Here is a 50,137-nt window from a genome sequence, read left to right on the forward strand (position 1 = left end):
CTCCCACTGGGCGGTGACGACCTCCTGCGGGACGCCGCCGAAGTCCTTGGTGTCGAGGACCTCGGCGCGGAAGGCGAGGGTGGTGGAGCCGGAGCGGACGACGGTGAGGTACTCGTACAGCCTGAGGTCCTTGTTCTTGACGTCCTGGAGGGTGAAGCGGAACGCCTTCGCCTCGTCGCCGACGGCGGGCGCCTTCACCGGCTCCACCTTCAGGTAGCGCCCCTCGGCGAGGGTCCGCTGCTCGGTGAAGCCGGCCGCGCAGGCGGTGCCCGCCTTGCCGAGGGCGGCCATGACGGCGGTGGCGTCCCCGGCCGCGTACGAGCGGAGCTGGACGGTCACCTGGACGGAGCGCGGCCCGCCGTCGGCGGAGAGGTCGCGGTGCACCTCGGCGACGGGGTCGTGGGCGGTCGCGCCCTTGGCGAGGCTGACGAGCGGCTGGCAGACGGCCGGGTCGGCGGTGTAGTGGTCGCTGAAGGGCGCTTCACCGACCCGGTAGGGGCTCGTGGTGTACGCGCCGGCCTTCTCGTCCCCGGCGAAAGCGGCCGCGGTCAGCTGGGCCTCGGTGAGGGGCGCGGGGGCTTTCGCATGCGCGGAGGGCTTGGCCTTGGGGTCGTCGGGCTCCCCCGCGCCGCACCCGGCCAGCAGGAGCATGCCGCCGAGCGCGGCGGCGACGCGCCCGGTCCGTCCGTACCGCTTTCCCGCCCCGTACATCCGTGCTCCCGTTCGTCGTCGAGATCGTGGTGATCGCGGCTCGATTATGGGTGCCGGACGTGCCGGGGCGGGCCCGGGGGCCGAAACCGGCGGGTCAGCGGATCGGGCGGTGGACGTTCTCCCTGGTCGAGGGGCCGGGGGTCGCGTCGGCGATCCAGGGGCCGTCGCCACTGGGGTCGAGGACGCCCTCCTCCAGCCAGGTGTACGTGCCCGAGAGCACGCCCTGGACGACCTTGCGGTCCAGGTCGTCGGTGTTGTGCCAGAGCCGGCCGAAGAGCTCCTCGACGCGGATGCGGGACTGGCGGCAGAACGCGTCCGCGAGCTGGTACGCCTCGCGGCCGTGCTCGTCGGCGGAGCGCAGCAGCTCGGCGCGGACGCACGCGGCGCTCATGGCGAAGAGCTCGGCGCCGATGTCGACGATCCGGGCGAGGAAGCCCTGCTTGGTCTCCATGCGGCCCTGCCAGCGGGACATGGCGTAGAAGGTGGAGCGGGCCAGCTTGCGGGAGGTGCGTTCGACGTAGCGCAGGTGGGCGGCGAGGTCCGGGTGGCCGGCGGGGTGGAACTCGGCGTACGAGCGCGGCAGCTGGCCGGGGCCGGCGACGAGCTTGGGCAGCCAGCGGGCGTAGAAGGCGCCCGCCTGGACGCCCGCCTTCGCCTTGTCGCCGAGCGTCTTGTCGGGGTCGATGATGTCGCCGGCGACCGCGAGGTGGGCGTCGACGGCCTCGCGGGCGATCAGCAGGTGCATGATCTCGGTCGAACCCTCGAAGATGCGGTTGATGCGCAGGTCGCGCAGGAGCTGCTCGGCCGGGACGGGGCGCTCGCCGCGGGCGGCGAGGGAGTCGGCGGTCTCGAAGCCGCGGCCGCCGCGGATCTGGACCAGTTCGTCGGCCATGAGCCAGGCCATCTCGGAGCCGTACAGCTTGGCGAGGGCCGCCTCGATGCGGATGTCGTTGCGGTCCTCGTCCGCCATCTGGCTGGAGAGGTCGACGACGGCCTCGAGGGCGAAGGTGGTGGCGGCGATGAAGGAGATCTTCGAGCCGACCGCCTCGTGGAGGGCGACGGGCTTGCCCCACTGCTCGCGGACGCCCGTCCACTCGCGGGCGATCTTCAGGCACCACTTGCCGGCGCCCACGCACATCGCGGGCAGCGAGAGGCGCCCGGTGTTGAGGGTGGTCAGCGCGATCTTCAGACCGGCGCCCTCGGGGCCGATGCGGTTGGCGGCGGGGACGCGCACCTGGTGGAAGCGGGTGACGCCGTTCTCCAGGCCGCGCAGGCCCATGAAGGCGTTGCGGTTCTCGACGGTGATGCCGGGTGACTGGGCCTCGACGACGAAGGCGGTGATGCCGCCCTTGTGGCCCTCGGACTTCGGTACGCGGGCCATGACGACGAGCAGGTCGGCGACGACGCCGTTGGTGGTCCACAGCTTCACGCCGTCGAGGACGTACTCGTCGCCGTCGGGGACGGCGGTGGTGGCGAGGCGCGCGGGGTCGGAGCCGACGTCGGGCTCGGTGAGGAGGAAGGCGGAGATGTCGGTGCGGGCGAGCCTCGGGAGGAAGGTCTCCTTCTGCTCGGTGGTGCCGAAGATCTTCAGCGGCTGCGGTACGCCGATCGACTGATGCGCGGAGAGCAGGGCGCCGACGGCCGGGCTGACGGAGCCGACCAGGGCCAGGGCCTTGTTGTAGTACACCTGGGTGAGTCCGAGGCCGCCGTACTTGGGGTCGATCTTCATGCCGAGGGCGCCGAGCTCCTTGAGCCCGTCGATCACGGCGTCGGGGATGCGGGCCTCGCGCTCGATCAGCGCGCCGTCGATCTTCGTCTCGCAGAAGTCCCGCAGTTTGGCGAGGAACTGCTCGCCGCGCTGGACGTCCTCGGCGGGCGGGAGCGGGTGCGGGTGGATGAGGTCGAGCCGGAAACGGCCGAGGAACAGCTCCTTGGCGAAGCTGGGCTTGCGCCAGTCCTGTTCGCGGGCGGCCTCGGCGACCTGGCGGGCTTCGCGCTCGGAGACCTTGGGCTTGTGGTGGGGGCCGGACATGGTGGGCTCACCTCGCCGCAGTCGGGGGCGGCCGGCCGGTGCTCGGGCCGACCGGTTACTCGACCGTACCTACCCGATTCCGGCCCAGACGAAAAGGCGGCCGGAGCCCCCGCACAGTGGGCTCCGGCCGCCGGTCTGGGCCGTACGAGTGACGGGCTGTTACAGCGCCAGGCCCGTGAGGACCAGCACCCGCTCGTACGTGTAGTCGTCCATCGCGTACCGCACACCCTCGCGGCCGACGCCCGACTGCTTGACGCCGCCGTACGGCATCTGGTCGGCGCGGTAGGACGGGACGTCGCCGACGACCACGCCGCCGACCTCCAGGGCGCGGTGGGCGCGGAAGGCGGTCTGCAGGTCGTGCGTGAAGACGCCGGTCTGGAGGCCGAACTTGGAGTTGTTGACCTCGGCGAAGGCGGCGGCCTCGCCGTCGACCTTGTGCAGGGTCAGGACCGGGCCGAAGACCTCCTCGCAGGCGAGGGTGGTGTCGGCGGGCAGGTCCGCCAGGACGGTCGGGGCGTAGGTCGCGCCCTCGCGCTTGCCGCCGGTGAGCAGCGTGGCGCCGCCCTTGACGGCCTCGTCGACCCAGGACTCGACGCGCTTGGCGGCGTCCTCGCTGACCAGCGGGCCGACGTCGGTGGTGTCGTCGGACGGGTCGCCGGTGCCCTGCGCCTCGACGGCGGCGACGACCTTCGGGACGAGCCGGTCATAGACCGACGCGTCGGCGATCACGCGCTGCACGGAGATGCAGGACTGGCCGCCCTGGTAGTTCGAGAAGGTGGCGATGCGGGTCGCCGCCCAGTCCAGGTCCTCCTCGGAGGCCCAGTCGGCGAGGACGACGGCCGCGGCGTTGCCGCCGAGCTCCAGGGTGCAGTGCTTGTGCGGCACCGACTCCTGGATGGCGTAGCCGACCTTGTCGGAGCCGGTGAAGGAGATCACCGGCAGGCGCTCGTCCTTGACCAGGGCGGGCATGGCCTCGTTCAGGACGGGCAGGACCGACCAGGAGCCGGCCGGCAGGTCCGTCTCGGCGAGCAGCTCGCCGAGGATCAGGCCGGAGAGCGGGGTGGCCGGGGCGGGCTTGAGGATGATGGGGGCGCCGACGGCGATGGCCGGGGCGACCTTGTGGGCGCACAGGTTCAGCGGGAAGTTGAACGGCGCGATGCCGAGGACGACGCCCTTGGGGAAGCGGCGGGTCAGGGCCAGGCGGCCGACGCCACCGCCGTCGGTGTCGAGGCGCTGGGCCTCGCCGCCGTTGAAGCGGCGGGCCTCCTCGGCGGCGAAGCGGAACACGGACACTGCGCGGCCGACCTCGCCGCGGGCCCACTTGATCGGCTTGCCGTTCTCGGCGGAGATCAGCTGGGCGATCTCCTCGGTGCGCTCGGCCAGGCGCTTGGACACGTGGTCCAGGGCGGCGGCGCGGACGTGGGCGGGGGTCGCGGCGAACTCGTCGACGACCGCGTGCGCGGCGGCCACGGCCTCTTCGACCTGGGCCTCGGTGGGAACGCTGACCTGGCCGACGAGGCGGCCGTCCCACGGGGAGGTGACGTCGAAGGTGGTCTCGCCGGTGGCCTGGCGGCCGGCGAGCCAGAAGGCGGTGGCAGTCATGTGCGATCCCGGCCCTTTCGAAGCTGTGCGGAGGTTGGGGGGCTGCTGTGCTGTTCACACGGTAGGGCCGGGTGGCCGGGCCGTGGTTTGTCCGGGATGGAGTGGTGCGGGGAGTCGGTTTCGCCGTTCCGTACGTTACGGCCGGCGCGCGGGGCTTCCCGGGCGGCGCTCCGTGCTCACGATGAGGCACACGCCCGCCACGACGATCGCGCCACCGAGGGCGATGGGCCAGGTCACGGCCTCGCCCAGGACCAGCGCACCGAGGGCGACGGCCACGACGGGGTTGACGTAGGCGTACGTCGCGACGAGCGACAGCGGGGCGGTGTGCAGGAGCCAGGCGTACGCGGTGAACGCGAGCAGCGACCCGAAGAGGACGAGGTAGGCGAGCGCGGTCCAGGAGCGGGCGGAGAAGGCGGTCGCGTCCAGGCCCCGGTGCTCGCCGCGGACGAGCCCGAGCGCGAGGCAGCCGAGGCCGCCGACGACCATCTCGTACGCGCTCGTGGTGAAGGGGTTCTTCGGCATGGGCAGGCGCGAGGAGGAGAAGGAGCCGACGGACCACATGACGGTGGCCACGATCACCGTGAGCACGCCCGCGATCCGTACGTCGCCACTGAGGCCGGGGAGCGTGAGGATCGCGAGCCCGGCGAGGCCGAGCAGCACCCCCGCGTACGCGCCGGGGCCGGGACGCTCGCCCGCCGCGGTGCGCAGCACGACGACCCAGGCGGGCACGACGGCGATGAGCAGGGCGGCGAGGCCGGAGGGGACGGAGGTCTCGGCGAGGACGACGAGGCCGTTGCCGCCGAGGATCAGCAGCAGCCCGACGACGGCGGTGGAGGCGAGCTGCGCGCGGGTCACCTTGAGTACGGCGATGCCGTGCCGCCAGGCGAGCAGCGCGGCGAGCAGCACGCCGGCGACGACGAAGCGGGCGCCGGCGGAGAGGAAGGGCGGCATGGTCTCGACGACGACCCGGATGCCGAGGTAGGTCGAGCCCCACACGACGTACACGATCGCGAGGGCGGCCCAGACGGCGCCGCTGATGCGGCGGCCGGCGGGTGGAGGGGGCGGGAGTGCGGGGGTGCCTGCGGCGGCCGGGTCGACGGCGGGACTTGTCATGCACCGGAGATTATGGATTCCAGGCGCCCGACATCAAGAAATCTGCCCGATTCCGGGCAGGGATTCGGGAATTGGCCGCTTTCTCGCCCCTCTCCGGTTGGGGCGCGGTCGCCAGTTCACGGGCGGTGCGGACGAACTCCCGCACCGCGCCCGTCGCGTGCGCGGCGCGCCACACCAGGCCGTAGCCGAGGGGGGCGGCCCCCGCGAGCGGTACGTAGGCGACGCCGGGCCAGGCGTGGTACGTGGCCAGGTGCGCCGCGGCGAGCAGGCCGCCCCGGCCGCCGGCGACCATCGTCAGCGCCTCCTGGAGGTTGGTCACGGCGGGGCCCCGGCCGATCGGGCGGCCGCCGGGCGTGCGCGCCGGGCTGTGGAGCTCCCGGCGGTAGGGCGGGAGATCGCCGTCGACGGTGAGCAGCGGCAGGCCGGCCAGGTCCTCGTACGCCACCGACGCGCGCGCCGCCAGCGGGTGGCCCGAGGGGAGAGCCAGCACCCGGGCGTCCGACAGCAGGGCGGGGCTCGCGGCCAGGTCGTCCTCGCGCACCGGGAGTTCGATCAGCTGGACGTCGAACTCGCCCCCGCGCAGCTTGCCGTACGGGTCGGCGAGCGGCACCTCGCAGACCTCGACGGCCAGCCGGGGGTGGCGGGCGCGCAGGGTCTCCACCGTGCGCATCACCAGCTCCCCCGTGAGCGGCGTGGAGAACCCGGCGTACAGCACCCCCGTCACGCCGCGCGCCTCGGCGGTGGCACGGGCCATGGCCTCCCCGATGGCCCGGTGGTGGGGCGCGATGTCGTCGCGCAGGCGCCGGCCCAGGTCGGTGAGGGCGACGCGGCGGCTGGTGCGGACGAAGAGCGGCGCGCCGACGCGGCGCTCCAGCCGCTGGACGAGCTGGCTGACCCGGGCCCGGGACAGCCGCATCCGGTCCGCCGTACGGCCGAAGTGCAGCTCCTCGGCCAGGAGCAGGAAGCACTCCAGTTCGTCGCGTTCCACGGTCGGTCCCCCCGCATGAGCCTCGATCGGTAAGCGTGACTGAACGAACGTCGCGCTCTTCGCCGTTGTTCCCCCGGACCGGCCCGCCGAGGGTGGTGGGGACACCGACTCCCTACTCTCCCAAGGGACTTCCATGAGCACGCAGACGACAGAGACGAGAACGCGGACGGGTACGCCGGGGCTCCGGCCACGCGAACGGGGCATGCTCTTCGTCCTGTGCGGCGCGATCTTCCTCGAAGGCATCGACGTGGCCATGCTGAACGTGGCGCTGCCCGCCATCCGAGCCGATCTGGGCCTGTCCACCGGCGCGCTGCAGTGGGTCATGAGCGCGTACGTCCTCGGCTACGGCGGCTTCATGCTGCTCGGCGGGCGCGCCGCCGACCTCTTCGGCCGCCGCCGGATGTTCGTCTTCTGGCTGACCGTCTTCCTCCTCTTCTCCGGGCTGGGCGGCTTCGCCACCGAGGGCTGGACGCTGATCACCGCGCGGTTCGTCACCGGCGTGGCCGCCGCGTTCATGACCCCGGCGGGCCTCTCGGTCATCACCACGCACTTCGAGGAGGGTCCGCGCCGCACCAAGGCGCTGCTCGTCTACTCCGGTACGGCGGCCGGCGGCTTCTCCATCGGGCTGGTGGCCGGCGGTCTGCTCGCGGCGGCCGACTGGCGGTGGGTGTTCTTCGCGCCCGTAGCGCTGAGCGCCGTGATCCTGCTGGGCGCGCTCGTCTTCGTACCGGCGTCACCGCGCCCGGACCGGACGGGGCAGGGCGTGGACCTCGCGGGCGCGGTCAGCGTCACCGCCGCGATCGTGCTGCTGGTGCTGGGCGTCGAGCGGGCCGCGCACGGCGGGCTCGGTGCCACCCTGGCGACCGTGGGCGGGGGCCTCGTGTGCCTGGCGGTCTTCGTGGCCGTGGAGCGCCGCTCCCCGGCGCCGCTGGTGCGGCTGGGGATCCTGCGGTCCGGGGCGCTGGTGCGGGCGAACCTCGCCGGGCTGCTCTTCGCCGCCGGTTTCTTCGGCTTCCAGTTCCTGGTGGTGCTCTACCTCCAGGAGCTGCGGGGCTGGTCCACGCTGCAGACGAGCTTCGCGATGATCGTCATCGGGGTCGACGCGATCCTGTCGCCCACGCTCACGCCGAGGCTGGTGAACCGCTTCGGCAACGGCCGGGTGATCTTCGGCGGGCTGCTGCTGGCCGCCCTGTCGTACGCCCTGTTCCTGCCGGTCGGCCCGGACTGGACGTACCTCGCGATGTTCCCGAGCCTGATCGTCCTCGGGCTCGCGTTCTCGCTCGCGTACGGGCCGCTGACCATCGCCGCCACCGAGGGGGTCGACGAGGAGGAGCAGGGCCTGGCCGGGGGGCTGCTGTACACGTCGTTCCAGTTCGGCGCGGCCCTCGGGCTGTCCGCCGCGGCCGCGGTCAACGCCGCCGCGACCGGGGACGCGGGTACGCCCGAGGCCCTGCTCGACGGCTACCGGGCGGCCCTGTGGGTGCCGCTCGCCACGGCGCTGGCGGCGGTGGCCGTCGGCGCGTTCGGGCTGCGGGCGCGGGCGCGGGGCGGCACGCAGGGGGCCGGGGGGCCGGCGGACGTCTCGGAGCCCGCCGCGGCGCGCTGAAACGAATCAGCGGAAGCGGATCAGCGGAAGCGTCAGCGGGGCGCCGGGGCCTCGCCCGTGGCCTTGAGGGCGAGCCACAGCTCCATGCGCGCGTCCGGGTCGTCCAGGGAGCGGCCCAGGATCTCCTCGACGCGGCGCATGCGGTAGCGCAGCGTGTGGCGGTGGACGCCGAGGTCCGCCGCCGCCGCGTCCCACTGGCCGTGGCGGGAGAGCCAGGCGCGCAGCGAGGCGACCAGGTCGCCGCGGCCGGTCGCGTCGTGTTCGTGCAGCGCGCGGAGCAGGCCGTCGGCGAAGGCGCGTACGGCGTCGTCGGCCAGCAGCGGGAGCACCGAGCCGGCGGCCAGCTCCTCGTGCTCGACGAGCGCGCGGCCGCGGCGGCGGGCCACCGAGAGGGCCTGCTCCGCCTGCTTGTACGCGGAGGCGGCGGCCGTCGGGCCCGTGGGGGCGGACAGGCCGATCACCAGCCCGGCCTCCTCCGCCTCCTTCTCGGCGTACGCGTCGCACGCGGCGGCCACCGCTCCCCCGTCGGCCGCGAGCACCACCAGCCGCTCCTCGCCCTCCGGCACCGTCAGCACCGTCTCGCCGGTGCGGGCGGCCGCCGTCTCCAGGGTCTCGGCGAGCGTGGTGAGGGCGGGCTCCGCGCCCGGGTCGCGGTCGCCGGCCGGTTCGGCGATCAGCAGCCGGAACGGGGCGTCCAGGATCCCGCCGTACAGGTCGCCCGCGACCGCCCGGGCGTGGTCGGGCTGGCCCGCGAGCATCATCCGCAGCACGGCCGCGCCGAGCCGCTGCTCGGCGGCCTGGAGGGAGCGGGACCGTTCGGTGGTGAGGGTGAGCAGGGCGATGGCGGAGTGGACGGCGTACCGCTCCGCCGTGCCGAGCGGGGCGCCCGTGCCGACGGCCAGCGCGCCGCGTACGCGCCGCCCCGTGCCGAGCGACTGGAGCTCCACCCGGTCGTCGGTGCCGCCGACGACCGCGCTCGCCGGGGCCGACCGCTCCCGCAGCCGCTCGACGTCGGCGGTCAGCCGGGCCGCGCGCCGGGCGGCCCAGTCGGGCGCCGCCGCGAGGACCTGGCCGGAGGCGTCGTACAGCGCGGCCCAGCCGTCGACGTGCGAGGCGAGCCGCGCCACGACCGCCGCGGGGCCCTCCGCGAGCGCCGCCCGCGTCATCTCGCGCTGTGCCTCGAAGCCGGCCGTCACGGCCCGGTACTGGTCGGCCGCGAGCGCCGCCGAGACCGCCTTGGAGATGGCGAGGAACGGCGTGCGGCGCGGCACCTCCAGCAGGGGCAGGTCGGCCTCGCGCGCCGCTTCCAGCAGCGCGTCGGGGATCTGGTCGTAGTTGACGCCGACCGCGAAGCCGAGCCCGACCACGCCCGCGTCGGCCAGCCGCTTCACGTAGCGGCCCATGGCCTCGCGGTTCCCGGCGTCCAGCTTCATCGCGGTGACCAGGAGCAGCTCGCCGCCCTCCATGTACGGGACGGGGTCGGCGAGCTCGCTGACGTGCGCCCAGCGGACGGGTGTGTCGAGGCGGTCCTCCCCGGCGCGGACGGTGAGCTTCAGCGCCGAGTGCTGGACGAGCGAGGCGAGCGTGAGCGGCATGGCGGAACCGTCGGACTTTCGAGGAGGGATTTTCGCCGTCCCGTATGAACGGCTCCCTTCAATTCTGCCAGCACGTATGACAACCGTCTTACGTGCGCAGATCGACCAGAAGCGGAGGGGTGTGTTCCCCTCGGACGCCTGTCAGGGACAGTACGGCATGCCCGGGCGGCACCGCGTGGGCGAGGTCCGAGGCGGACCAGCGCTGCCGCTCCACCTCCCGCACCGTGACCGCCTCGGCCGTCGCGGCCTTGCCGGTCACCAGGCGGCGCAGGAAGTGCAGCGCCTTGGTGAGCGGCTCCTCCGCGATGATCTGCCGGTTGGTCACGTCCCGGGTCTGCACCCACTCCGTGCCCCAGGTCTCCGCGAACCGGCCCCCGTCCCACGCCGCGAGCCCCGCGAACGCCATCCGGCACCCCACCGCGCCCAGCAGCGGCCCGCGCAGCGCCTCCGGTACGTCCTCCAGGGTGCGCAGCGCCAGGACGACACCGGCGTGGGCCGAGCGCAGCCGCTGGATGGCGCGTACGGAGTCGGCGGTGACGGTGTACGTGGCGTCGTCCAGCACCAGGCAGGCGAAGAGCGACCGGTCGCCGCGCGCGAGGGCCGCCTCGGTGAACTGCGCGAGCAGCAGCCGCGCCACGATCCGGGAGGCCTCGGCGTGCCCGCGCTCGGGCAGGTCGACGCGGACGCGCAGCGGGTGCTCGATGGCGCGCAGCGAGAACGCCGGGGTGGAGCCCCTGCCGAAGAACCGGGCGAACGCGGGCCGGTCCAGGAACGCGATCCGCTCCGCGAGCAGCACCGCGACGTCGTCGCCCCGCTCCGCCTGGCGCGCCCGGGCGTCGAGCTCCCGCAGCTGCGCGGGGTCACCGGCGACGGCCGCGCGCAGCCCGGCCAGCACCTCGGGCGCCCCGCCGAGCAGCTCGCGCAGCTCCGGCACCGCCGGGAAGTGGCCGTACGCGGCGCGGTACGGCCCGATGAGCTGGGCCAGCGCCGTCGCCGCCCGGCGGCTGTCCGGCACGAGGTCGCCGACGAGCGCCTCGGCGAGCATGCGGGCGGCCTCGTCGGGGTCGTCGGCGCCGCCGTACAGGTCCAGGTCGTGCGTGGAGTCCGGGCGCCCGACGCGTACGACGACGTCGAAGGCGGCGTCCGGCGCCAGGGCGGCGCCCTGGGCGGTCACCGCGACGACAGCGGCGCGGTTGGCGAGGGCCTGGAGGCACAGGGACTCCACCACCGGCCGGATCACCCGGACGGTCTTGCCGGACCCGGCGGGCCCGACCGCGACCAGCGAGGTGCCGAGCACGCCGGGCTCCAGCGCGACGCCGGTGGTCCGCCGCGCGTAGGGGTTGCGCGGGTGGTCGGCGGCGGTGCCGATCCGCACCTGCCCGGTCGCCAGGTCGTGCACGGCGGTCCGGACGGGCAGGTCCCGCACGCCCGAGGGGTGCGCGCAGGCGGCGGCGCCCTGCGCCCGTACGGCGTCGGCGAAGGCCGCGAGCCGCTCCGGGTGCGTCCGTACGCCCTGCCAGGCGCGCCGGATGCGGGCGTAGTCCACGTCGCCGAGGGCGCCGGAGCGGGTGGCCTCGGCGAGCAGCGCGGCGGCCTCGGCGAGCCCGGCGGCCCGCAGCTCGGGCCAGTCGGCGGGGTCGGCCTCGGGCGGCGGGGGCGGGGGCGGGGTGTCCTTCCTGCGGACGTACCGGCGCCAGATCTCGGGGACGTGGCCGATGCGCGCGAAGAAGACGAGCAGGCCGGCGGCGACGAGGCCCACGTACACGTACCAGGCCACGACGAAGGACATCGTGCCGCGCCAGGCGTCGGGGGTGAGCAGGTACAGGGGCCAGAGCCAGTAGTCGCCGAGGTAGTTGTTCCACAGCAGCGACCACAGGAGCCAGCCGCTGAGCAGTGCGATGAGTGCGCCGGCGAAGAGGCGGCGGGCCGGTACGGCCTCGGGCTCCTCCTGGGGCCGGGGGCGGTGGCCGAACCGCCACACCCCGGGCTCGGCGTCCGGCCGCGGGGTGCGCAGCCAGGCGACGACGCCGCCGGTGCCCCCGCCGGTGGGCGCGGCGGGCGGGTGCGCGGGCCGCGGCGGGTGCGCGGGCGGCGGTACGGCGGGGGCGCCGGCGGTGCCGCCGCCGGACGCCCCTTGCGTCCCCTGTGCCCCCTGCGTTCCGTACGTGCCGTACGTACCGTCGGTGTCCATGAACCCCTGCCCCCTGACCAGCCGGGTCGCGCGCGTCTGTGCACCTGTCAATCTAGTGGGCGGACCCCTCCGGGGACGCGGATCGGCGGTCCTATGTCCGCAGCGGACAACGACACGCCCTTCATCACTCCCTATCGGCGCATGCCCCCACCCCTTCCACCCGCCTAGCCTGCGGAAGAAAGAGCAATAGCGTCCGAAAGACCCCTTCCCAGGAGCCCCGCATGACCGAAATCCCGCAGGAGCGCCGCGTCGTCACCGCCATTCCCGGCCCGAAGTCGCAGGAGCTTCAGGCCCGCCGTCTGTCCGCGGTCGCGGGCGGCGTGGGCTCCGTACTGCCGGTGTTCACCGCCCGCGCGGGTGGCGGCGTCATCGAGGACGTCGACGGCAACAGCCTGATCGACTTCGGTTCCGGTATCGCCGTGACGTCCGTCGGCGCGTCCGCCGAGGCGGTCGTGCGGCGGGCGAGCGCCCAGCTGGAGCAGTTCACGCACACCTGCTTCATGGTCACGCCGTACGAGGGCTACGTCGAGGTCTGCGAGGCGCTCGCCGAGCTGACCCCGGGCGACCACGCCAAGAAGTCCGCGCTGTTCAACAGCGGCGCCGAGGCCGTCGAGAACGCGGTCAAGATCGCCCGTTCGTACACCAAGCGCCAGGCCGTCGTCGTCTTCGATCACGGCTACCACGGCCGTACGAACCTGACGATGGCGCTCACCGCCAAGAACATGCCGTACAAGCACGGCTTCGGCCCGTTCGCCCCCGAGGTCTACCGCGTGCCGGTGGCGTACGGCTACCGCTGGCCGACCGGCCCCGAGAACTGCGGCCCCGAGGCCGCCGCGCAGGCGATCGACCAGATCACCAAGCAGATCGGCGCCGAGAACGTCGCCGCGATCATCATCGAGCCGGTGCTCGGTGAGGGCGGCTTCATCGAGCCGGCCAAGGGCTTCCTGCCGGCGATCGTGAAGTTCGCCAACGACAACGGCATCGTCTTCGTCGCGGACGAGATCCAGTCCGGCTTCTGCCGCACCGGCCAGTGGTTCGCGTGCGAGGACGAGGGCATCGTCCCGGACCTGATCACGACCGCCAAGGGCATCGCGGGCGGCCTGCCGCTCGCCGCCGTCACCGGCCGCGCCGAGATCATGGACTCCGTGCACGGCGGCGGCCTCGGCGGCACCTACGGCGGCAACCCGGTGGCCTGCGCCGGTGCGCTCGGTTCCATCGAGACGATGAAGGAGCTCGACCTCAACGGCAAGGCGAAGCGCATCGAGGAGGTCATGAAGGGCCGCCTCTCCGCCATGCAGGAGAAGTACGAGATCATCGGTGACATCCGTGGCCGCGGCGCCATGATCGCCATCGAGCTGGTCAAGGACCCGGCGACCAAGGAGCCGAACCCGGAGGCCGCCGGCGCGCTGGCGAAGGCCTGCCACGCGGAGGGCGTGCTGGTCCTGACCTGCGGCACCTACGGCAACGTGCTGCGCTTCCTGCCGCCGCTGGTCATCGGCGAGGACCTGCTGAACGAGGGCCTGGACGTCATCGAGGCCGCGTTCGCGCGCATCTGACGTACGCGCTCGGCACACGTGCTCCGACGTACGTGTGAAGAGGTTGTGGGGGGCCGATGGCGGGATGGAGATCCCGCTGTCGGCCCCCCGCTTCTCTGCCGTACGGTTTTCGCAGATGAGAGAGACACCTTCCAGGCCGGAGCCTCCCCAGCCCCGTCCTGGGCGTGCCTTCGCGCACACCACCGGGGCCTTCGGCTCCGGAACTCCTCACCGATCGGACAGTCGCCCGCCCCATACCCCCCGGGGCGTGCGGCGCACCGGTCACGGCGACCGCCCCGGAACAACCCCCCCTGTTCCGGGGCGGTCGGCATTCCTCCCCGTGGCGGCCCTGGCGCTGTTCGCGGTCGTCACCTGGCAGGTCGCGGTCCACGGGCCGCTCGCCCGGCTGGACGAGCGCGCCGGGCGCGCCGTCGCCGGACGCGGACCGGCCCCCCTCACCGAACTCCTCGCCGACCTCGGCAACCTCCAGGTCGCCCTGCCCGTCCTCGCCGTCGCCCTCGCGTACGCGGTGTGGCGCGGGCGCCGCCGGGCGGCGCTGTGCGCGGGGCTGGCGATGGCGCTCGTACCCGCCGTGGTGGTGCCGCTGAAGGTGCTCGTCGACCGGGTGGGGCCGCTGACCGCCGAGACCGGCTACTACCCGTCCGGGCACACGGCGACGGCGCTGGTGGCGTATGGCGGGGCGGCCCTCCTGGTCCACCGGCGACGGCTGCTGCCCGTCGCCGCCCTGCTGACGGTGGCGACGGGCGTCGGGCTGGTGCTGCGCGGCTACCACTGGCCGCTGGACGTGCTGGGCAGCGCGTGCCTGTTCGCGCCGGTGCTCCTGGGCCTGGGTTACGCCGCCCGCCGCTGAGCCAGCAGCTCCGCCAGGCGCCCCGCCGCGTGGTCGGTGAACGGCACGCTCTCCATCAGCGCGCAGGGCGCCGCCCCGATCGTGCGGGTGCGGACCAGACCGGCGGCGCGGGCCTCGGCGCCCAGGCGGGGGAAGAAGGTGCCGTTGTCGTCGCCCACGTCCGGCACCTCGACCCACACCCGCCGCCCGCCGATCGGGTACGGGAAGCGACGCAGTTTGCGGCGGTGGTGCGGGACCAGCGACTCGGCGTAATGGAGGAACGAGTTCCGGTTGTGGCCGACGCCCAGGAGGAGGATGTGGGCGCCGAGTTCGTACAGCCGGGCGAAGGCGGATCCCGCGCCCAGGGCGTACGCCAGGGGCCGCCCCTCCGTGAGGGCGCGGGCGTGCGGGCCGATGGCGGCGACGGAGGCCTGGGGGTGGCCGCCGCGCAGCCGGCCGGGGTGGGCCAGCACCGCGTTGGGGAGGGCGCCCATCGGGGTGGGCAGCGCGTCGTGGAAGTCCGGCACCGCCCGGCGGGCGCGCTCCACCTCGGGGTCGAAGGGGTCGCGGGCGTACGGCGCGGGGTCGGCGACCTGGGGAGTGAAGGTGGGGACGGCGACGGTGCCGGAGTCCCCGACGCAGCCGAGCAGCGCGTCCAGGACGGCACGGGCCCCGCCCTCCACCTGACCGAAGGCCGACAGCGACGAGTGCACCATCACGACGGCCCCCCTGCGCAGGCCGAGGGCCTGGAATTCCGCCCGCAGCCGGGGCGTGTCGAGAGCCACCTACTCCGCCCAGGGGGAGCCGGTGATGACGTCGACGAAGTTCGGGCGGACGTAGCCCTCGGTGTAGCGCTCCAGGACATCGGCCTTGACGTTGCCGAAGGTGGTGTGGGGCCGGTGCGCGATGCCGTCGTTGAACGCCTGGAGGATGCGGCGCTTGAAGTCGGGACGCGGGTGCGCGGCGACGACCGCGGCCCGCTGCCCGTCGGAGAGGTCGTCGTAGCCGATGCCCAGGACGTCGAGCTCGACGCCTGCCGTGACCAGGGCGATCTCGGGGGCCATGTACGCGGGGATCTCGGGCGTGGTGTGCAGGGCGATGGCCTCCCACACCACGCGGGCGCTCTCCTCGGGCACCCCGTGCCGGAGCAGGAACGCCCGGGCGTCCTCGGCGCCGTCGATCTCGAAGCGGCGGGTGGACCCGCGGTGCGCCTCGGTGAGTCCGAGGTCGTGGAACATGGCGCCCACGTAGAGCAGTTCCGGGTCGAAGACCAGTCCGCGGTTGCGGCCCTGGAGCGCCCCGAAGAGGTAGACGCGGCGCGAGTGGTGGTAGATCAGCTCGTCGGCGGTGTCGCGTACGAGCTCGGTGGCCTCCTTGGCGAGGGCGCTGTCGGGGATCGCGATGTCGGCGATGGTCATGCGGGGCTCCCTGAAGAGAGGCGGAGGGCGGGCCGTGTTGCCAGGACAGTAGGGGCGGCGCGCCCGGCGCCGCCCGTCCCGGAGCGCCACTTCGTCAGGTCGCGCTCCGGCCCGCTCCCTCGCTCACGGCCTGTGCCGCTGCCTCGCCAGCCACCCCGCCGCCTCGTGCAGCGCCACCGGCCCGCTCCCTCGCTCACGGCCTGTGCCGCTGCCTCGCCAGCCACCCCGCCGCCTCGTGCAGCGCCAGCTCCAGCAGCGCCGGGTCCGTGAGGGTCCCCGCGCCGTCCGGCCACACCAGCCAGCGCGTGCCGCCGGCCGCCCGGCCCGGGCAGGGGTACGGCACGACGAGCCAGGTGCCGCGCCCGGCGGCGCGCATGCCGGTGCCGACCCAGCGGGCGGCCGTGCCCGGCGGGACGAAGAAGCCCATGCGGGCGTCGCCGAAGTCGGCGAGGACCGGGCCGGGGTGGTCGACGAGCCGGGAGAGCACGTCGAGGGCCGGGTAGCCGAGCTCGCCGGGCACGATCAGCACGTCCCAGCGCCGCCCCGCCGGGAGCAGGACCACCCCCGCGGGGCTGCGCTCCCACTCCCACCGGCACGCGACGGGGTCCGGCGCCGCCGACACCAGCCACTCCACCGCGCCCTTGCCACCCGAAGCCCCCCAAGCCCCCGAACCGGTCATCGTCCACAGCCTCCCTGTCCGTGCCTGTGCCTGCCCTGCCGGGCAGTGCGTTCACACGGGGAGAGGCGGGTGAACCCGGATCATTACGCGGGTCGCGCGGATGACGTGGTCAGCTGTCGAAGCCCAGCCCCAGCCGGTCCATCGTCCGCAGCCACAGGTTGCGCCGGCCGCCGTTGGCGTCGGCCCTCGCCAGGGACCACTTGGTCAGGCCGATGCCCGCCCACGCGAGGGGTTCCGGCGGGAAGGGCAGCGGCTTGGAGCGGACCATCTCCAGCTCCGTGCGCTCGGTGCGCTCGCCCGAGAGGAGGTCGAGCATCACGTCCGCGCCGAAGCGCGTCGCGCCGACGCCCAGGCCGGTGAAGCCGGCCGCGTAGGCGACCCGGCCGGCGTGGGCCGTGCCGAAGAAGGCGGAGAACCGCGAGCAGGTGTCGATGGCGCCGCCCCACGCATGGGTGAAGCGGACGTCCTCCAGCTGCGGGAAGCAGCGGAAGAAGTGCTCGGCGAGGGTCAGGTACGTCTCGGGGCGGTGGTCCAGCTCGGCGCGCACGCGCCCGCCGAAGGGGTAGACGGCGTCGTAACCGCCCCACAGGATCCGGTTGTCGGCGCTGAGCCGGAAGTAGTGGAACTGGTTGGCGCTGTCGCCGAGGCCCTGGCGGTTCTTCCAGCCGACGGCCTCCAGCTGCTCGTCGCCGAGCGGCTCGGTCATCAGGGCGTAGTCGTAGACGGGGACGGTGTACGCGCGGACGCGCTTGACCAGCGACGGGAAGACGTTGGTGCCGAGCGCGACCTGCCGCGCGAGGACCCTGCCGTACGGGGTGCGCACGGCCATGCCGCCGCCCGCGCGGACCAGGTCGAGGCCCGGGGTGTTCTCGTAGACGCGTACGCCCTGTTCCAGGCAGGCCCGCTTGAGGCCCCACGCCAGCTTGGCGGGGTTGAGCATGGCGACGCCGCGCCGGTCCCACAGGCCGCCGAGGAAGGTCGGGGAGTTCACCTGGGCGCGTACGGCGTCGCGGTCGAGGACCTCCAGCCCGTCGGCGAGGCCCAGGCGGGCGGCCGCCTCGTACGCCTCCGTCAGCTCGGCGAGCTGGTGCGGTTCGGTGGCGACGTCGATCTCGCCGGTGCGCTCGAAGTCGCAGTCGATGCCGTACGCGGCGACGGCGGCCTCGATCGCGTCCAGGTTCTGCTCGCCCAGCCGTTCCAGTGTGGCGAGCTCGTCCGGCCAGCGGGCGAGACCGTTGCCGAAGCCGTGGGTGAGGGAGGCGGCGCAGAAGCCGCCGTTGCGGCCGGAGGCGGCCCAGCCCGCCTCCCGGCCCTCGATGAGCACGACGTCCCGCTTCGGGTCGCGCTCCTTGGCGAGGAGCGCGGTCCACAGGCCGCTGTAGCCGCCTCCGACGACCAGCAGGTCGCAGTGGTCGGTGCGGGTGAGGGCGGGCTGTGGGGCGGGCTTGCCGGGGTCTTCCAGCCAGAAGGGGACGGGCTGGGCGTCCGAGAGTGATTGTGCAGCGGTACGCATGGCGGCTGGGGCCATGGTTTCCAACTCCCTCAGGTTTCTAGGGTTGTGCGGTGCGCTTCCGCCGGTTGGCCGCGACCTGTCCGGCGAGGACCACCAGGACGGCGATGACGAACATCGCCGTGCCGATGACGTTGATCTGTACGGGCGTGCCGCGCTGCGCCGAGCCCCACACGAACATGGGGAAGGTCACGGTCGAGCCCGCGTTGAAGTTGGTGATGATGAAGTCGTCGAACGAGAGCGCGAAGGCGAGCAGCGCGCCGGCCGCGATGCCGGGTGCGGCGATGGGCAGCGTGACCCGCAGGAAGGTCTGCACGGGACCGGCGTACAGGTCGCGGGCGGCCTCCTCCAGGCGCGGGTCCATCGACATCACGCGTGCCTTGACCGCCGTCACGACGAAGCTCAGGCAGAACATGATGTGCGCGATGAGCACCGTCCAGAAGCCCAGGTCGGCGTTCATGTTGAGGAAGAGCGTCAGCAGGGAGGCGGCCATGACGACCTCGGGCATCGCCATCGGCAGGAAGATCAGCGAGTTGATCGCGCCGCGCGCCCGGAAGCGGTAGCGGACCAGCGCGAAGGCGATCATCGTGCCGAGGACGGTGGCGCCGAGCATGGCCCAGGCGGCGATCTGGAGGGAGAGCGCGAGCGAGCCGCACAGGTCGGCGACGCCGCACGGGTCGCGCCACGCCTGGGTGGAGAACTCCCGCCAGGTGTAGTTGAAGCGCCCCGCCGGGTCGTTGAAGGAGAACACCATCACGACGACGTTCGGCAGGATCATGTAGGCGAGGGTCAGCAGACCCGCGATGACGACGAGGTTCTTGCGGAGCCAGCGCATCAGACCAGGTCCTCCGTTCCGGCCCGGCGGATGTAGACGGTGACCATGATCAGCACGATCGCCATCAGGATGAAGGACAGCGCGGCCGCCGTCGGGTAGTCGAGCACCCGCAGGAACTGCGACTGGATGACGTTGCCGACCATCTTGGTGTCGGTGGAGCCGAGCAGCTCGGCGTTGACGTAGTCACCGCTGGCCGGGATGAAGGTGAGCAGCGTGCCGGAGACGACGCCGGGCATGGACAGCGGGAAGGTCACCTTGCGGAAGGTGGTGGCGGGCGACGCGTACAGGTCCTTGGCGGCCTCGTGCAGCCGGCCGTCGATGCGCTCCAGCGAGGTGTAGAGCGGCAGGATCATGAAGGGCAGGAAGTTGTACGTCAGGCCGCAGACGACCGCCATGGGCGTGGCGAGGACCCGGTCGCCCTGGGTCCAGCCGAGCCAGTTGGTCACGTCGAGGACGTGCAGCGCGTCGAGCGCGCCGACGACCGCGCCGCCGTCCGCGAGGATCGTCTTCCACGCCAGCGTCCGGATGAGGAAGCTGGTGAAGAACGGCGCGATGACGAGGACGAGCAGCAGGTTGCGCCAGCGGCCCGCCTTGAAGGCGATGAGGTACGCGAGCGGGTAGCCGAGCAGCAGGCACAGGAAGGTCGCGGTACCGGCGTACAGCAGGGACCGCACGAACTGCGGCCAGTACTCGGTGAAGGCCTCCCAGTACGTCCGGAAGTGCCAGGTGACCTCGAACCCCTTCTCCAGGGAGCCGGTCTGCACGGAGGTGGAGGCCTGGTAGACCATCGGCAGCGCGAAGAAGACGAGCAGCCAGAGGATGCCGGGCAGCAGCAGCCAGTACGGGACGAGCCGCTTGCGGGCGGCCGGCTTCCGTACCGCCGGCTTCCCTGCGGCGGCGACGGGTGGTGCTTCCGTGGTCGTCACGCGGCGTCCTCCACCTTTTCCACGCCCGCGTCGATGTCCTGTGCCGCGTCCAGGCCGAAGGTGTGGGCCGGGTTCCAGTGCAGGACGACCTCGGCGCCCGGCGCCAGCCGGGAGTCGCGCTCGATGTTCTGCTCGTACACCTGGAGGCCCCGGCCGGCCGGGCCGTCCACGACGTACTGCGTGGAGACGCCGATGAAGGAGGTGGCGACGATCCGGCCGGTGACCCTGTTGCGTCCGGTGGCGATCGCGCTCGCGTCGTCGGCGTGAGCGAGCGAGATCTTCTCCGGGCGGATGCCGACGAGCAGCTTCCCGCCGGTCGCGGTGGGGGCGGAGCACCGGTCGGCGGGCAGCCGCAGCGTGGCGCCGCCGGCGGTGACCGCGAGGTCGGAGGCGGCCTCGACGACCTCGGCCTCGATGAGGTTGGAGGTGCCGAGGAAGTTGGCGACGAAGGTGGTGCGCGGGTTCTCGTAGAGGTCGGCGGGGGCGCCGAGCTGCTCGACGCGTCCGCCGTTCATCACCGCGACCGTGTCGGCCATGGTCATGGCCTCCTCCTGGTCGTGCGTGACGTGGACGAAGGTGATGCCGACCTCGGTCTGGATCCGCTTGAGCTCCAGCTGCATCTGGCGGCGCAGCTTGAGGTCGAGGGCGCCGAGCGGCTCGTCGAGGAGGAGGACCTGCGGGTGGTTGATGAGCGCGCGGGCGACGGCGACGCGCTGCTGCTGGCCACCGGAGAGCTGGTGCGGCTTGTGCCCGGCCTTGTCGCCGAGCTGGACGAGCTCCAGCATCTCGTCGACCTGCTTCTTCACGGACTTCACGCCGCGGCGGCGCAGCCCGAAGGCGACGTTCTCGTAGATGCTCAGGTGCGGGAAGAGGGCGTAGCTCTGGAAGACGGTGTTGACGGGCCGCTTGTACGGGGGCAGGTCGGTGACGTCCGTGTCGCCGAGGTGGACGGTGCCCGTGGTGGGCTCCTCCAGGCCGGCGATCATGCGCAGGGTGGTCGTCTTGCCGCAGCCGGAGGCGCCGAGGAGGGCGAAGAAGGAGCCCTGCGGGACGGTGAGGTCGAGGGGGTGGACGGCGGTGAAGGAGCCGTACGTCTTGCTGATCCCGGAGAGGCGGACGTCGCCGCCGGTGGTGTTCGTGCTGTCAGTCATGGGTTGCGGTCCCCAGGGGGTGTCGAGGTCGGACGAGGGTGGTGGGCTCAGGCACCGATGAGCTTGGCGAACTTCTCCTCGTACGCCGTCTCTTCCTCACCGCTGAGGGAGCGGAAGGCGCGGGACTTCGCGGCCATCGCCTTGTCCGGGACGATCAGGGTGTTCGACGCCAGCTCGGGGTCGATCTTCGCCAGCTCGTCGCGTACGCCCTCGACCGGGCAGACGTAGTTGATGTACGCGGCGAGCTGCGCGGCGTTCGGAAGCTCGTAGTAGTAGTCGATGAGCTTCTCGGCGTTGGTCTTGTGCCGGGCGTTCGCCGGGACCAGGAGGTTGTCGGTGGAGGTCATGTAGCCGGCCGCCGGGATCGCGAACTTGATGTCGGGGTTGTCGGCCTGGAGCTGGATGACGTCGCCGGCCCAGGCGAGGCAGGCGGCGATGTCGCCCTTGTTGAGGTCGCCGGTGTAGTCGTTGCCGGTGAAGCGGCGGATCTGCTGGGTGTCCACGCCCTTCTGGAGGCGGCCGACGGCGACGTCGAAGTCCGCGTCGGTGAACGTCCCGGGGTCCTTGCCCATGTCGAGGAGCGTCATGCCGATCGAGTCGCGCATCTCGGACAGGAACGCCACCCGCCCCTTGAGCTTGGGGTCGTCGAGCAGCTGGGTGACGGAGTCGACCGTGCGGCCGCCGGTGGCCTTCGTGTTGTACGCGATGACCGTGGAGATGCCGGTCCAGGGGTACGAGTGGGCGCGGCCGGGGTCCCAGTCGGGGCGGCGGAACTGGCTCGACAGGTTCGTGTACGCGTTGGGGAGGTTCGCCGGGTCGAGCTTCTGGGCCCAGCCGAGGCGGATGATGCGGGCGGCGAGCCAGTCGGTGACGCAGATCAGGTCGCGGCCGGTGTCCTGGCCGGCGGCGAGCTGCGGCTTGACCTTGCCGAAGAACTCGACGTTGTCGTTGATGTCCTCGGTGTACTTGACCGTGATCCCGGTGCGCTTGGTGAACGCCTCCAGGGTGGGGCGGTGCTTCTCGTCCTCGCTGATGTCGATGTACTGCGTCCAGTTGGAGAAGGCGAGCTGCTTCTCCTTCGCCGAGAAGTCGGTGGAGGCGGGACCTTCGCCCTCGCGCTTGGCGGGTGGGATGCCACAGGCGGTCAGGCCGGTGAGTCCGCCGAGCGTGAGCGCACCGACGCCCGAGGCGCGCAGCATCGAACGGCGGGTGAGGGCTCCTCTGCCGTTCGTCAGACTGCGCCGCATCGCGGCGAGTTGTGCCGCGGAGAGGCTGTCGGGCTCGTACTGCTCCATGCGCTGTTGCCTTTCGGTGCGGGCCGTTACGGGCTATCGGTCCCCGAAGATCGTGCGGTGCCAGTCCTTCCGGGCGACCGCCGTGTTGTCGTACATCACGTGCTTGACCTGCGTGTACTCCTCGAAGGAGTAGGTTGACATGTCCTTTCCGAAGCCGGATGCCTTGTAGCCCCCGTGCGGCATCTCGCTGATGATCGGGATGTGGTCGTTGACCCAGACGCAGCCCGCCTTGATCGCGCGGGTGGCGAGACCGGCGCGGTAGACGTCGCGGGTCCAGGCGGAGGCGGCGAGGCCGTACGGCGTGTCGTTGGCCAGCCGGATGCCCTCCTCGTCGCCGTCGAAGGGCAGCACGACCAGCACCGGGCCGAAGATCTCGGCCTGGACGATCTCGCTGTCCTGCGGAGCCCCGGTGATGAGCGTCGGCCGGTAGTAGGCGCCGTCGTTGTGGGGCGCCACGCCGCCGGTGACGACGGTGGCGTACGCGCGGGCCCGGTCCACGAAGGCGGCGACGCGGTCGCGCTGGGCGTGGCTGATGAGCGGCCCGAGGTCGGTGCTCTCCTCGAACGGGTCGCCGAGGCGTACGGTCGCCATCAGGTCGGCGACCTGCTCCACGAAGGCGTCGTACAGCGGGCGCTGCACGTAGGCGCGGGTGGCGGCCGTGCAGTCCTGGCCGGTGTTGATGAGCGCGCCGGCGACCGCGCCGTGGACGGCTGCCTCCAGGTCGGCGTCGTCGAAGACGACGAAGGGCGCCTTGCCGCCGAGTTCGAGGTGGAGGCGCTTGACGGTGGCGGTGGCGATCTCGGCGACACGCCTGCCGACGGCGGTGGAGCCGGTGAACGAGGTCATCGCCACATCCGGGTGCCCGACGAGGTGCTCGCCCGCCTCCTTCCCCGCCCCGGTGACGATGTTGACGACACCGTCCGGGATGCCCGCGTCCGTGGCCGCCCGCGCGAACATCAGCGAGGTCAGCGGGGTCAGCTCGGCGGGCTTCAGCACGATGGTGTTGCCCGCGGCGATGGCCGGCAGGACCTTCCAGGCGGCCATCTGGAGCGGGTAGTTCCACGGCGCGATGGAGCCGACGACGCCGATGGGCTCCCGGCGGACGTACGAGGTGTGGTCGCCGCTGTACTCGCCCGCCGACTGGCCCTGGAGGTGGCGGGCCGCGCCCGCGAAGAAGGCGGTGTTGTCGACGGTGCCGGGCACGTCGAACTCCCGCGTCAGCTTGATGGGCTTGCCGCACTGCAGCGACTCCGCCTGCGCGAACTCCTCGGCGCGCTCGGCGAGTACGCCCGCGAAGCGGTGCATCGCCTCGGACCGCTCGCCCGGAGTGACGCCCGCCCAGCCGGGGAACGCCTCACGCGCGGCGGCGACGGCCGCGTCCACGTCGGCCGTCCCGGCGAGCTCGTAGGTGAGGACGTCCTCGCCCGTCGCGGGGTCCACGACGGTGTGCGTACGCCCGGAGGTCCCGGCCCGCGCTCGCCCGCCGATGTACTGCGCGCCGACCGCGAAGCGGTCCCGCACGTCCTTCACCTGGAAGCGGTTGCCCATGACGCTCTCCGTTGTCCCGGCTCGAATTGAGTGCCGATCCTGACAGAGGCACGCCTACCCAACAAGGGATTCCGTTGTTGCCTTTTGGTTACGCGACGGAATCGGTCGACCATGTGTCGCGTGGGCGCGGGAAACCCGGTACGGAGTGTCCGTGGCGGCTGTCAGACTCCCGTGCATGGAGAAGATCGAAGACCTGTTGGCACAGGTCAACCGGGGTAAGCCGGTGAAGTACCTGCACTTCTGGGGCCACCGGCCGAGGCCCGACGGCACGATCGGCGCGAGCTGCCTGAGCCAGTGGTGGCCGGCGCCGTTCACCGTCGACGGCGTGCGGTACGCGACGGCCGAGCACTGGATGATGGCCGAGAAGGCGAGGCTCTTCGGGGACGCGGACGCCGAGCGGGCCGCCGTGGAGGCGCGCAGCCCGGCGGCCGCGAAAAAGGCGGGGCGGCTGGTGCGGGGCTTCGACGAGGCGATATGGGAGCGGGAGCGGTTCGCCATCGTGGTCGCGGGCAGCGCGCACAAGTTCGGGCAGCACCCCGAGCTGCGGGAGTACCTGCTCTCCACGAACACCCGCGTCCTGGTGGAGGCCAGCCCGCTGGACCGCGTCTGGGGCATCGGCCTCGCCGCCACGGACCCCGACGCCTCGAACCCCGCGAAGTGGCGGGGCCTCAACCTCCTGGGGTTCGCGCTGATGCAGGCGCGTACGACGCTCCGCGCGGCGGGGGCCTGACGGACCCGCGCCGCGAGGCCCCGCCGTACGGCCGGAGGTCAGTCGCGGGAGACGACCAGCGACGTGGCGAAGGGGTCGCGGTCGTCCCGAGAGCTCTCGCTCTCGACGATCGCCCAGATGATGAACGCCAGGAACGCCGCGCTGATCACCATGCCGATCGCGCCGAGGATGATGCCCGCCGTCGCCATCTCACTGTTCGTGGCCTCGCCGCGCTGCACGCGCTTGCGGCCGATGATGCCGAAGATCAGCGCCAGGACGCCCGGGATGATGCCGAGTCCGTAGAAGCAGAACCCGACGACGGCGACGATGCCGAGGACCATCGCCGCGATGCCCAGGCCGTTGGCCGGGGCGGGCGTCCAGCCGGTGTGGCGGCCGTAGGACGGGGGCGGGTAGGCGGCGGGGGCCGGGTAGGGCTGGGTCGGGTAGCCGTAGCCACCGGGGGACGTCGGGGCCGAGGCGGGCGCCGGGTAGCCGTACGGCCCCGGGGCCGGCTGGGCGGGCCCGCCGGGGGCTATCGGTGGCGGCGGTATGTCCCCGCCCGCCGGCATGGACGTCACCGTCGGCTGCTCGTGGACCGCCGGCGGCTTGACCGGCTCGACCCGGTCCTGGGGCGGCCTGCCCTCCGGCGGAGCCCAGGGATCGTTCGCTTCGCTGTTCTCTGGCATGGGCCTCCCCCATCGTGTCCCGCCATGCTAACGACCGCCCTACGATGATCCCTGACCAGCCCGGCCGCGCACCCAGGAGGCCCCGATGACCGATCCGCACCCCTTCATCGCGGGGCTGCCCAAGGCCGAGCTCCACGTCCACCACGTCGGCTCCGCCTCCCCCCGCATCGTCGCCGAACTGGCCGCCCGGCACCCCGACTCCAAGGTACCGACGGACCCCGAGGCGCTCGTCGACTATTTCGTCTTCACCGACTTCGCGCACTTCATCGAGGTGTACCTGTCGGTGGTGGACCTGATCAGGACGCCGGAGGACGTCCGGCTGCTCACCTACGAAGTCGCCCGCGACATGGCCCGGCAGAACATCCGGTACGCCGAGCTGACGGTCACGCCGTTCAGCTCGACGCGGCGCGGCATCGACGAGAAGGCGTTCATGGCGGCCATCGAGGACGCCCGCCTCGCGGCCGAGAGCGACCTCGGGGTCATCCTGCGCTGGTGCTTCGACATCCCCGGCGAGGCCGGTCTGGAGGCCGCCGAGGAGACCACGCGGCTCGCGGTCGACCTGCGCCCGGAGGGCCTGGTGTCGTTCGGGCTGGGCGGCCCGGAGATCGGCGTGGGGCGCCCGCAGTTCAAGCCGTACTTCGACCGGGCCATCGCGGCCGGCCTGCACTCGGTGCCGCACGCGGGCGAGACGACCGGGCCCCAGACCATCTGGGACGCGCTGCGCGAGCTGCGCGCCGAGCGCATCGGCCACGGCACCAGCGCGCCGCGGGACCCGGAGCTGCTGGCGTACCTCGCGGAGCACCGCATCCCGCTGGAGGTCTGCCCGACCTCGAACATCGCCACCCGCGCGGTCACGGACATCGAGCAGCACCCGATCAAGGAGATGGTCGCCGCCGGGGTGCTGGTCACCGTCAACTCCGACGACCCGCCGATGTTCGGCACCGACCTCAACAACGAGTACGCGGTCGCCGCCCGGCTGCTGGAGCTGGACGAGCGCGGCATCGCCGAGCTCGCCAAGAACGCCGTCGAGGCGTCCTTCCTGGACGCCGCCGGCAAGGCGAGAATCGCCGCCGAGATCGACGACTACACCGCCGCGTGGCTCGCCCGCTGATGCCCCCGGTCACCGTCGTCGCGCACCGGGGCGACCCGTACCGCGTCCGCGAGAACACGACGGCGTCGATCCGTTCGGCGCTCGCGCGCGGCGCGGACGCCGTCGAGATCGACGTACGGCTCACCCGCGACGGCGTCCCGGTGCTGCTCCACGACGACACGCTGAAGCGGCTGTGGGGCGTCGACCGGCGGCTGGACCGGCTCACCCTCGCCGAGGTGCGCGAGCTGACCGGCTCGGAGGGCGTGCCGACGCTGGTGGAGGCGCTGGACGCGATCGGCGGCGGGCACCGGGTGATGATCGACCTGCCCGGCGCCACGGACGCGGCGGTGCGGACCATCGTCGGGACCGTGCACGACTGCGGCGCGGCCGAGCGCGTGTACTACTGCGCCGGCTCCGCCGCGATGCTGCCGGTACGGGCGGCCGACCCGGCCGCCGAGATCGCGCTGACCTGGACGACGCTGGCCCCGCCGCGCCCCGTCCTGCTCGACGCGGTGGCGCCGCGCTGGCTCAACTACCGCTTCGGGCTGGTCAGTCCCGCGCTGACCGAGCGCGTCCACCGCGACGGGCTGCTCGTCTCGGCGTGGACGGCCGACACCCGCAGGACCATGCGCCGGCTGGTCGCGTGCGGGGTCGACTCGATCACCACCAACCGGGTGGACACGCTCACCTCGGTCCTGCGCGGCCGGTAGCGGTCGTCTCAGACGGGGAGCGCGCGGCGCGCCCCGCCGACCGGTTCCGTCAGCGATTCCAGGCGCTTGATCATGCGGTGGACGATCAGCAGCGGGATGACGCCGAAGACCCCGAAGGACATGTCGATCACCGACCACCAGAAGGGGATGTCGCGGATGGGTCCGCAGATCAGCGCCAGCGGGACGATCCCGGCGCAGGCGATCATGCCGAACTCGATGACCCAGATGTTGCGTACGGGGTCGCGGTAGGGCCCGTAGAAGGCGACCGCGATGACGAGGTGCGCGAAGGCGAGCCAGTCGGTCCCGTAGAGGAGGAAGGGGTAGCGCTGGTCGGCGGTGTCGAGGCCGGCGCGGACGCGCCCGATCCACTCCGCCAGACCGGGGAAGGTGTCGGCGACGGGTGACGCCCAGCCGTTCAGGGCGCTCTCGGCGAGGTGCAGCTCGGTGACGAGCGGAAAGGCCGTCAGACCGCTCAGCACCAGACAGACGATGAAGAACACCAACCACATGCGTATACGCCGCAGAAGGGCGCGGGTCTCGCTCATGTCCGCAGCGTACGCCGGTGTTTACGCGGCCTTTACCCCACCCCCGGCACTCGGGGCGCCGCTGTGCGAAGATCCGAGCGTGCAACCGATCACCGCTGAAGACCCGGCCTGGATAGGCCCGTACCGCCTTCTCGGACGCCTGGGAGAGGGCGGGATGGGCCGTGTCTACCTCGCGCGCAGCGAGGGCGGCCGGACCGTCGCCGTGAAGCTGATCCTCCGTCAGCTCTCGCAGGACGGTGAGTTCCGGCAGCGGTTCGCCCAGGAGGTCGACGCGGCGCGGCGGGTCGGCGGGCGGTGGACGGCACCGGTTCTCGACGCCGACACCGGGGCCGCGATGCCCTGGGTGGCGACCGGGTACATCCCGGGCCCCTCCCTCTCGGAGGTCGTCGGCAAGGACCACGGGCCGCTGCCCGAGGAGTCGGTACGCGCCCTGGCGAGCGGGCTGTCCCAGGCGCTGGGGGCCATCCACTCCGTGGGCCTGGTGCACCGCGACCTGAAGCCCTCCAACATCCTGGTGACCGTGGACGGTCCTCGGGTGATCGACTTCGGCATCGCCCGCGCGCTGGACGCGCACAGCGCCGCCGGTGACGTCAGGACCCGTACCGGCGCGGTCGTCGGCTCGCCCGGTTTCATGGCGCCGGAGCAGGTGCGCGGCGGGGCCATCACCCCGGCGTCGGACGTGTTCTGCCTGGGTGCGGTGCTCGCGTACGCGGCGACGGGGCGGACGCCGTTCGGCAGCCTCGACAGCGGCGTGCACAGCGTGATGTACCGGATCGTGCAGGAGGAGCCGGACCTGACGGGTGTGCCGCCGAGGCTCGCCGGGCTCGTCCGGGCCTGTCTGATCAAGGACCCGGCCGGGCGGCCCTCCGTCGCGGAGCTGATCGAGGCCACGCGGGACGCCGAGCCCGCCGGGGCCTGGCTGCCGGGCGCGCTGCTCGCGCAGCTCGGGCAGCGGGCGGCGCGGCTGCTGGACGCGGAGGCGCCCGCCTCGGCGGCGGCCACCGTCGTGCCGGGGCCCGCCCCGGCGCCGGCGCTCCGGCAGGTGCCGCAGCAGCCGACGCCGCCGCCGCACCCGGGGCCGTACGGTCCCACGGCGTTCCCGACCCCGCCCCCCGGGCCCGGCCCGTATCCGTACCCGCACCAGCCCACCCCGCCCCCGGCCACCCGGCCGCCGATGAGCGGCGGCCGGGTGACGCTGATCGTTCTGGGCATCGTGTTCGGGCTGCCTCTGGCGGTCATCGTGCTGCTGGTGATCATCGGTGTGCTCGTCGGCGAGGAGGAGGAGCCCGAGATCAAGGAGCCGGTGGGCGCCGTACCCGGCGCCTATCTCGGCTCCTGGGAGGGCACGATGGGGTCCGGGACCAAGAGCGAGTTCGCGGGGCGCCTCGACATCGTCCAGGGGCAGAAGAACGAGACGGTCGCCACGGTCACGTACACCCTGCCCCACGCCCTGTGCGAGGACCGCGTACCGCTGGTGTCCGCCGGTCGCGAGAAGATCGTCCTGGGTGCGGGCACCCGGGTCCGGCACGTACCGGAGGACACGAAGGACTGCGACGAGCCGGCCGCCGAGCAGACTCTCAAGGCGCAGCCGGACGGCACACTGCTGTGGCAGGTGGGGGGAAAGTCGACGACGCTCCGCCCGGCCGAAACGGGCGACACCGCCGTGCCCGCGCGGTTCCTGGGCACCTGGGACCTGACGACCACGCCCGCCGACAAGCGCCTGCGGTTCACGATCGAGCAGGGCGCCGTCGGCACTCAGGCCGTCACGCTGGACCGCTTGGGTTCGGCGGAGGGCTGCCAGTGGAAGGGCGAGCTATCCGGCGCGCAGGGCGACCGGCTCGTCACCGGGCCGCTCCTCCCGGCCAAGGGCGGCTGCCGCGAGCAGGGGTCGATGGTGCTCACCCCGGCGGACGACGGGAAGCTCTACGTGAGCCGTCCGGAGGCGCCGGGGGGCGTCGGCCGGGAGGAGCTCAAGCGCGTCCCGACCGCTACCGGCGGCCCGGGGGTCGCCCGGTGACCGCGGGCATTCGCCACGACGGCCCGGGGCGCGCCTACTGACCGTGGGCGTGGTGCTCGACGGCCCGGGGACGCCCATTGACCGTAAACGTCGCTCTCGACGGCCCGGGGGTCGCCTACTGGCCGTGGGCGTCGTCCTCGTCCGCCTCTACCCCCTTGAGCGGCTCGCCGCCGCCCGTGCCCTCACCGGGGCGGAAGCCCTCCGCGGCGCTCGCCGTACCGGGGACGGTGCGGCGGCCCGCCTGGCGCTCGGCGCCCGAGTGGGCCCCGGGCTCCTTCTCCGCCCGCTCGCGGGCGCGTTCCTGCGGCGTCTTGTCCGGTGTCCTGTCGGGCGTCTTGTCGTTCATGGTCCGCGAGTACCCGCACGGGAGACGCCCATACGCCGGAGAACGCGGGCCGGAAAAACGCCGACGGGCGGACCGGGAAACCCGGCCCGCCCGCCCGCGACGGCATCCCCGAGGGGATCAGCCCAGCGAGGTCATCACGTGCTTGATGCGCGTGTAGTCCTCGAAGCCGTACGACGACAGGTCCTTGCCGTAACCCGACTTCTTGAAGCCGCCGTGCGGCATCTCCGCGACCAGCGGGATGTGGGTGTTGATCCAGACGCAGCCGAAGTCCAGGTTCTTCGACAGGCGCATGGCGCGGGCGTGGTCCTTGGTCCAAACGGAGGAGGCGAGGGCGTACTCGACGCCGTTCGCGTACGCGACGGCCTGCTCCTCGTCCGTGAAGGACTGGACGGTGATGACCGGACCGAAGACCTCGTTCTGGATGATCTCGTCGTCCTGCTTGAGGCCGGAGACGACGGTCGGGGCGTAGAAGTAGCCCTTGTCGCCGACCCGGTGGCCGCCCGCCTCGACCTTGGCGTGGGCGGGGAGGCGCTCGATGAAGCCGCTGACCTGCTTCAGCTGGTTGGCGTTGTTGAGCGGGCCGTACAGCACGTCCTCGTCGTCCGGCTGGCCGGTCTTCGTCTCGGCGGCGGCCTTGGCGAGCGCGGCGACGAACTCGTCGTGGATGGACTCCTGGACGAGCACGCGCGTGGCCGCGGTGCAGTCCTGGCCGGCGTTGAAGAAGCCCGCGACCGCGATGTCCTCGACGGCCTTGGCGATGTCGGTGTCCTCGAAGACGACGACCGGCGCCTTGCCGCCCAGCTCCAGGTGGACGCGCTTGACGTCCTTGGCGGCGGACTCGGCGACCTGCATGCCGGCGCGTACGGAGCCGGTGATGGAGGCCATCGCGGGGGTCGGGTGCTCGACCATGGCGCGGCCGGTGTCGCGGTCGCCGCAGATGACGTTGAAGACGCCCTTGGGGACGATCGAGCCGATGATCTCGGCCATCAGCACGGTGGACGCCGGAGTGGTGTCCGACGGCTTGAGGACGACGGTGTTGCCCGCGGCGAGGGCCGGGGCGAACTTCCAGACGGCCATCATCATCGGGTAGTTCCACGGCGCGACCTGGGCGCAGACGCCGACCGGCTCGCGCCGGATGATGGAGGTCATGCCCTCCATGTACTCGCCGGCGGACTTGCCCTCCAGCAGGCGGGCGGCGCCGGCGAAGAACCGGATCTGGTCCACCATCGGGGGCACCTCTTCGGTGCGGGTGAGCGCGAGGGGCTTGCCCGTGTTCTCGGACTCGGCGGCGATGAGGTCCTCGGCGCGCTCCTCGAAGGCGTCCGCGATCTTGAGGAGGACCTTCTGGCGCTCCGCCGGCGTGGTGTCCCGCCAGGCGGGGAAGGCGGCCGCGGCGGCCTCCATGGCGGCGTCGACGTCGGCCTGCCCGGACAGCGGGGAAGTGGCGTACACCTCGCCCGTGGCCGGGTTGACCACGTCGATGGTCCGTCCGTCGGCGGCGTCCCGGAACTCCCCGTTGATGTAGTTGCGCAGACGACGCAGCTCGGTGGTCACTTGCCACCCCTCCTGTCGATCTCGTGGTGCTCGGTGACTCAATGTCCGAAGTCCAAGTAGTGGACAGGCCCACCCTAGTCGCTGCGGTGACGGTTTCGACAGGCCCGACGCCCCAGAACTTCGGATTCAGTGGTATTCGATCACCGGAACAACGAATTTCCTCGTTCTCGGCTTGCGCGAGTGACGAGACTCGGTGCACAGTGGATGCGTGGCCAGTCGAAGCGCAGAGACCAGGACCGGGAATGGATCGTCCCCCGCGATCGATGCCGTGTCCCTGGCGATCATCGAACAGCTCCAGGAGGACGGACGCCGTCCGTACGCCGCCATCGGCAAGGCCGTGGGCCTCTCCGAGGCGGCCGTGCGCCAGCGCGTCCAGAAGCTCCTCGACCAAGGCGTCATGCAGATCGTCGCCGTCACCGACCCGCTCACCGTGGGCTTCCGGCGGCAGGCGATGGTCGGCATCAACGTCGAGGGCGACGTGGAGCAGGTCGCGGACGCCGTGACGGCCATGGCCGAGTGCGAGTACGTGGTGATGACCGCGGGCTCGTTCGACCTCATGGTGGAGATCGTCTGTGAGGACGACGACCACCTGCTGGATGTGATCAACCGGCGCATCCGCACACTCCCCGGCGTGCGCTCCACCGAGAGCTTCGTCTACCTCAAGCTCAAGAAGCAGACCTATATGTGGGGAACCCGATAGCCGTGAGCAAGGACCTCTCCAAGACCGCCTACGACCACCTGTGGATGCACTTCACCCGCATGTCGTCGTACGAGAACAGCCCCGTCCCCACCATCGTCCGCGGTGAGGGCACCTACATCTACGACGACAAGGGCAAGCGCTACCTCGACGGCCTCGCCGGCCTGTTCGTGGTCCAGGCCGGCCACGGCCGCAAGGAGCTCGCCGAGGTCGCCGCCAAGCAGGCCCAGGAGCTCGCCTTCTTCCCGGTGTGGTCCTACGCCCACCCGAAGGCCGTCGAGCTGGCCGAGCGCCTCGCCAACGAAGCCCCGGGCGACCTCAACAAGGTCTTCTTCACCACCGGTGGCGGCGAGGCGGTCGAGACCGCCTGGAAGCTCGCCAAGCAGTACTTCAAGCTGGTCGGCAAGCCCACCAAGTACAAGGTCATCTCCCGCGCGGTCGCCTACCACGGCACCCCGCAGGGCGCCCTGTCGATCACCGGCCTGCCCGGCCTGAAGGCCCCCTTCGAGCCGCTGGTCCCCGGCGCGCACAAGGTGCCGAACACCAACATCTACCGCGCGCCGCTCTTCGGTGACGACCCGGAGGCCTTCGGCCGCTGGGCCGCCGACCAGATCGAGCAGCAGATCCTCTTCGAGGGCCCCGACACCGTCGCGGCCGTCTTCCTGGAGCCGGTGCAGAACGCCGGTGGCTGCTTCCCGCCGCCGCCCGGGTACTTCCAGCGGGTCCGCGAGATCTGCGACCAGTACGACGTGCTGCTCGTCTCCGACGAGGTCATCTGCGCCTTCGGCCGCCTCGGCACGACCTTCGCCTGTGACAAGTTCGGCTACGTGCCGGACATGATCACCTGCGCCAAGGGCATGACCTCGGGCTACTCCCCGATCGGTGCCTGCATCGTGTCGGACCGCCTGGCCGAGCCGTTCTACAAGGGCGACAACACCTTCCTGCACGGCTACACCTTCGGCGGCCACCCGGTCTCCGCGGCCGTCGGCCTCGCCAACCTCGACATCTTCGAGAGCGAGAAGCTGAACCAGCACGTGCTCGACAACGAGGGCAACTTCCTGTCGACCCTGCAGAAGCTGCACGACCTGCCGATCGTCGGCGACGTCCGCGGCAACGGCTTCTTCTACGGCATCGAGCTCGTCAAGGACAAGGTCACCAAGGAGTCGTTCAACGACGACGAGACCGAGCGCGTCCTGTACGGCTTCCTCTCCAAGGCGCTGTTCGACAACGGTCTGTACTGCCGTGCCGACGACCGTGGCGACCCGGTCATCCAGCTGGCTCCGCCGCTGATCTCGAACCAGTCCACGTTCGACGAGATCGAGCAGATCCTCCGGGCCACCCTCACCGAGGCCTGGACGAAGCTCTGATCGAAGAAACGTTCCGGGACCGCCCTCACGGTCCTTGATCGTCCGACCGTAGGCTGAACGCGGCCCGGGTCTGCCCCATCCGAGTGATGTGGGCGACCCGGGCCGTGTGCTTTTCGTACGCCCGGTCATGTATTCCTACGGTGCGCAGTGACCGATCGGCCTGACCTTCGTTCCCCCGTACGGGGGAATCCGATACGAGCTGAGACCGAGGTGTACGCCATGGTGGCCCCGCCGGACAACGACGTGCTCTGGGCACGTTCCCTCCACCACACCCACAGCGGCTCCCCCGCCCTCAGCGGTGTCTCGCTCGGTGTCCGCGAGGGCGAGATCCTCGCCGTGACGGGCCCCCGGGGGTGTGGCAAAACGACACTGCTGCGCTGCCTCTCCGGCCAGCTCGTCCCCCAGGACGGCGAGGTCTGGTTCAACAGCACCCCCGTCCACACCATGAACGCCCTCCAGCGCGAGCGGCTGCGCCGCGACCGGCTCGGCTGGATCGACCCGCACCCCACCCTCCTCCCCGAGCTGCGGGCCTGGGAGAACGCCGCCCTGCCGCTGCTGCTGCGCGGCTCCTCGCACCGCGCCGCCAAGGCCGCCGCCATGGAGTGGCTGGAGCGGCTCGACATCGGCGACTGCGCCCGCAAGCGCCCCACCGCGCTGACCCAGGCACAGCGCCAGCGCGTCGCCGTCGCCCGCGCCCTGGTGCCCATGCCGACGCTGCTCTTCGCCGACGAGCCCACCGCCCCGTTGCACCGCGCCGACCGGGCGCAGGTACTGCGGACGCTGACCGCCGCCGCCCGCTCGCACCGGATCACCGTGATCCTCGCCACGCACGACGCGGACGTGGCCGCCGTCGCCGACCGCACCCTCCACCTCCTCGACGGGCGGCGCGTCAACGCCGACGCCGTACGGCTCCACGACGCGGAGGGGCGCGACGCGTGCTCGCTCTCCGTCTAGCCCTGGGCGCCCACCCCCTGGTCCTGCTCCGCAGGCTGCTCGTCGCGGCCGCCTCGGCCGGGGTCGGCTTCCTGCTGCTGTGCGCGCTGGGGTACGCCGTCGGCCACCCCGGCGAGTCCGCCGCCGCCCTGCGGCGCCTGCTGTGGTGCGCGCTGCCGCTGGCGGCGACCGTGCACCTCGCCGTCGCCGTGGCCCGTACGGACCCCGGTACGCGGCCGCGCCCGGGCCTGTCGGCGATCGGGCTCGGCCCCGCGCGCATGACCGCGCTCGCCGCCGCGTCGACCGCCGTGTCCAGCGCGCTCGGCTCGGCGGTCGCCCTGCTGGTCTTCCTGCACCTGCGCGGCGACCTCACGGGCCTGCCGTTCGACGGGGCGGCGTCCGAGCTGCTGGCGGCCGGGCAGCCGCTGCCCCTGGCGGGCGCGCTCACCCTGCTCGCCCTCGTCCCGCTGACCGCCTCCACGGCGGCGGCCCTGGTGCTGCGCCCGCGCCGCACGCCCCTCCCCCGGGACGGGGCCGCCCCGCGGGAGCGCGAGGAGCCGGCCGCGCGCCGCCCCCTGACCACCCCGGCCGACCTGCCGTGGGGCGTGGCCCTGATGGCGGTCGGCCTCGCCCTCGGGACCTACGCGGCGCGCGGCGCCTCCGCCGAGGCGGCGGTGCCTCCCCGCGGCGTGCTGGCCGGGTGGGTGCTCACCGCCGTGGGCCTGGCCCTCACCGGGCCGGGCGTCGCCCACCTGTGCGGGCGGGCCCTGCAGGCGCTGCGGCCGGGCGCCACGCGACTGCTGGCCGGGCGGGCCCTGATGGCGGAGGCGCGGCGCATCGGGCGGCCGCTGGGCGTGGCCTGCGCCGTGGCGTCCGCCACCCTCACCGCGACGATGCTGTACGGCGACGGGGGCGTGCGCCCCTTCGGCCCGCTGACCGGACTGGGCGCGAGCCTCGTCCTCGGCTGCACCGCGGCCACCCTGCTCACGGCGGCGCTGGAGTCCCGCCAGACCCGTGTCGACACCAAGGACGCGCTGCTGCGCCTGGGTGCCTCGCGCGCCCTGCTGCGCATGGCCGCGGGCCTGCGCGCCCTGGTGCTGCTGGTGGTGTTCGCGCCACTGACCTGGGCCGTCGCGGAGCTGGCGGCGCTCCCGCTGCGCCGGTGAGGCGCTCGGCTCCGGTGCCTCCCCCCGCCCCCCGGACGTAGGGGGCCGTCCGTCCCCGGAACGACGGGGGGCCTGCGGTCCGCCCCAGGACGGACCGAGGGACGGGCTCGCGGGAGGAGGCGGCCGCAGCACCCGCTGCCTAGCGTGATCCGCATGAACCGACTGCCCCGCGGCGCCACCGCCGCCCTGATCGGCCTGTCCCTCCTCGCCCTCGGCGCCGGCACGGCCCAGGCGTTACCCGCGCCCGCCACGCCGCCCCACGCCGTCGCCTCGCCCGCCGTGGGCGAGCGTGTACGCCTCGAACTGCCCCGCCCCACCGGGCCGCTGGCCGTGGGGCGCGACACCCTGCACCTGGTGGACTCCGGCCGCCCGGACCCGTGGATCCCGGAGGCCGGGGCGCGGGAACTGATGGTCTCGCTGTACTACCCGGCCCGCCCCGGACACGGCCGGACGGCGCCGTACATGACCACCGAGGAGGCGCGGGCCTTCCTGGAGGACCGGAAGCTGACCGGCACGGTGTCCGCCGAGACGCTCGCCGGCACCCGTACGCACGCCCGCCCGGGCGCGGCCCCGGCTCGCGGCACCTTCCCGCTCGTCGTCCTGTCGCCCGGCTTCACCGTGAACCGCGCGACCCTCACGCTGCTCGCCGAGGACCTGGCGAGCCGGGGGTACGTCGTCGCCGCCGTCGACCACGCCTACGAGTCGTGGGGCACCGCGTTCCCCGGCGGCCGGCTCCTCACCTGCGTCGCCTGCGCCAAGGTGCGGGAGGTCGGGATGGAGGCGGTTCCGCGCGCCCGCGCCCTGGACGTCTCCTTCCTGATCGACCGGCTCACCGGCCGGCATCCGACGTGGCGGCACGCGCGTCTGATCGACCGCACCAGGATCGGCATGGCGGGCCACTCCATCGGCGGCGCCTCCGCCGCCGCCACCATGGCGCGCGACCCGCGCGTACGGGCGGGGGCCAACCTGGACGGCGGCTTCTACGGCGCGGTGCCCGACGACGGTCTCGGCGGCCGGCCCTTCATGGTGCTGGGCACCGACGAGGACCACGGCTCGTGGGCCGAGAACTGGCCGCGCCTCGACGGCTGGAAGCGCTGGCTGTCGGTGACCGGCTCGGGGCACTTCACGTTCACCGACGTACCGGTGCTCGCCGACCAGCTGGGCCTCCTCCCGCCGGACGAGCCGCTGTCGGGCGACCGCTCGCAGGCGATCACCCGCCGCTACGTGGCGGCCTTCTTCGACCTCCACCTCAAGGGCGCGGCGCAGTCCCTGCTGGACGGCCCGTCGGCGGAGCACCCGGAGGTGGTTTTCCACAGGTCCGGCCGACCGGCTCGGTGACGCCTATCGTGGCCGCATGGCACACACTCACCGGCACGGCCACGACCGTGAGATCGAGACCCTGCGGGAGTTCGACGAGGTCGTCGCGCGCGGCGGTCTCGTGGGATACCGCGTCCAGTCCGTCGACCTGACGGACCGTACGTCCGCGCTGCTCGCCACCCCGGTGACCGGCGCGATATTCCTCGGCTGCCCGATGGAGCCGGACGCGGCGGCGAAGGTGCGCGCCGAGGGGGCGCTCGTCTTCCCGCCCGTACCGGACCTGCCGTTCGACCCCTACCGCGGCTTGCTGTACTCCCCCGACGAGCTGTACGCCGGCCTCGACGGCGACGGGTACGAGGCGACGGCCGACGCCCGCGCGTACGCGTGGTTCCAGCGGACCAAGGCGGACGGGGACGTCTTCGCCTCGATGCTGCGCGCCGTGCACGACGACTCGGTCTCCGACGCGCTCGACGAGCACCTCGCCGGGGCGCGGGTCGTCGGCGTGATGGGCGGCCACGCCATGGCGCGCGGCACCGACGCGTACGCCGGTGCCGCGCGCCTCGGCCGCACCCTCGCCCGCACCGGGCTGACGGTCGCGACCGGCGGCGGGCCCGGCGCGATGGAGGCGGCCAACCTGGGCGCGTACGCCGCCCCCTTCGAGGACGCGATGCTGGAGGAGGCGCTGCTGCTCCTCGGCAAGGAGCCGTCGTACGGCGCGTCGGTGGGCGACTGGGCGCGCGCGGCGTTCGAGGTGCGGTCGCGCCGGCCCGGGGGCGGCGACTCGGTGGGCATCCCGACGTGGTTCTACGGGCACGAGCCGCCGAACGCGTTCGCCGCGCACATCGCCAAGTACTTCTCCAACGCCACGCGTGAGGACGGCCTGCTGGCCCGCTGCACCGCGGGCGTCGTCTTCCTGCCCGGCGCGGCGGGCACCGTGCAGGAGATCTTCGACAACACGACCCCCAACTACTACGAGTCGCGCGGGGAGCCGACCCCCATGGTGCTGGTGAACCGCACGCACTGGACGGACCACCTGCCGGCCTGGCCCCTGCTGCGGGCACTGGCCGCCGAGCGTTCGATGGAGGCGCGGATCGCGCTGGTGGACACGGTGGACGAGGCCCCGGAGGCGCTGGCGCGGCTGACGGCCGCGTAGGAGCACACGGGAGGCGGTGGGCCGGGCGCCGTTTCGGGGGCGGAATCGGGGCAACCTGCGAGACCAACAGCCTTTGGGCACAAGCGGATCGAGGAAGGCAGTCAATGTCCACTGTCCTGATCGTCGTCGCCCTCGTCGTGTTGGTGGCCCTCGCGGGCGCGGCGTTGTACTTCTGGAAGAGCCGGTCACGCGGGCTCGACGGCCCCGCGCTGAAGCGGCGGTTCGGGCCCGAGTACGACCTGGCCGTCGCCCGCCACGGCGGCGACACCGAGGCCGCCGAGCGGGAGCTCGCCGGACGGGTCGAGCGGTACGGCCGCCTGCGGCTCCAGCCGCTCGCGCCCGAGGCGCGCGAGCGGTACACCGAGCGCTGGGAGGCGCTGCAGAAGCGGTTCGTGGACGCGCCGCGCGAAGCGGTCGTGGAGGCGGGCGCGCTGCTGGACGGCCTGGCGCAGGAGCGCGGCTTCCCCGCCGCCGCCGACCACGCCCACGACGAGCAGGTGGCCGCCCTGTCGGTGCACCACGCCGGAAGCGTCGACGCCTACCGCCGCGTACGCGGCCGGGCCACGGGCGCAGCGGACGACGTCGGCGCCGGTACCAGCGCCAGTACCGGCACGGAGCAGCTGCGTACCGAACTGCTCGAAGCCCGTCGGCTCTTCGACGAGCTGATAGCCGAGGGGCGCCGGACGCCCCACCGGCACCCGGAGGCGCGCGGCGGCCGCCATGTGCCGCGCCCGCGCCTGTCGCGGTCCTGAGCGGAAGGCCGCTGTGACGACCTCCACTCGCCCGCCGGCCTCCACGGGCCCGGCCTCCACGGGCCCGGCTTCCACGGGCACCGGGGCCGCCGCCCGCCCCGGTGCCCCTTCCCGGCGCCCGCGCCTCCGGCTGCGTGACGTCGTGCTGGCCGCCGGGCTGGTGGGCATCGTCCTCTGCGGCACCGCGACCATCGCCCGCGCCGCCGCCGACGACGCGTCGGGCGTGCCGGGCGCCGTCCTCGCGGCCCTCGGCCTGGTGGCGGTCGCCGCGGTCCTGGTCCGGGCCGCGGCGCGCCACCGCCGCCGGGCCGCCGCCGCGAAGGCTCCCGCGGACCCCGTCGACTACGACGCCATGGACCCGAACGCGTTCGAGCTGGCCGTGGCGGAGCTCTGCGCCCGGGACGGCTGCGTCGACGTCGAAGTCGTCGGCGGCGCGGGCGACCTCGGCGCCGACGTGGTCGCCACCGCGCCCGACGGGCGGCGCGTGGTGCTCCAGTGCAAGCACTACGGCCCGGGCAACAAGGTCGGCTCCCAGGACCTCCAGCGCTTCGGCGGCACCTGCTTCGCAGTGCACGAAGCCGACGTCGCCGCCCTCGTGACGAGCAGCGACTTCACCGAACCGGCTGCGGAGTACGCCGCCCAGTGCGGCATCGTCTGCTGCGACCGCGCGGCGCTCGACGCCTGGACGGAGGGCACGGGCCCCGCTCCGTGGTCCCCCGGCCGGTGAACCCCGCGGAAAGAGCCGCGCCGGAAAATCCGGTGCCCCGGGCCCACCCGGCTCGCTACTCTCGCTGACGCGCCGCCACACGATCGCGGCGCGCCAACCGGCCATCGAGCCGACCGGACATCGAAGGGAGCCCGACGTGCGTGACCACACCGCCGTCGCCGTTCCCCGGTCGCGGTACGACGTGATCCCGGTGTCCTCGTGGGCCCGGTGGCGGCTGCGCGGCCGCCACCGGATGCCCGTGACGAGCATCTGACACCTCACCCTCGCCGCCGCACGCCGACGCACGCCCGCGTCGGCGTGCCCCGGTCCGCCCGTCCCGGGAATCGCGCCGCCCTGTTCGCGATCACCCGAAAGGCCCCAGGCCATGCGCACGCTCATGCGTACCGTACGCAACCTCGGCATCCTCGCCCACGTCGACGCCGGGAAGACCACCCTCACCGAACGGATCCTGTACGCCACCGGCGCCACCCACAAACGCGGCGAGGTCCACGACGGGACGACCGTCACGGACTTCGACCCGCAGGAACGCGACCGGGGGATCACCATCTTCGCCGCGGCGGTCGGCTGCGTCTGGGACGGTCACCGGATCAACCTCATCGACACACCCGGCCACGTCGACTTCTCCGACGAGGTGGCCAGATCGCTGCGGGTCCTCGACGGAGCGGTCGTGGTGTTCGACGCCGTCGCGGGCGTCGAGCCGCAGAGCGAGGCGGTGTGGCGCCAGGCCGACCGGCACGGCGTGCCGCGGATCGCCTTCGTCAACAAGCTCGACCGCGCCGGCGCCGACCTCGACACGGCGGTCGCCTCCCTGCGGGAGCGGCTGGGCGCGGTCCCCCTGGTGGTCCAGCTGCCGATCGGCCGCGAGGGCGGTTTCACGGGCGTGGTGGACCTGGTCCGCATGCGCGCGCTGCTCTGGGAAGGGGAAGGCGCCGGCTCGTACGCGGAAGGCCCGGTCCCCGACGCGCTCCGCGACGAGGCGTACCGGCGCCGCCGGCTGCTGGAGGAGGCCGTGGCGGAGCTCCATCCGGTGGCGCTGGAGGAGTTCTGCACCGGGTCCGGGGTCTCGGACGGGACGCTCGCCGCGGCGCTGCGCGACCTGACCCTCGGTGGCGAGGGCGTGGTGGTGCTCTGCGGTGCGGCGTACCGCGACTGCGGGGTCGAGCCGCTGCTGGACGCCGTCGTGGCCTACCTCCCGTCGCCCGCGGACGTCCCGCCGGTGCGCGGCACGCTGGACGGCGCGGTGCGGGAGCGGCCCGCCGACCCCGGGGCGCCCTTCGCCGCGCTGGTCTTCAAGGTGCAGGCGACCGCCACCGGCCGGCTGTCCTGCCTGCGCGTGTACGCGGGCACGGTACGGAAGGGGGATGCGGTGCTGGACATGGGCACGGGCCGTACGGAGCGGATCGGCCGGATCCTGCGCGTCCAGGCCGACCGGCACGCGGAGGTGGACCGGGCGTCGGCCGGGGACATCGTCGCGGTGGTGGGGCTGAAGGGCGCCCGCGCCGGGACCACCCTGTGCGCGCCCGGCGACCCCCTGGTCCTGGAGCCGCCCACGGTGACTGACCCGGTCGTGTCGGTGGCGGTGGAGCCCCGCCGCGGCCTGGACACCGACCGGCTGGCGACGGCGCTGGCCCGGCTGGTCGAGGAGGACCCGTCGCTGACGGTGCGGACCGACCCGGAGACGGGTCAGACGGTGCTGTCGGGGATGGGCGAACTGCACCTGGAGGTGGCGGTGGAGAAGGTCCGCCGGGCCCACGGCCTGGAGGTCCGGGTCGGCCGGCCGCGCGTGGCCTATCGGGAGACGGTCGTGCGCGGGGTGTCCGGGCTGACGTACCGGCACGTCAAACAGGACGGCGGCGCGGGCCAGTTCGCCCATGTCGTCCTGGACGTCGAACCGGCGGACGGCGAGCACGAGAGCGGGGACGAGGACTTCGTCTTCCGGTCGGCCGTCGTGGGCGGGCGCGTACCGCAGGAGTACGTGCGGGCCGTGGAGGCCGGCTGCCGGGACGCCCTGGCCGAGGGGCCGCTGGGCGGCCATCCGGTGACCGGGGTGCGGGTGACCCTGACCGACGGGGCCACGCACGTCAAGGACTCGTCCGAGACGGCCTTCCGCACCGCCGGCCGGCTGGCGCTGCGTGAGGCGCTGCGCGCGAGCGTGGTGACGCTGCTCGAGCCGGTCGTCGAGGTCACGGTGACCGTGCCCGACGACGCCGTGGGCGGTGTGCTCGGCGACCTGGCGGCACGCCGCGGCCGGGTGTCGGGCTCCACCACCCGGGCCGGTACGGCCGTGCTCACGGCGACCGTGCCGCTGGCGGAGCTGTTCGGTTACGCGTCCCGGCTGCGGGGCCGCACCCAGGGCCGCGGCACCTTCACCACGCGGCCGGCCGGGTACGCGCCCGTACCGGCGGGGGTGTCGGAGCAGGTGCCGAAGGCGGCGTCCCGCGGCTAGGTGATCCGCGGGCGGCCCCGCCCCCCTGCCGGGCGGGGCCGCCTCCCCACGTTCGACCTACCGCTCCCGCAGGAAGGCCCGCAGCGGCTCCACGTGCCGGTCGGGGCGGCGCCACTGGGCGCGCAGGTCCTCCAGCAGGTGGCGCTCGGCGGCGATCTCGCCGTGCCGGTAGCGGCGGATCACCGGGTGGAGGAACGCCGATTCGTGGGCCCGCTCGGGCACGGGGCTGCGGCGGATGGCGAAGATGTCGGCGTGCTCCTGGCGGCCCCAGCGCAGGCCCAGGGTGTAGAAGTGCTCCCGGTCGCCGAAGCGGGCCACCGCGTAGTCCTCGGGCAGGTCCTCGTAGTGCCGTACGAGGACGCGCCCGTCAGCGGTGTCGAGGACGAACACGTCGACCAGGTACTCGAACTGGGTCCACAGCGCCGAGGACCAGTTGACGCGGTCCAGCATCGTGTCGGCGAGGCGGTCGGGGCCTGCGTCGACGACGGCGTACTCCAGCGGGCGACCGTCGTACCGCTCGGCGAGGAGGCGTGCCAGGGTGCGCAGGTTGTAGCGGAAGCCGTCGATGAAGGGCGAGGCGGCGTGCTTGGTGTCGCGGGCCTGGGCGAGGGTGCCGGCGAAGTAGAGCCCGTCGACGTTGGCCGACTGCCAGTCCGGCCCGGTCGCGGGAAAGCGCCCCGACGCCACGAGCTCCGGGCGGCAGTCCTCGCCGAAGGGCGTGTCGTCCATCCGGAAGCCGGTGCACCGGATGACGGTGTCGTACTCCAGCGACTCCCGCTCCCCCTCGGCGAGGGTGTAGGTGATGTCGACCCGGTAGGCGTCGCCGGCCGGGCGTATCTCGTCGATCTCGCACTCCAGGACCCCGTGCAGGGTCTTGAACCAGTAGCTGTCGAGCAGCGCGCCGTACTGTCCGCGTACGTCGCCGGGGTGCTTGCTGTGCCAGGCCAGGCGCGTCGGGTGCGGGGAGGCGAGGTGGACGAGGGCCGCGTGGTCGAGGAGCGGGGTCGCGGTCTCGAAGGCGGAGTTGCCCTTGCCGATGATCAGGACGCGCTTGCCCCGGTACGCCTCGGGGTCGAGGGGCGCGGACTCGTAGCCCTGCGCGTACTCGATCCCCTTGACGGCGGGGACGTACGGGCCGCCCCACCCGGTGGCGACGATCAGGCAGTCGCAGGTGAAGAGGCGTCCGTCGGCGGTGGTCAGGCGGAAGCCGCCGCCGTCGCGGCGGATCTCCGTGACGTCGGCCCCGAAGCGTACGTGCGGGACGTGGGCACGCTGGAAGTCCTCCAGGTACGCGGTCATGGTGTCGGCGTGCGGGAACCAGTCGCCGCTGTAGTCGGGGAACAGCGGCCGCGCGGTGGGCGACAGCAGCGAGTTCCAGTCCCAGCGGAGCCGGATCTCCGGGTCCTCCTCGATGGTGTGCACCTTGTTGAGGGAGATCAGCCGCCGGTGGCGGGGGTAGCGCCGGAAGAAGCCGCCGGGCGCGTCCTCCCGTTCCAGTACGACGTGATCGGCGCCGGCCGCCGTCAGGAAGCACCCGAGCTGTAGCCCCGCCGGCCCCGCACCGAGCACCACGTAGCGGTGGTGCTCGCCCGTCCCGTCTTTCCCGTCCGCTGTCACCATCGGCGCCTGCCCCCTCCGCCGCGCTCCGGATCGCATGGTGCCGCCATCATCACCCGGCGGCGGCCGCCGCGCAGGGCGGTCACCGGCCACTGCGCCACGCCTACGCCGTCCGTCCCGCGCGCGGGACCGTCCTGTGCGTAGGGCCCGTCAACGGCGGCCCGGATCGGGGAATCCCTCCGCCCCCGTCTGCGCGGCCAGCCACCGCACGGCACCGGCGAGCGAACCCGCCGCGGCGGCCGCGGCGCGCTGCCGCGCGGCCCCGCAGCCGTGGCGCAGGAGCCACCGCAGCCCCGTCTCCACCAGGTCGGCGTCCCCGTGGCGCACCAGCGCCGGGCGGGCGTACGCGACCATCCGCTCGGCGAGCAGCGGCGCGGGGACGGCCCTGCCGGTGGCCACGTCGAGCCCCATGCCGTCCAGCCCGTCCCGGGCCGCCCGCCAGTAGGCGGCGCGCAGCACCTCCGCCGACGGCGCGGGCGCGGGCTCCCCGCGCTCGGCCTCCCGCAGCGCCACCGTGACCAGGGCGCGCACCAGCACCGCGAGGAACGCCGACTCGGCCGCGGTGCCGGTCATGTCGGCGACGCGCACCTCCAGGGTGGGCAGCCGCGCCGAGGGGCGTACGTCCCAGAAGACGGTCCCGCGATCGACCAGCGCGCCCGACTCGGCCAGCGCGCCGAGGACGTCCTCGTAATGCGCGGGCGAGTGGAAGTACGGCGGCGGGCCCGCCACCGGCCAGCGCCCCCAGGCGAGCGCGCGCCAGGTGGCGTAACCGGTGTCACGGCCCGCGAAGTACGGGGAGTTGGCCGCCATCGCGAGCAGCACCGGCAGCCAGGGGCGCAGCCGGTTGCCGACGTCCAGGGCGCGGGGCAGGTCGGGGATGTCGACGTGCACCTGGAAGGCGCACATGGACATCTCGTCGTGGAGGGCCCGGTAGGTCGCCATGCCCTCGGCGAAGCGCTCCCCTTCGGTGAGGGGCGGCGGGACGACGTCACCGAGGACGGGCAGCCCGGACGCGACGACCCGGAGCCCTTCGCGCTCGGCGGCGCGTGCGACCGTGCGCCGCAGGGCGAGCAGTTCCCCGCCCAGGGCGCGGGCGTGGCGGTGCGGGGCGCTCTTGGTCTCCACCTGCAGCGTGGTGATCTCGGCGGAGAACCGGCCGGCCGCGCCGGGGGCGCTCGCGCAGTGCTTCAGTACGGCCGGGGCGCCGGGCGCGGCGGCCAGGGTCGCGGCGTCGACGAGGAGGAGCTCCTCCTCGACCCCCATCGCCGGCATGTCGTACGCGTCCATGGAGCCCTCCCACCACGGTTCGGGTGCCGTGCGGACCGTGCTCACCATGACAGCGAGGTGACGGACCGTCAACGACGCGCCGCCGCCTCAGTCCAGGACTACGACCTCGTCCGCCGCGAACGTCACCCCGACCACCGCGCCCTCCTCCGGCGCGTCGCGCAGGGCGCACTCCGCCTCCAGCGGCGGGCCGGTCTCCGGGCGGAGCCGTACGGCGACGTGGTGGCCGCGGAAGGTGCGGGCGTCGACCTCGCAGCGCAGGCCGTCCGCCGGGTCGCCGAGCCGGACCCCGGCGGGGCGGACGAGCAGGCGGGCGGCGCCCTGCGGGACGCCGGCGGGCACGGGGACCTTGCCCCACGCGGTGTCGGCCGCCTCGCCGGCGACCGTCGCCGCCACCACGTTGTCGAAGCCCAGGAAGCGGGCGACGAACTCGGAGGCCGGGCGGCGCCACACCTCCAGCGGCGTGCCGCTCTGTTCCACGCGCCCGTCGCGCATCACCACGACCCGGTCGGCGAGCGCGAACGCCTCGCCCTGGTCGTGCGTGACGGCGAGCACCGTCGTCCCGAGCCGCCCGAACAGGTGCCGCAGCTCCACCACGAGCCGCTCCCGCAGCCCCCGGTCCAGCTGCCCCAGCGGCTCGTCGAGCATGAGCACCCGCGGGCTGGGCGCCAGGGCGCGGGCGAGGGCCACGCGCTGCTGCTCGCCGCCGGAGAGCGCGGCCACCGCCCGGCGCTCGGCGCCCGGCAGACCCACCAGCTCCAGCAGCTCGGTCACGCGGGCGGCCTGCTCCCGCTTCGGGGCGCCGCGCATGCGCAGCCCGAAGGCGACGTTCCCGGCGACGTCCCGCTGGGGGAAGAGCTGGTGGTCCTGGAACATCAGCCCGACGCCGCGCCGGTGCACCGGCACCCCGGCCTGGTCCGCGCCGTCCAGCAGCACCCGGCCGCCGTCCACGGGCTGGAGACCCGCGACGACCCTCAGCAAGGTCGACTTGCCGCTGCCGCTCGGGCCGAGCACGCACACGATCTCGTGGTCGGCGACCGCGAGGTCCACCGCGTCGAGGGCGGCGCGGGCCCCGAAGCGTACGGTCACGCCCTCTAGGCGCAGCATGGTCAGAACTCCCCGGAGCGGTTGACACGGATACGTTCGAGCAGCAGCAGCGCCACCGCGCACACCACCATGAGGATCGTCGACAGGGCCATGGCCTGTCCGTAGTTGAGCTCTCCGGGCCGGCCGAGGAGCCGGGCGACGGCCACCGGCAGCGTCGGGTTGTCGGGCCGCGCGATGAAGACGGTCGCCCCGAACTCCCCCAGCGACACGGCGAACGCGAACCCCGCCGCCACCAGCAGCGCCCGCCGCACCAGCGGCAGGTCCACCTCGCGCCACACGCGCCACGGCGACGCCCCGAGCACCGCCGCCGCCTCGCGCAGCCGCTCGTCCACGGCCCGCAGCACCGGCAGCATGGTCCGTACGACGAAGGGCACGCCGACCAGGGCCTGGGCCAGCGGCACCAGGATCCACGACGAGCGCAGGTCGAGCGGCGGCTCGTCCAGCGTGATGAGGAAGCCGAAGCCGACGGTGACGGCGGACACGCCGAGCGGCAGCATCAGCAGCGCGTCGAAGCCGCGCACCAGCCGCCCGGCCCGCCGGGTGAGCGCCGCGGCCGCGAGCCCCCCGACGGCCAGCGCGATCGCGGTGGCGGCGAGGGCGTACTGGAGCGAGTTCCCGATCGCCTCGACGGGCGGCACGAGGAAGGTCCCGCCGCCCGCGTCGGCGTCCTGGAGGGCCCGGTAGTAGCCGAGCCCCCCGGCGAAGGAGCGCTGCACGAGCACCGCGAGCGGCAGCACGAGCAGCAGCGCGACCGTCACGAGGACGGCGGCGAGCAGCGCCCACTGCCCGGCCCCGCGCGGCCGCCGCGCGGTCTGTCCGGCGTCCACCAGCTTCAGCGCGGTCTCGCGCCTGCGGACGGTCCAGGCGTGCACGGCGAGGACGGCGCCCACGGCGGCGAACTGCACCAGGGTGAGCACGGCGGCCGTCTCCAGGTCGAGCAGCTGGGCGGTCTGCCGGTAGATCTCCGCCTCCAGCGTGGCGTACGCGGGCCCACCGAGGATCTGTACGACGCCGAAGGAGGTGTACGTGAAGAGGAAGACCATCAGCGCCGCGGCGGCCACGGCGGGCGCGAGCGCGGGCAGCGTCACCCGCCGCCACGCCCCGAACCGGGAGGCGCCGAGCACCCGCGCGGCCTCCTCCTGGCGCGGGTCGAGCTGCGCCCACAGGCCGCCGACCGTGCGGACGACGACGGCGTAGTTGAAGAAGACGTGCGCCAGCAGGATCGCCCACACGGTGGTGTCCAGCCGTACGCCCCACAGCTCGTCGAGGAGCCCGCCCCGCCCGACGAGCGCGAGGAAGGCGGTGCCGACGACGACGGTCGGCAGCACGAACGGCACGGTCACCACCGCCCGCAGCACCTGCTTGCCGGGGAAGTCGAAGCGGGCGAAGACGTACGCGCCCGGCAGTGCGACCAGCAGGGTCAGCGCGGTGGAGGCGAGCGCCTGCCAGGTGGTGAACCAGAGCACGTCGAGGACGTCGGGGCGGCCGAGCACCTCGCCCAGCCGCCCGACCTCCCAGGCCCCCTCCCCCGTCCGCAGGCCCCGGCCGACGATCGCGGCGACGGGGTAGGCGAAGAAGAGGGCGAAGAAGGCCACGGGCAGGACCATGAGCCCCGCCCGCAGGCCCGTACGCCTTACTTCAGGACGAGCGAGGACCACGACTTGATCCACTGGTCACGGTTCTCGGCGATCTTGGCGGGGGCCAGGGTGTGCGGCTTGTCGACCGTCACGCCGTGCTTGGTGAACAGCTCCGGCAGCGTCGCGTCCTTCGCGACCGGGTGCACGAACATCTGGAGCGGCATGTCGTCCTGGAACTTCTTCCCGATCAGGAAGTCGATCAGGGCCTTGCCGCCCTCCGGGTTCTTCGCACCCGTCAGCAGGCCGGCGAACTCGATCTGGCGGAAGCAGGTGCCGGTGGACACCCCGGTCGGCGCCTCGGCCGGCTGCGGCGTGGCGTACAGCACCTCGACCGGCGGGCTGGAGGCGTACGACACGACGAGCGGCCGGTCGCCCTTGGCCTGCTTGCCGCCGGCCGAGCCGGAGAACTCCTGGTTGTAGGCGAGCTCCCAGCTGTCGACGACCTTGACGCCGTTGGCCTTCAGCTTCTTCCAGTAGTCCTGCCAGCCCTCGTCGCCGTACTGCGCGGCCGTGCCGAGCAGGAAGCCGAGGCCGGGCGAGGAGCGCTCCGGGTTCTCGACCACGAGGAGGTCCTTGTACTGCGGCTTGGCGAGGTCGTCGAAGGTCTGCGGCGCCGCGAGCTTCTTGTCCGCGAAGTACTTCTTGTCGTAGTTGACGCAGATGTCGCCGGTGTCGACGGGCGTGACGCGGTGCTTGTCCTTGTCGAGCTGTACGTCTGCGGGGACCCGGTCGAGGCCCTTGGCCTCGTACGGCTCGAAGAGGCCGTTGTCGAGGGCGCGCGACAGCAGGGTGTTGTCGACGCCGAAGAAGACGTCGCCCTGCGGGGCGCCCTTGGTGAGGATCGCCTTGTTGACGGCCTCGCCCGCGTCGCCGCTCTTCAGCACCTTGACGGTGTAGCCGGTCTCCTTGGTGAACTCCTTCAGGACCTCCTTGGAGGCGTTGAAGGAGTCGTGGCTGACGAGCGTCACGGTCTTCGACTTCGTACCGCCGCCGTCGGACGCCTTGTCCGAGCCGCCGTCGCCGCAGGCGGTGAGCGTCGTGACGCCCAGCGCGGCGGCGAGGGCGCCGACCGTGATCTTCTTGGTGGTGCTCACTGAGATTCCTCCTGGGGGTGTCCAGGAAGAGACGCGGCCCCGCCCGCCGCGGTCGTGCGGCGGGCAGGGCGCAACAGCTCGAGTAACGACCGAACTTCCTACCCAGAATGACCTGGGCGAGGTTCAGAGGGTCTGCGGCCTGGACGGTTGCCGCACTCTCAGCGCTGTGGCGCTCCCCTGTCGGAATATGCAGATGTGTTCGAGCTCAGACTACAAGGTCAGCGTTCCGCGGCCGCGAGCTGTCCACAGGCGCCGTCGATCTCCTGCCCGCGGGTGTCCCGGACGGTGACCGGTACGCCGTGGGCGGCGATCGCCTCGACGAACGCCTTCTCGTCCTCGGGGCGCGAGGCGGTCCACTTCGAGCCGGGGGTCGGGTTCAGCGGGATGAGGTTGACGTGGACGCGCTTGCCCTTGAGGAGGCGGCCCAGCAGGTCGCCGCGCCAGGCCTGGTCGTTGATGTCGCGGATGAGGGCGTACTCGATCGAGACGCGGCGACCGGACTTCTCGGCGTACTCCCAGGCGGCGTCCAGCACCTCGCGGACCTTCCAGCGGGTGTTGACGGGCACGAGGGTGTCGCGCAGCTCGTCGTCGGGAGCGTGCAGCGAGACGGCGAGGCGGCACTTGAAGCCCTCGTCGGCGAAGCGCAGCATCGCGGGCACGAGGCCGACGGTGGAGACGGTGATGCCGCGCTGCGACAGGCCGAGGCCGTCGGGCTCGGGGTCGGTCAGCCGCCGGATGGCGCCCACGACCCGCTTGTAGTTGGCGAGCGGCTCGCCCATGCCCATGAAGACGATGTTGGAGAGGCGGGCGGGGCCGCCCGGCACCTCGCCGTCCCTGAGCGCCCGCATGCCGTCGACGATCTGGTGCACGATCTCGGCGGTCGACAGGTTCCGGTCGAGGCCGGCCTGGCCGGTGGCGCAGAAGGGGCAGTTCATGCCGCAGCCCGCCTGCGACGAGATGCACATGGTCACCCGGTCCGGGTAGCGCATGAGGACCGACTCGACGAGCGTGCCGTCGTGCAGCCGCCACAGGGTCTTGCGGGTGGTGTCGTCGTCGCACGAGATGTGCCGTACGACGGACATGAGGTCGGGCAGCAGCTCGGCGGCGAGCTTCTCGCGCGAGGCGGCCGGGATGTCGGTCCACTCGGCGGGGTCGTGCGCGTACCGCGCGAAGTAGTGCTGGGAGAGCTGCTTGGCGCGGAACGGCTTCTCGCCGATCGCGGCCACGGCTTCCTTGCGCTCGGCGGGCGTGAGGTCGGCGAGGTGCCGTGGCGGCTTCACGGCCCCGCGGGGGGCGACGAAGGTGAGCTCTCCCGGGGCGGGGCGTGGCATGACCTGGTACTCCTCAGTAAAGACGAGGCCGCGGTACGTGAGCCGGGTGACCTCACCGGATGGTCCCCGTCCCGAAGGGGCCACGGGGCCGAAAGGGCCCGCCGCTCCGATGCGACGAGCCCTTCCAGGGTAACCGGACGGCGGTTCGGCCTGTTCCCGTCAGCCGGCGCCCACGAACAGCACCAGCAGCAACCACACCACCGGCGCCGTCGGCAGCAGCGAGTCCAGCCGGTCCATACCGTGCCTATATGCGGCTACCGCCGCGTG

The 50,137-nt window shown here is 73.2% G+C and carries 42 protein-coding genes and 1 riboswitch; of the genes, 16 read left to right on the top strand and 26 right to left on the bottom strand.

Annotated features, from left to right (window positions below; translation table 11 throughout):
- The 5 genes from AB0A69_RS28385 to AB0A69_RS28405 all read right to left on the bottom strand — a co-directional run.
- Window positions 1-711, bottom strand: a 711-nt coding sequence (locus tag AB0A69_RS28385) for a hypothetical protein (RefSeq protein ID WP_361427968.1), incomplete at its 3' end; no start/stop codon positions are given.
- A 94-nt stretch (window positions 712-805) separates the two neighbouring features.
- Window positions 806-2,743, bottom strand: a complete 1,938-nt coding sequence (locus tag AB0A69_RS28390; protein WP_361427970.1) for an acyl-CoA dehydrogenase family protein — start codon at window positions 2,741-2,743, stop codon at window positions 806-808.
- 159 nt (window positions 2,744-2,902) lie between these two features.
- Complete coding sequence (locus tag AB0A69_RS28395; protein ID WP_361427972.1) at window positions 2,903-4,345, bottom strand: aldehyde dehydrogenase family protein; 1,443 nt, start codon at window positions 4,343-4,345, stop codon at window positions 2,903-2,905.
- A gap of 135 nt (window positions 4,346-4,480) precedes the next feature.
- Window positions 4,481-5,458 carry an EamA family transporter gene (locus tag AB0A69_RS28400; RefSeq protein ID WP_361427974.1) on the bottom strand — a complete coding sequence of 326 codons (978 nt, stop codon included), beginning with the start codon at window positions 5,456-5,458 and terminating at the stop codon, window positions 4,481-4,483.
- Between the two features lie 10 nt (window positions 5,459-5,468).
- Complete coding sequence (locus AB0A69_RS28405; protein WP_361427976.1) at window positions 5,469-6,446, bottom strand: LysR substrate-binding domain-containing protein; 978 nt, start codon at window positions 6,444-6,446, stop codon at window positions 5,469-5,471.
- A 202-nt stretch (window positions 6,447-6,648) separates the two neighbouring features.
- On the opposite strand from AB0A69_RS28405, the gene AB0A69_RS28410 reads away from it, so the two are divergent.
- A complete protein-coding gene (locus tag AB0A69_RS28410) occupies window positions 6,649-8,052 on the top strand; it encodes an MFS transporter (RefSeq protein ID WP_361428156.1) in 1,404 nt (467 codons plus the stop codon).
- A gap of 32 nt (window positions 8,053-8,084) precedes the next feature.
- Here the strand turns inward: AB0A69_RS28410 and AB0A69_RS28415 are convergent, their stop codons facing one another.
- Window positions 8,085-9,647, bottom strand: coding sequence for a PucR family transcriptional regulator (locus AB0A69_RS28415; protein ID WP_361427977.1), 1,563 nt, complete (start codon window positions 9,645-9,647; stop codon window positions 8,085-8,087).
- Between the two features lie 88 nt (window positions 9,648-9,735).
- Window positions 9,736-11,838 carry an ATP-binding protein gene (locus AB0A69_RS28420; protein ID WP_361427979.1) on the bottom strand — a complete coding sequence of 701 codons (2,103 nt, stop codon included), beginning with the start codon at window positions 11,836-11,838 and terminating at the stop codon, window positions 9,736-9,738.
- A gap of 221 nt (window positions 11,839-12,059) precedes the next feature.
- On the opposite strand from AB0A69_RS28420, the gene gabT reads away from it, so the two are divergent.
- Both gabT and AB0A69_RS28430 read left to right on the top strand, forming a co-directional pair.
- Window positions 12,060-13,394, top strand: coding sequence for a 4-aminobutyrate--2-oxoglutarate transaminase (gene gabT, locus AB0A69_RS28425; RefSeq protein WP_361427981.1), 1,335 nt, complete (start codon window positions 12,060-12,062; stop codon window positions 13,392-13,394).
- A 115-nt stretch (window positions 13,395-13,509) separates the two neighbouring features.
- Window positions 13,510-14,244 carry a phosphatase PAP2 family protein gene (locus AB0A69_RS28430; protein ID WP_361427983.1) on the top strand — a complete coding sequence of 245 codons (735 nt, stop codon included), beginning with the start codon at window positions 13,510-13,512 and terminating at the stop codon, window positions 14,242-14,244.
- Here the strand turns inward: AB0A69_RS28430 and AB0A69_RS28435 are convergent.
- From AB0A69_RS28435 to AB0A69_RS28475, 9 genes are all read right to left on the bottom strand, one after another.
- A complete protein-coding gene (locus AB0A69_RS28435) occupies window positions 14,226-15,008 on the bottom strand; it encodes an AAC(3) family N-acetyltransferase (RefSeq protein ID WP_361427985.1) in 783 nt (260 codons plus the stop codon). The two genes, AB0A69_RS28430 and AB0A69_RS28435, sit on opposite strands and share 19 nt — an antisense overlap.
- Window positions 15,009-15,641: an HD domain-containing protein gene (locus AB0A69_RS28440; protein WP_361427987.1), complete on the bottom strand. Its 633-nt coding sequence runs from the start codon at window positions 15,639-15,641 to the stop codon at window positions 15,009-15,011. It lies immediately after the preceding gene.
- Window positions 15,642-15,834: 193 nt separating this feature from the next.
- Entirely contained in the window at window positions 15,835-16,320 is a 486-nt protein-coding gene (locus tag AB0A69_RS28445; protein WP_361427989.1) for a hypothetical protein, read from the bottom strand.
- A gap of 109 nt (window positions 16,321-16,429) precedes the next feature.
- Window positions 16,430-17,848 (bottom strand): FAD-dependent oxidoreductase, encoded by a 1,419-nt coding sequence (locus tag AB0A69_RS28450; protein WP_361427991.1) that lies wholly within the window; start codon window positions 17,846-17,848, stop codon window positions 16,430-16,432.
- A 22-nt stretch (window positions 17,849-17,870) separates the two neighbouring features.
- A complete protein-coding gene (locus AB0A69_RS28455) occupies window positions 17,871-18,665 on the bottom strand; it encodes an ABC transporter permease (protein ID WP_361427993.1) in 795 nt (264 codons plus the stop codon).
- A complete protein-coding gene (locus AB0A69_RS28460) occupies window positions 18,665-19,591 on the bottom strand; it encodes an ABC transporter permease (protein WP_361427995.1) in 927 nt (308 codons plus the stop codon). The genes AB0A69_RS28455 and AB0A69_RS28460 overlap by 1 nt, the downstream gene beginning before the upstream one ends.
- Window positions 19,588-20,742, bottom strand: coding sequence for an ABC transporter ATP-binding protein (locus AB0A69_RS28465; protein ID WP_361427997.1), 1,155 nt, complete (start codon window positions 20,740-20,742; stop codon window positions 19,588-19,590). The genes AB0A69_RS28460 and AB0A69_RS28465 overlap by 4 nt, the downstream gene beginning before the upstream one ends.
- 47 nt (window positions 20,743-20,789) lie before the next feature.
- The gene (locus tag AB0A69_RS28470; RefSeq protein WP_361427999.1) at window positions 20,790-22,037 is read right to left on the bottom strand and encodes a spermidine/putrescine ABC transporter substrate-binding protein; all 1,248 of its coding nucleotides are present in this window, start codon (window positions 22,035-22,037) and stop codon (window positions 20,790-20,792) included.
- A gap of 33 nt (window positions 22,038-22,070) precedes the next feature.
- On the bottom strand, window positions 22,071-23,585 hold the full coding sequence (locus AB0A69_RS28475) for a gamma-aminobutyraldehyde dehydrogenase (RefSeq protein WP_361428001.1): 1,515 nt from the start codon (window positions 23,583-23,585) through the stop codon (window positions 22,071-22,073).
- A gap of 175 nt (window positions 23,586-23,760) precedes the next feature.
- Between AB0A69_RS28475 and AB0A69_RS28480 the strand changes: the two genes are divergently transcribed.
- On the top strand, window positions 23,761-24,315 hold the full coding sequence (locus tag AB0A69_RS28480) for an NADAR family protein (RefSeq protein ID WP_361428003.1): 555 nt from the start codon (window positions 23,761-23,763) through the stop codon (window positions 24,313-24,315).
- 38 nt (window positions 24,316-24,353) lie between these two features.
- On the opposite strand, the gene AB0A69_RS28485 is transcribed toward AB0A69_RS28480, so the two are convergent.
- Window positions 24,354-24,980, bottom strand: a complete 627-nt coding sequence (locus tag AB0A69_RS28485; RefSeq protein WP_361428005.1) for a DUF4190 domain-containing protein — start codon at window positions 24,978-24,980, stop codon at window positions 24,354-24,356.
- An 85-nt stretch (window positions 24,981-25,065) separates the two neighbouring features.
- On the opposite strand from AB0A69_RS28485, the gene AB0A69_RS28490 reads away from it, so the two are divergent.
- Complete coding sequence (locus AB0A69_RS28490; protein ID WP_361428007.1) at window positions 25,066-26,091, top strand: adenosine deaminase; 1,026 nt, start codon at window positions 25,066-25,068, stop codon at window positions 26,089-26,091.
- Window positions 26,091-26,780, top strand: coding sequence for a glycerophosphodiester phosphodiesterase (locus tag AB0A69_RS28495; protein WP_361428158.1), 690 nt, complete (start codon window positions 26,091-26,093; stop codon window positions 26,778-26,780). The genes AB0A69_RS28490 and AB0A69_RS28495 overlap by 1 nt, the downstream gene beginning before the upstream one ends.
- 8 nt (window positions 26,781-26,788) lie before the next feature.
- Here AB0A69_RS28495 and AB0A69_RS28500 read toward each other — a convergent pair whose 3' ends face one another.
- The gene (locus AB0A69_RS28500) at window positions 26,789-27,325 is read right to left on the bottom strand and encodes a hypothetical protein (RefSeq protein ID WP_361428009.1); all 537 of its coding nucleotides are present in this window, start codon (window positions 27,323-27,325) and stop codon (window positions 26,789-26,791) included.
- A 79-nt stretch (window positions 27,326-27,404) separates the two neighbouring features.
- Here AB0A69_RS28500 and AB0A69_RS28505 point away from each other — a divergent pair, with 79 nt between their 5' ends.
- Window positions 27,405-29,342 (top strand): serine/threonine-protein kinase, encoded by a 1,938-nt coding sequence (locus tag AB0A69_RS28505; RefSeq protein WP_361428010.1) that lies wholly within the window; start codon window positions 27,405-27,407, stop codon window positions 29,340-29,342.
- A 115-nt stretch (window positions 29,343-29,457) separates the two neighbouring features.
- Here the strand turns inward: AB0A69_RS28505 and AB0A69_RS28510 are convergent, their stop codons facing one another.
- Window positions 29,458-29,688, bottom strand: a complete 231-nt coding sequence (locus tag AB0A69_RS28510; protein WP_361428012.1) for a hypothetical protein — start codon at window positions 29,686-29,688, stop codon at window positions 29,458-29,460.
- Between the two features lie 117 nt (window positions 29,689-29,805).
- The gene (locus tag AB0A69_RS28515) at window positions 29,806-31,242 is read right to left on the bottom strand and encodes a gamma-aminobutyraldehyde dehydrogenase (RefSeq protein WP_361428014.1); all 1,437 of its coding nucleotides are present in this window, start codon (window positions 31,240-31,242) and stop codon (window positions 29,806-29,808) included.
- 193 nt (window positions 31,243-31,435) lie between these two features.
- Between AB0A69_RS28515 and AB0A69_RS28520 the strand changes: the two genes are divergently transcribed.
- From AB0A69_RS28520 to fusA, 9 genes are all read left to right on the top strand, one after another.
- Window positions 31,436-31,942 carry an Lrp/AsnC family transcriptional regulator gene (locus AB0A69_RS28520; RefSeq protein ID WP_355356189.1) on the top strand — a complete coding sequence of 169 codons (507 nt, stop codon included), beginning with the start codon at window positions 31,436-31,438 and terminating at the stop codon, window positions 31,940-31,942.
- A complete protein-coding gene (locus AB0A69_RS28525; RefSeq protein WP_361428016.1) occupies window positions 31,927-33,306 on the top strand; it encodes an aspartate aminotransferase family protein in 1,380 nt (459 codons plus the stop codon). Before AB0A69_RS28520 ends, AB0A69_RS28525 begins: the two co-directional genes overlap by 16 nt.
- A gap of 219 nt (window positions 33,307-33,525) precedes the next feature.
- The gene (locus AB0A69_RS28530) at window positions 33,526-34,260 is read left to right on the top strand and encodes an ATP-binding cassette domain-containing protein (RefSeq protein ID WP_361428018.1); all 735 of its coding nucleotides are present in this window, start codon (window positions 33,526-33,528) and stop codon (window positions 34,258-34,260) included.
- Window positions 34,242-35,405, top strand: a complete 1,164-nt coding sequence (locus AB0A69_RS28535) for a hypothetical protein (protein ID WP_361428020.1) — start codon at window positions 34,242-34,244, stop codon at window positions 35,403-35,405. Before AB0A69_RS28530 ends, AB0A69_RS28535 begins: the two co-directional genes overlap by 19 nt.
- Window positions 35,406-35,558: 153 nt before the next feature.
- Window positions 35,559-36,743, top strand: coding sequence for an alpha/beta hydrolase (locus AB0A69_RS28540; RefSeq protein ID WP_361428022.1), 1,185 nt, complete (start codon window positions 35,559-35,561; stop codon window positions 36,741-36,743).
- A gap of 16 nt (window positions 36,744-36,759) precedes the next feature.
- Window positions 36,760-37,875 carry an LOG family protein gene (locus tag AB0A69_RS28545; RefSeq protein WP_361428024.1) on the top strand — a complete coding sequence of 372 codons (1,116 nt, stop codon included), beginning with the start codon at window positions 36,760-36,762 and terminating at the stop codon, window positions 37,873-37,875.
- A 104-nt stretch (window positions 37,876-37,979) separates the two neighbouring features.
- Window positions 37,980-38,627 carry a hypothetical protein gene (locus tag AB0A69_RS28550; protein WP_361428026.1) on the top strand — a complete coding sequence of 216 codons (648 nt, stop codon included), beginning with the start codon at window positions 37,980-37,982 and terminating at the stop codon, window positions 38,625-38,627.
- 13 nt (window positions 38,628-38,640) lie between these two features.
- On the top strand, window positions 38,641-39,354 hold the full coding sequence (locus tag AB0A69_RS28555) for a restriction endonuclease (protein ID WP_361428028.1): 714 nt from the start codon (window positions 38,641-38,643) through the stop codon (window positions 39,352-39,354).
- Window positions 39,355-39,718: 364 nt separating this feature from the next.
- On the top strand, window positions 39,719-41,800 hold the full coding sequence (gene fusA / locus AB0A69_RS28560) for an elongation factor G (RefSeq protein ID WP_361428030.1): 2,082 nt from the start codon (window positions 39,719-39,721) through the stop codon (window positions 41,798-41,800).
- Window positions 41,801-41,857: 57 nt separating this feature from the next.
- Here fusA and AB0A69_RS28565 read toward each other — a convergent pair whose 3' ends face one another.
- The 6 genes from AB0A69_RS28565 to rlmN form a co-directional block, all read right to left on the bottom strand.
- Complete coding sequence (locus tag AB0A69_RS28565) at window positions 41,858-43,420, bottom strand: NAD(P)-binding domain-containing protein (protein WP_361428032.1); 1,563 nt, start codon at window positions 43,418-43,420, stop codon at window positions 41,858-41,860.
- Window positions 43,421-43,567: 147 nt separating this feature from the next.
- Window positions 43,568-44,752: a glutamate--cysteine ligase gene (locus AB0A69_RS28570; protein ID WP_361428034.1), complete on the bottom strand. Its 1,185-nt coding sequence runs from the start codon at window positions 44,750-44,752 to the stop codon at window positions 43,568-43,570.
- A 39-nt stretch (window positions 44,753-44,791) separates the two neighbouring features.
- A complete protein-coding gene (locus AB0A69_RS28575) occupies window positions 44,792-45,808 on the bottom strand; it encodes an ABC transporter ATP-binding protein (protein ID WP_361428036.1) in 1,017 nt (338 codons plus the stop codon).
- A 2-nt stretch (window positions 45,809-45,810) separates the two neighbouring features.
- Complete coding sequence (locus AB0A69_RS28580; protein ID WP_361428160.1) at window positions 45,811-47,430, bottom strand: iron ABC transporter permease; 1,620 nt, start codon at window positions 47,428-47,430, stop codon at window positions 45,811-45,813.
- An 11-nt stretch (window positions 47,431-47,441) separates the two neighbouring features.
- Window positions 47,442-48,539 carry a thiamine ABC transporter substrate-binding protein gene (locus AB0A69_RS28585; protein ID WP_361428038.1) on the bottom strand — a complete coding sequence of 366 codons (1,098 nt, stop codon included), beginning with the start codon at window positions 48,537-48,539 and terminating at the stop codon, window positions 47,442-47,444.
- A 77-nt stretch (window positions 48,540-48,616) separates the two neighbouring features.
- Window positions 48,617-48,728: riboswitch (TPP riboswitch) on the bottom strand.
- 29 nt (window positions 48,729-48,757) lie between these two features.
- Window positions 48,758-49,870, bottom strand: coding sequence for a 23S rRNA (adenine(2503)-C(2))-methyltransferase RlmN (rlmN, locus tag AB0A69_RS28590; RefSeq protein WP_355356219.1), 1,113 nt, complete (start codon window positions 49,868-49,870; stop codon window positions 48,758-48,760).
- Between the last annotated feature and the right edge of the window lie 267 nt (window positions 49,871-50,137).

Source organism: Streptomyces sp. NPDC045431 (assembly GCF_040646655.1).
GTDB lineage: Bacteria > Actinomycetota > Actinomycetes > Streptomycetales > Streptomycetaceae > Streptomyces.

Coding starts and splice junctions, on each gene's coding strand:
- AB0A69_RS28470 (WP_361427999.1), bottom strand. CDS start 22,037: ATGGAGCAGTACGAGCCCGACAGCCTCTCCGCGGCACAACTCGCCGCG.
- AB0A69_RS28465 (WP_361427997.1), bottom strand. CDS start 20,742: ATGACTGACAGCACGAACACCACCGGCGGCGACGTCCGCCTCTCCGGG.
- AB0A69_RS28510 (WP_361428012.1), bottom strand. CDS start 29,688: ATGAACGACAAGACGCCCGACAGGACACCGGACAAGACGCCGCAGGAA.
- AB0A69_RS28550 (WP_361428026.1), top strand. CDS start 37,980: ATGTCCACTGTCCTGATCGTCGTCGCCCTCGTCGTGTTGGTGGCCCTC.
- fusA (WP_361428030.1), top strand. CDS start 39,719: ATGCGCACGCTCATGCGTACCGTACGCAACCTCGGCATCCTCGCCCAC.
- AB0A69_RS28485 (WP_361428005.1), bottom strand. CDS start 24,980: ATGCCAGAGAACAGCGAAGCGAACGATCCCTGGGCTCCGCCGGAGGGC.
- AB0A69_RS28420 (WP_361427979.1), bottom strand. CDS start 11,838: ATGGACACCGACGGTACGTACGGCACGTACGGAACGCAGGGGGCACAG.
- AB0A69_RS28390 (WP_361427970.1), bottom strand. CDS start 2,743: ATGTCCGGCCCCCACCACAAGCCCAAGGTCTCCGAGCGCGAAGCCCGC.
- AB0A69_RS28450 (WP_361427991.1), bottom strand. CDS start 17,848: ATGGCCCCAGCCGCCATGCGTACCGCTGCACAATCACTCTCGGACGCC.
- gabT (WP_361427981.1), top strand. CDS start 12,060: ATGACCGAAATCCCGCAGGAGCGCCGCGTCGTCACCGCCATTCCCGGC.
- AB0A69_RS28430 (WP_361427983.1), top strand. CDS start 13,510: ATGAGAGAGACACCTTCCAGGCCGGAGCCTCCCCAGCCCCGTCCTGGG.
- AB0A69_RS28495 (WP_361428158.1), top strand. CDS start 26,091: ATGCCCCCGGTCACCGTCGTCGCGCACCGGGGCGACCCGTACCGCGTC.
- AB0A69_RS28530 (WP_361428018.1), top strand. CDS start 33,526: ATGGTGGCCCCGCCGGACAACGACGTGCTCTGGGCACGTTCCCTCCAC.
- AB0A69_RS28475 (WP_361428001.1), bottom strand. CDS start 23,585: ATGGGCAACCGCTTCCAGGTGAAGGACGTGCGGGACCGCTTCGCGGTC.
- AB0A69_RS28540 (WP_361428022.1), top strand. CDS start 35,559: ATGAACCGACTGCCCCGCGGCGCCACCGCCGCCCTGATCGGCCTGTCC.
- AB0A69_RS28445 (WP_361427989.1), bottom strand. CDS start 16,320: ATGACCGGTTCGGGGGCTTGGGGGGCTTCGGGTGGCAAGGGCGCGGTG.
- AB0A69_RS28575 (WP_361428036.1), bottom strand. CDS start 45,808: ATGCTGCGCCTAGAGGGCGTGACCGTACGCTTCGGGGCCCGCGCCGCC.
- AB0A69_RS28490 (WP_361428007.1), top strand. CDS start 25,066: ATGACCGATCCGCACCCCTTCATCGCGGGGCTGCCCAAGGCCGAGCTC.
- AB0A69_RS28410 (WP_361428156.1), top strand. CDS start 6,649: ATGCTCTTCGTCCTGTGCGGCGCGATCTTCCTCGAAGGCATCGACGTG.
- AB0A69_RS28565 (WP_361428032.1), bottom strand. CDS start 43,420: ATGGTGACAGCGGACGGGAAAGACGGGACGGGCGAGCACCACCGCTAC.
- AB0A69_RS28500 (WP_361428009.1), bottom strand. CDS start 27,325: ATGAGCGAGACCCGCGCCCTTCTGCGGCGTATACGCATGTGGTTGGTG.
- AB0A69_RS28400 (WP_361427974.1), bottom strand. CDS start 5,458: ATGACAAGTCCCGCCGTCGACCCGGCCGCCGCAGGCACCCCCGCACTC.
- AB0A69_RS28545 (WP_361428024.1), top strand. CDS start 36,760: ATGGCACACACTCACCGGCACGGCCACGACCGTGAGATCGAGACCCTG.
- rlmN (WP_355356219.1), bottom strand. CDS start 49,870: ATGCCACGCCCCGCCCCGGGAGAGCTCACCTTCGTCGCCCCCCGCGGG.
- AB0A69_RS28440 (WP_361427987.1), bottom strand. CDS start 15,641: ATGACCATCGCCGACATCGCGATCCCCGACAGCGCCCTCGCCAAGGAG.
- AB0A69_RS28480 (WP_361428003.1), top strand. CDS start 23,761: ATGGAGAAGATCGAAGACCTGTTGGCACAGGTCAACCGGGGTAAGCCG.
- AB0A69_RS28455 (WP_361427993.1), bottom strand. CDS start 18,665: ATGCGCTGGCTCCGCAAGAACCTCGTCGTCATCGCGGGTCTGCTGACC.
- AB0A69_RS28415 (WP_361427977.1), bottom strand. CDS start 9,647: ATGCCGCTCACGCTCGCCTCGCTCGTCCAGCACTCGGCGCTGAAGCTC.
- AB0A69_RS28570 (WP_361428034.1), bottom strand. CDS start 44,752: ATGGTGAGCACGGTCCGCACGGCACCCGAACCGTGGTGGGAGGGCTCC.
- AB0A69_RS28395 (WP_361427972.1), bottom strand. CDS start 4,345: ATGACTGCCACCGCCTTCTGGCTCGCCGGCCGCCAGGCCACCGGCGAG.